Annotated in this window: 52 protein-coding genes (1 of these 52 running past the window's edge); 28 read left to right on the top strand and 24 right to left on the bottom strand. The window is 57.5% G+C overall.

The window, feature by feature from the left end; genetic code table 11:
* The first annotated feature begins 26 nt into the window (after nt 1-26).
* The 5 genes from Pan97_RS12520 to Pan97_RS12500 all read left to right on the top strand — a co-directional run bounded on the left by Pan97_RS12520 (nt 27) and on the right by Pan97_RS12500 (nt 5,271).
* The gene (locus Pan97_RS12520; protein ID WP_144973008.1) at nt 27-986 is read left to right on the top strand and encodes a bestrophin family protein; all 960 of its coding nucleotides are present in this window, start codon (nt 27-29) and stop codon (nt 984-986) included.
* A 23-nt stretch (nt 987-1,009) separates the two neighbouring features.
* Nucleotides 1,010-1,657: a DUF2625 domain-containing protein gene (locus Pan97_RS12515; protein ID WP_144973006.1), complete on the top strand. Its 648-nt coding sequence runs from the start codon at nt 1,010-1,012 to the stop codon at nt 1,655-1,657.
* Nucleotides 1,658-1,828: 171 nt separating this feature from the next.
* Nucleotides 1,829-2,026, top strand: a complete 198-nt coding sequence (locus Pan97_RS12510) for a cold-shock protein (protein WP_105352531.1) — start codon at nt 1,829-1,831, stop codon at nt 2,024-2,026.
* 673 nt (nt 2,027-2,699) lie between these two features.
* Nucleotides 2,700-3,755 (top strand): reverse transcriptase family protein, encoded by a 1,056-nt coding sequence (locus Pan97_RS12505; RefSeq protein ID WP_196782376.1) that lies wholly within the window; start codon nt 2,700-2,702, stop codon nt 3,753-3,755.
* A 223-nt stretch (nt 3,756-3,978) separates the two neighbouring features.
* Nucleotides 3,979-5,271, top strand: coding sequence for a right-handed parallel beta-helix repeat-containing protein (locus tag Pan97_RS12500; RefSeq protein WP_144973002.1), 1,293 nt, complete (start codon nt 3,979-3,981; stop codon nt 5,269-5,271).
* A 6-nt stretch (nt 5,272-5,277) separates the two neighbouring features.
* Here Pan97_RS12500 and Pan97_RS12495 read toward each other — a convergent pair whose 3' ends face one another.
* From Pan97_RS12495 to Pan97_RS12470, 6 genes are all read right to left on the bottom strand, one after another.
* Nucleotides 5,278-5,679 (bottom strand): HNH endonuclease, encoded by a 402-nt coding sequence (locus Pan97_RS12495; protein WP_144973000.1) that lies wholly within the window; start codon nt 5,677-5,679, stop codon nt 5,278-5,280.
* Nucleotides 5,679-5,963, bottom strand: coding sequence for a hypothetical protein (locus Pan97_RS12490; protein WP_144972998.1), 285 nt, complete (start codon nt 5,961-5,963; stop codon nt 5,679-5,681). Before Pan97_RS12490 ends, Pan97_RS12495 begins: the two co-directional genes overlap by 1 nt.
* Before the next feature lie 74 nt (nt 5,964-6,037).
* Nucleotides 6,038-7,015: a glycosyltransferase family 2 protein gene (locus Pan97_RS12485; protein ID WP_144972996.1), complete on the bottom strand. Its 978-nt coding sequence runs from the start codon at nt 7,013-7,015 to the stop codon at nt 6,038-6,040.
* A 199-nt stretch (nt 7,016-7,214) separates the two neighbouring features.
* Nucleotides 7,215-7,655 carry a DUF4198 domain-containing protein gene (locus Pan97_RS12480; protein ID WP_144972994.1) on the bottom strand — a complete coding sequence of 147 codons (441 nt, stop codon included), beginning with the start codon at nt 7,653-7,655 and terminating at the stop codon, nt 7,215-7,217.
* Nucleotides 7,656-7,710: 55 nt separating this feature from the next.
* Nucleotides 7,711-8,724: a DUF1559 domain-containing protein gene (locus tag Pan97_RS12475; protein ID WP_144972992.1), complete on the bottom strand. Its 1,014-nt coding sequence runs from the start codon at nt 8,722-8,724 to the stop codon at nt 7,711-7,713.
* Nucleotides 8,725-9,029: 305 nt separating this feature from the next.
* Nucleotides 9,030-9,437: a hypothetical protein gene (locus Pan97_RS12470; protein WP_144972990.1), complete on the bottom strand. Its 408-nt coding sequence runs from the start codon at nt 9,435-9,437 to the stop codon at nt 9,030-9,032.
* A gap of 132 nt (nt 9,438-9,569) precedes the next feature.
* Between Pan97_RS12470 and Pan97_RS12465 the strand changes: the two genes are divergently transcribed.
* From Pan97_RS12465 to Pan97_RS12455, 3 genes are all read left to right on the top strand, one after another.
* Nucleotides 9,570-10,235, top strand: coding sequence for a 3-keto-disaccharide hydrolase (locus Pan97_RS12465; RefSeq protein ID WP_165698726.1), 666 nt, complete (start codon nt 9,570-9,572; stop codon nt 10,233-10,235).
* A 58-nt stretch (nt 10,236-10,293) separates the two neighbouring features.
* Nucleotides 10,294-10,881 (top strand): DinB family protein, encoded by a 588-nt coding sequence (locus Pan97_RS12460; protein WP_144972986.1) that lies wholly within the window; start codon nt 10,294-10,296, stop codon nt 10,879-10,881.
* 207 nt (nt 10,882-11,088) lie between these two features.
* A complete protein-coding gene (locus Pan97_RS12455) occupies nt 11,089-12,042 on the top strand; it encodes a hypothetical protein (RefSeq protein ID WP_144972984.1) in 954 nt (317 codons plus the stop codon).
* Between the two features lie 53 nt (nt 12,043-12,095).
* On the opposite strand, the gene Pan97_RS12450 is transcribed toward Pan97_RS12455, so the two are convergent.
* The 5 genes from Pan97_RS12450 to Pan97_RS12430 form a co-directional block, all read right to left on the bottom strand.
* Nucleotides 12,096-13,025, bottom strand: a complete 930-nt coding sequence (locus Pan97_RS12450) for an IS110 family RNA-guided transposase (RefSeq protein WP_144971316.1) — start codon at nt 13,023-13,025, stop codon at nt 12,096-12,098.
* A 342-nt stretch (nt 13,026-13,367) separates the two neighbouring features.
* Nucleotides 13,368-14,342, bottom strand: a complete 975-nt coding sequence (locus tag Pan97_RS12445; protein WP_144972982.1) for a nitrilase family protein — start codon at nt 14,340-14,342, stop codon at nt 13,368-13,370.
* Nucleotides 14,339-15,166: a DUF1570 domain-containing protein gene (locus Pan97_RS12440; protein ID WP_144972980.1), complete on the bottom strand. Its 828-nt coding sequence runs from the start codon at nt 15,164-15,166 to the stop codon at nt 14,339-14,341. The genes Pan97_RS12445 and Pan97_RS12440 overlap by 4 nt, the downstream gene beginning before the upstream one ends.
* A 77-nt stretch (nt 15,167-15,243) precedes the next feature.
* Nucleotides 15,244-16,386 carry a (E)-4-hydroxy-3-methylbut-2-enyl-diphosphate synthase gene (gene ispG / locus Pan97_RS12435; protein ID WP_144972978.1) on the bottom strand — a complete coding sequence of 381 codons (1,143 nt, stop codon included), beginning with the start codon at nt 16,384-16,386 and terminating at the stop codon, nt 15,244-15,246.
* Nucleotides 16,387-16,623: 237 nt separating this feature from the next.
* A complete protein-coding gene (locus Pan97_RS12430; protein ID WP_144972976.1) occupies nt 16,624-17,769 on the bottom strand; it encodes a glycoside hydrolase family 88 protein in 1,146 nt (381 codons plus the stop codon).
* Nucleotides 17,770-17,913: 144 nt separating this feature from the next.
* Here Pan97_RS12430 and Pan97_RS12425 point away from each other — a divergent pair, with 144 nt between their 5' ends.
* Nucleotides 17,914-18,417 (top strand): tRNA (cytidine(34)-2'-O)-methyltransferase, encoded by a 504-nt coding sequence (locus Pan97_RS12425; RefSeq protein ID WP_144972974.1) that lies wholly within the window; start codon nt 17,914-17,916, stop codon nt 18,415-18,417.
* 289 nt (nt 18,418-18,706) lie between these two features.
* Here Pan97_RS12425 and Pan97_RS12420 read toward each other — a convergent pair whose 3' ends face one another.
* Nucleotides 18,707-19,747: an IS110 family RNA-guided transposase gene (locus Pan97_RS12420; protein WP_144972314.1), complete on the bottom strand. Its 1,041-nt coding sequence runs from the start codon at nt 19,745-19,747 to the stop codon at nt 18,707-18,709.
* A gap of 341 nt (nt 19,748-20,088) precedes the next feature.
* On the opposite strand from Pan97_RS12420, the gene Pan97_RS12415 reads away from it, so the two are divergent.
* From Pan97_RS12415 to Pan97_RS12405, 3 genes are all read left to right on the top strand, one after another.
* Nucleotides 20,089-21,042, top strand: a complete 954-nt coding sequence (locus Pan97_RS12415) for a lysophospholipid acyltransferase family protein (RefSeq protein WP_144972972.1) — start codon at nt 20,089-20,091, stop codon at nt 21,040-21,042.
* Nucleotides 21,043-21,715: 673 nt separating this feature from the next.
* Entirely contained in the window at nt 21,716-22,336 is a 621-nt protein-coding gene (locus tag Pan97_RS12410; RefSeq protein ID WP_165698725.1) for a PEGA domain-containing protein, read from the top strand.
* A 36-nt stretch (nt 22,337-22,372) separates the two neighbouring features.
* Nucleotides 22,373-23,005 (top strand): hypothetical protein, encoded by a 633-nt coding sequence (locus Pan97_RS12405; protein ID WP_144972968.1) that lies wholly within the window; start codon nt 22,373-22,375, stop codon nt 23,003-23,005.
* 484 nt (nt 23,006-23,489) lie between these two features.
* Here the strand turns inward: Pan97_RS12405 and Pan97_RS12400 are convergent, their stop codons facing one another.
* On the bottom strand, nt 23,490-24,053 hold the full coding sequence (locus Pan97_RS12400; RefSeq protein ID WP_144972966.1) for a type 1 glutamine amidotransferase domain-containing protein: 564 nt from the start codon (nt 24,051-24,053) through the stop codon (nt 23,490-23,492).
* A gap of 369 nt (nt 24,054-24,422) precedes the next feature.
* Between Pan97_RS12400 and Pan97_RS12395 the strand changes: the two genes are divergently transcribed.
* Nucleotides 24,423-24,755 (top strand): hypothetical protein, encoded by a 333-nt coding sequence (locus Pan97_RS12395; protein WP_144972964.1) that lies wholly within the window; start codon nt 24,423-24,425, stop codon nt 24,753-24,755.
* A gap of 19 nt (nt 24,756-24,774) precedes the next feature.
* Here the strand turns inward: Pan97_RS12395 and Pan97_RS12390 are convergent, their stop codons facing one another.
* The 3 genes from Pan97_RS12390 to Pan97_RS12380 all read right to left on the bottom strand — a co-directional run bounded on the left by Pan97_RS12390 (nt 24,775) and on the right by Pan97_RS12380 (nt 27,668).
* Nucleotides 24,775-25,788, bottom strand: coding sequence for a 6-bladed beta-propeller (locus Pan97_RS12390; RefSeq protein ID WP_144972962.1), 1,014 nt, complete (start codon nt 25,786-25,788; stop codon nt 24,775-24,777).
* Nucleotides 25,789-26,187: 399 nt separating this feature from the next.
* Nucleotides 26,188-26,796 (bottom strand): hypothetical protein, encoded by a 609-nt coding sequence (locus Pan97_RS12385; RefSeq protein ID WP_144972960.1) that lies wholly within the window; start codon nt 26,794-26,796, stop codon nt 26,188-26,190.
* 17 nt (nt 26,797-26,813) lie between these two features.
* A complete protein-coding gene (locus Pan97_RS12380) occupies nt 26,814-27,668 on the bottom strand; it encodes a hypothetical protein (protein ID WP_144972958.1) in 855 nt (284 codons plus the stop codon).
* Nucleotides 27,669-28,289: 621 nt separating this feature from the next.
* Here Pan97_RS12380 and Pan97_RS12375 point away from each other — a divergent pair.
* Nucleotides 28,290-29,174 (top strand): hypothetical protein, encoded by an 885-nt coding sequence (locus Pan97_RS12375; RefSeq protein ID WP_144972957.1) that lies wholly within the window; start codon nt 28,290-28,292, stop codon nt 29,172-29,174.
* A 185-nt stretch (nt 29,175-29,359) separates the two neighbouring features.
* Here Pan97_RS12375 and Pan97_RS12370 read toward each other — a convergent pair whose 3' ends face one another.
* Nucleotides 29,360-30,883 carry a Mur ligase family protein gene (locus Pan97_RS12370; RefSeq protein WP_165698724.1) on the bottom strand — a complete coding sequence of 508 codons (1,524 nt, stop codon included), beginning with the start codon at nt 30,881-30,883 and terminating at the stop codon, nt 29,360-29,362.
* Nucleotides 30,884-31,253: 370 nt separating this feature from the next.
* Between Pan97_RS12370 and Pan97_RS12365 the strand changes: the two genes are divergently transcribed.
* From Pan97_RS12365 to Pan97_RS12340, 6 genes are all read left to right on the top strand, one after another.
* Nucleotides 31,254-31,955: a PTS sugar transporter subunit IIA gene (locus Pan97_RS12365; RefSeq protein ID WP_144972953.1), complete on the top strand. Its 702-nt coding sequence runs from the start codon at nt 31,254-31,256 to the stop codon at nt 31,953-31,955.
* Nucleotides 31,956-32,753, top strand: coding sequence for a hypothetical protein (locus Pan97_RS12360; protein ID WP_144972951.1), 798 nt, complete (start codon nt 31,956-31,958; stop codon nt 32,751-32,753).
* An 83-nt stretch (nt 32,754-32,836) separates the two neighbouring features.
* Nucleotides 32,837-34,258 (top strand): 30S ribosomal protein S12 methylthiotransferase RimO, encoded by a 1,422-nt coding sequence (gene rimO, locus Pan97_RS12355; protein ID WP_144972949.1) that lies wholly within the window; start codon nt 32,837-32,839, stop codon nt 34,256-34,258.
* 48 nt (nt 34,259-34,306) lie between these two features.
* On the top strand, nt 34,307-34,933 hold the full coding sequence (gene pgsA, locus Pan97_RS12350; protein WP_144972947.1) for a CDP-diacylglycerol--glycerol-3-phosphate 3-phosphatidyltransferase: 627 nt from the start codon (nt 34,307-34,309) through the stop codon (nt 34,931-34,933).
* A gap of 12 nt (nt 34,934-34,945) precedes the next feature.
* Complete coding sequence (locus Pan97_RS12345) at nt 34,946-35,953, top strand: CPBP family intramembrane glutamic endopeptidase (protein WP_144972945.1); 1,008 nt, start codon at nt 34,946-34,948, stop codon at nt 35,951-35,953.
* Between the two features lie 131 nt (nt 35,954-36,084).
* Nucleotides 36,085-37,170 (top strand): Gfo/Idh/MocA family protein, encoded by a 1,086-nt coding sequence (locus Pan97_RS12340; RefSeq protein ID WP_144972943.1) that lies wholly within the window; start codon nt 36,085-36,087, stop codon nt 37,168-37,170.
* Nucleotides 37,171-37,221: 51 nt separating this feature from the next.
* Here Pan97_RS12340 and Pan97_RS12335 read toward each other — a convergent pair whose 3' ends face one another.
* A complete protein-coding gene (locus tag Pan97_RS12335; RefSeq protein WP_144972941.1) occupies nt 37,222-38,064 on the bottom strand; it encodes a sugar phosphate isomerase/epimerase family protein in 843 nt (280 codons plus the stop codon).
* A gap of 214 nt (nt 38,065-38,278) precedes the next feature.
* On the opposite strand from Pan97_RS12335, the gene Pan97_RS12330 reads away from it, so the two are divergent.
* Both Pan97_RS12330 and Pan97_RS12325 read left to right on the top strand, forming a co-directional pair.
* Nucleotides 38,279-42,328 (top strand): DUF1592 domain-containing protein, encoded by a 4,050-nt coding sequence (locus tag Pan97_RS12330; protein ID WP_165698723.1) that lies wholly within the window; start codon nt 38,279-38,281, stop codon nt 42,326-42,328.
* A 23-nt stretch (nt 42,329-42,351) separates the two neighbouring features.
* Nucleotides 42,352-43,647 (top strand): DUF1552 domain-containing protein, encoded by a 1,296-nt coding sequence (locus tag Pan97_RS12325; protein WP_196782374.1) that lies wholly within the window; start codon nt 42,352-42,354, stop codon nt 43,645-43,647.
* Here Pan97_RS12325 and Pan97_RS12320 read toward each other — a convergent pair.
* From Pan97_RS12320 to Pan97_RS12300, 5 genes are all read right to left on the bottom strand, one after another.
* Complete coding sequence (locus tag Pan97_RS12320; RefSeq protein ID WP_144972937.1) at nt 43,644-45,044, bottom strand: DUF1501 domain-containing protein; 1,401 nt, start codon at nt 45,042-45,044, stop codon at nt 43,644-43,646. The two genes, Pan97_RS12325 and Pan97_RS12320, sit on opposite strands and share 4 nt — an antisense overlap.
* Entirely contained in the window at nt 45,034-47,868 is a 2,835-nt protein-coding gene (locus Pan97_RS12315) for a PSD1 and planctomycete cytochrome C domain-containing protein (protein ID WP_144972935.1), read from the bottom strand. The genes Pan97_RS12320 and Pan97_RS12315 overlap by 11 nt, the downstream gene beginning before the upstream one ends.
* Nucleotides 47,869-47,975: 107 nt before the next feature.
* On the bottom strand, nt 47,976-48,818 hold the full coding sequence (locus Pan97_RS12310; protein WP_144972933.1) for a polyphosphate kinase 2 family protein: 843 nt from the start codon (nt 48,816-48,818) through the stop codon (nt 47,976-47,978).
* A gap of 82 nt (nt 48,819-48,900) precedes the next feature.
* Nucleotides 48,901-50,250: a DUF5690 family protein gene (locus tag Pan97_RS12305; RefSeq protein WP_144972931.1), complete on the bottom strand. Its 1,350-nt coding sequence runs from the start codon at nt 50,248-50,250 to the stop codon at nt 48,901-48,903.
* Nucleotides 50,247-51,398: an AraC family transcriptional regulator gene (locus tag Pan97_RS12300; RefSeq protein ID WP_144972929.1), complete on the bottom strand. Its 1,152-nt coding sequence runs from the start codon at nt 51,396-51,398 to the stop codon at nt 50,247-50,249. The genes Pan97_RS12305 and Pan97_RS12300 overlap by 4 nt, the downstream gene beginning before the upstream one ends.
* A 402-nt stretch (nt 51,399-51,800) precedes the next feature.
* Between Pan97_RS12300 and Pan97_RS12295 the strand changes: the two genes are divergently transcribed.
* Both Pan97_RS12295 and Pan97_RS12290 read left to right on the top strand, forming a co-directional pair.
* Nucleotides 51,801-52,646, top strand: a complete 846-nt coding sequence (locus Pan97_RS12295) for a DUF1559 family PulG-like putative transporter (RefSeq protein ID WP_144972927.1) — start codon at nt 51,801-51,803, stop codon at nt 52,644-52,646.
* The gene (locus Pan97_RS12290) at nt 52,639-53,067 is read left to right on the top strand and encodes a hypothetical protein (RefSeq protein WP_144972925.1); all 429 of its coding nucleotides are present in this window, start codon (nt 52,639-52,641) and stop codon (nt 53,065-53,067) included. Before Pan97_RS12295 ends, Pan97_RS12290 begins: the two co-directional genes overlap by 8 nt.
* Before the next feature lie 73 nt (nt 53,068-53,140).
* Here Pan97_RS12290 and Pan97_RS12285 read toward each other — a convergent pair whose 3' ends face one another.
* Nucleotides 53,141-53,584, bottom strand: coding sequence for a Fur family transcriptional regulator (locus Pan97_RS12285; RefSeq protein ID WP_144972923.1), 444 nt, complete (start codon nt 53,582-53,584; stop codon nt 53,141-53,143).
* 231 nt (nt 53,585-53,815) lie between these two features.
* On the opposite strand from Pan97_RS12285, the gene Pan97_RS12280 reads away from it, so the two are divergent.
* From Pan97_RS12280 to Pan97_RS12265, 4 genes are all read left to right on the top strand, one after another.
* The gene (locus Pan97_RS12280; RefSeq protein ID WP_144972921.1) at nt 53,816-55,156 is read left to right on the top strand and encodes a right-handed parallel beta-helix repeat-containing protein; all 1,341 of its coding nucleotides are present in this window, start codon (nt 53,816-53,818) and stop codon (nt 55,154-55,156) included.
* A 125-nt stretch (nt 55,157-55,281) separates the two neighbouring features.
* Entirely contained in the window at nt 55,282-56,217 is a 936-nt protein-coding gene (locus Pan97_RS12275; protein WP_144972919.1) for a malate dehydrogenase, read from the top strand.
* Nucleotides 56,218-56,422: 205 nt separating this feature from the next.
* The gene (locus Pan97_RS12270) at nt 56,423-56,719 is read left to right on the top strand and encodes a hypothetical protein (protein WP_144972918.1); all 297 of its coding nucleotides are present in this window, start codon (nt 56,423-56,425) and stop codon (nt 56,717-56,719) included.
* 185 nt (nt 56,720-56,904) lie between these two features.
* Nucleotides 56,905-57,671, top strand: the 5' portion of a protein-coding gene (locus Pan97_RS12265) for a Gfo/Idh/MocA family protein (RefSeq protein ID WP_144972916.1). It continues 577 nt past the right edge of the window; 767 of the gene's 1,344 nt are visible here — the first part of the coding sequence; its start codon is at nt 56,905-56,907; its stop codon lies beyond the right edge, outside the window.

Here is a 57,671-nt window from a genome sequence, read left to right as displayed (position 1 = left end):
TCCTTGCTATCAGGCACAAGTATTCCATGATCGTTACGGACAAAGAAAGCTGGCTGGGAATGATCTTCGCCGTTCATGGAACGACGATGGAATCGATCTGGCCGCGCGTCGCCGTTGTGTTTTTCTGGTCAATCCTGATCACGGTCATCGCTTACACCTTTCCCGAGCAAGCCTATACGCTGACCATGGCCCCGTTTACCGTGGTCGGCCTGGCCCTGGCCATCTTTCTCGGCTTTCGCAACAACGCGTCGTACGATCGCTATTGGGAAGGCCGCAAGCTGTGGGGACGCATGGTCAACGTCTGCCGAAGTTTCACCATGCAGATCAACACGCTCGTCGATGATGCCAACAGCGGGGATGGCACCCAGACTTCCGGCGAAGTCCAACAACAGCGCCTGCACATGGTGCGGCTGATCATTTGCCATATCCACGCCCTGCGGCATCGCCTGCGCGATACCGATGCGGCAACCGACCTGGAAGAACAGCTACCAGGCGACGCGCAGCTCAAGCATGACCTGGCCCAGGACAACGTTCCGGCGGCGATCGCCGATCGAATCTCGCGCCAGATCAATTCGGCTTGGCGCAAGGGGCGACTCGATACGTACCACGTCCCGCTGCTACACAACTGCTTGACGGAAATGATGGGCATCCAGGGAGGCTGCGAGCGGATCAAGAGTACGCCCATTCCGTACACCTACAGCGTGCTGACCCACCGCACCGTATTTATTTACTGCATGGCGCTTCCTTGCGGTCTGCACGACACGGTCGGACCACTGACGCCTCTGGTTGTCGCGCTGGTTGCTTACTTCTTCCTGGGTCTGGATGCCGTGGGGGATGAAATCGAACAACCCTTCATGACCGACGACAATGACTTGCCGCTGCTGCAGCTGACCACCATGATCGAGCGAAACGTCCTGCAGCTTTCCGGTTGCCCGGACGAGGATCTGCCGGAACCAATCAAACCGGTCGACCATTTATTGATCTAACCTCGTGCACCTCCCGCCAAGCCATGCGAACGTTGGAAGAACTTATCGACGAAAGTGATCCTGGGATGCAGCGCATTCAAGAATGGATCGCGGCGGCGACGGTTCACGTCGAGATCCTGCCTCCATCCGATCAGCGCGAACAGGTACTGCTGGATGTGCAGGTCACAACTCGCAGTACCATGGGTGCGATCGCCTACGAAACGGGCGGAATCGTCGTCGATGACGGCTGGCTACGTTTTCTCGGTTCCGGTCATCCAAGTTTCACGCGAACCTTACCGGCATGGAATCAAGGACGTAGCCACGGCTTCTACTTGATCGCGGACGACGCCATCGGCGGGTTCTTTTCCATCAACGGGGGCAAGCTGGGGGAAGACTTTGGCAACGTCTATTACCTGGCGCCGGACGATCTCGAATGGGAGCCTCTTGAGATCGGCTACACCGACCTGTTCCACATCGCAGTTACCGGCGGTCTGAGCGATTTTTATCGCGATCTGCGTTGGACATCTTGGCAGGCCGATGCCCGGCGACTTGCCCGGGATCGCTGTTTTTTCTTCTATCCTTTTCTCTGGACGGCCGAAGGTTCGATTGCCAAGAGTACCCGCAACGACGTCCCGGCATCCGAGGCTTTCGACCTGAAAAACGACCTTTTTCAGCAGTTTTCTGGGGATTGAGGGCAGGCCGAAAAGCCGTCCGCACATCCCTTTTTTAAGATGTCGGGGGAACTTTTTCAGCGTCCTATCCTTCGGGCGGTTTTCGTCGTAAAATGCTCTTTTATGCAATGACTACCGTTAAACAAAGTGTTTCCCGGCTGTCCTGCTAAATTTGCTCTCAAGGAATGGATCATGCCGGAAGGTATCATCAAACGTCTCACCGACAAAGGCTTCGGTTTCATCGACACGGGTCAGAACAAGGACCTGTTTTTCCACCTCTCGAATTTGGACGGCGTTCGCTTCGAGGAACTTCACGAAGGTCAGCGCGTCTCCTACACCGAAGGCCAAGGCCCTAAGGGTCCACGTGCCGAAAACGTGAAGCCTGTTTAGTCACAGATTTCACATCTAGGTTAAATGTCGGCAAAGAAGCGTCCCACCGGCGGGCGCTTCGACCGGCTTACCGATGTCTCAGTCTCTTGTTCGACTTTCTGTTCAAGTCCATGGCACGAGGCTGACGTTCGTCGTGCGCGGAACTAATTTTCTTTCGGCCCATCTGGCCAGGTCAAACGTCTTCGCATTCTTCAAAGCAACCCGCTAGAATTCATGCGGGGTGGCGAAATGCGTTAAGCTGATTTCCTCTTCATCTGTTTCAGTGAATGAAATCTCTCCGGGGATACCCCGGAGCACCCTGAATGGTAAGCAATTCCATCGCTTGAGCAACGATGCGCCTCGCGCATGATGGCTCAAGCCAGACTAGACGCGTTAGCCATTTCGCCACCCTGTTTTCATGCACACGATTCAGTTCTACGCCATTAACTTAGCGGGCGTCTTTGTCGACGGGCCATTTGACGTCGATGCATTGGTTGAGCGTGGCAGCCAGATCCTCTCCAAACGAGGCCGCTGGCTACGTCCCCTCGCTAAACGTCTCGCGAAAACTTTCGGCGATCGTATTCGACCCCGAAAATCGGATGTCGTCTCCTTCCTTCTCGCTGACCAGGGTTTTCGCAACGCTTATCAAAATGGGCGATTCAAGTTCTCGAGTTTGCTCAGGCCCGCCCCTGAAATGGTCGCCCCTGCGGTTACAACGACCTGGCAAGCTCCCCTCAACCTTCGAACGCCGCAAGACCTGTCGCATTGGCTCGACCTCAAGCCAGGCGAACTGGCTTGGTTCTCAGATCGACGCCAACTCGAAGCCAAACAGAATAAGCCGAAGCTGCAACACTACCGCTATCGCCTGCTTCCCAAGCGGCCCGGAGAGTTTCGTCTGATCGAAGCCCCCAAGCCTCGACTGAAGACTATCCAGCGTCGAATTCTGAAAGACATCTTAAACCATTTGCCGCCGCACGATGCCTCGCACGGCTTTCGATGCGGCCGTTCGATTTCTTCCTTTGCCCGTCCGCATATTGGCAGGGAAGTTGTCCTCAAGATGGATCTTCAGGACTTCTTCCCATCGATTCGCGCCGCTCAGGTTCAGGCGATCTTTCGTTCGCTCGGCTACCCTGACTGCGTCGCTGACCTACTCACGGGTCTCTGTACGAACTCCGCCCCAACCGAGATCTGGAATGCGTTGGATCACGCCCCACCGGCAAAGATTCAATACAAAATACGCCGTTATGCGCGTCCTCACCTGCCGCAAGGGGCTCCAACATCACCCGTCCTGGCAAACCTTTGTGCCTTTCGAATGGACAGTCGATTAGCCGGCTTAGCCCGCAAGATGAATGCCTCGTTTACTCGCTATGCGGATGACCTGGCATTCTCCGGCGACTGCGAGTTCGCTCGAATCTGCCGTCGCTTCTCCGTTCACGTAGCCGCTATCGCCATGGAAGAGGGCTATACGGTGCACTACCGCAAGACCAAGATCATGAGGAAAGGAGTGCGACAACGAATCGCGGGAATTGTCGTTAACAAACGACCCAATATCTTGCGGAAGGACTACGATCGCCTGAAAGCAATCTTGTCCAACTGTGTTCGAACGGGCCCCGCTTCTCAAAATCGAGAAGGGCATGATGACTTCCAAAGTCATTTGGCAGGCCGTGTTTCGTTTGTGGAAATGATCCATCCCGATCGAGGACGAAAGTTGCGAGCGATCCTCGAACAAATCGACTGGACCGTGTCGTGATAATAGTCACATGGCGTGTCCTCAAGAGGTAAGCTTTTTCCATATCTTGAAATTTAGCCGACGTCGGCCGGCACGGGCTGGCCATGTCGCTCAGGATTTATCGCTAAAACATCCGCTCGATCCGCCAAGAATGCCTTCCAAACGGATGCAATCGGTTCCCCTTTCGCGTTATAGTCAGTTGCATCTGCCAACGATCTGACGATTCCCCCTTGGGTTCCCATCAATGAAAATTCCCACGCTTGCCCTTTGTCTTGCCCTCAGCTTTTTCTCCCTATCGCGTGCTGCTGACCTATATGTCACGCCCACAGGTGCAGGACAGAAAGATGGAACCGCCTGGGATTCGGCATACGCTGGTGGATCGCTCTCCCAGGTTATTGGCAACTTGAAACCCGGCGATACGCTTCAGCTTGGTGGTGGAAACTACGCCGGCGTGCCGCTCACAATTGATTGTCGCGGAACGGCCGAAGCCCCGATTACGATCCGCGGAGTGGATCGCGGAGATGGCCTTCCCAGGTTCACGCATACCTGGACGATCGAAGCTCCTGGCAAAGGTGCCACGGCGATTCGCCTGGGCGACAAGGCATCGCACATCACGTTTCAAAACCTGCGCATTGATGGCTACCGCACTGGCATCTTTGCCGACAAAGCGGCCGGGACAGAGGGACGCTCGCATCTGGCGTTCGACGACGTCGACGTGCAGCATTGCAGGTATGGGTTCTACCTGAGCGATTGCGATGATCTGCGGCTCGAAGGCTGCGACCTGCTTCGCTACAGCAAACATGGTTTCCGGCTCGAGCAAGGGTGCGATCGTGTCGTTTTCCGCGGCTGCGTGGCTGATTGTTCTCAGGCGGACACCCAATGGGAAAAGCATACCGAGCTTCTGCCGTTCGGTTTCAACGTCAACAGTGGCGGTGCTCCAAACACGCACATCGCTTTCGAGGACTGTACCGCGGCGAACAACATGATGCCGCTGCAAAAGAACCGCTATAAAAACGGGGATGGGTTCGTTGTCGAAGGCAACACGGTCGGAACCACATTGACCCGCTGCCGTGCCATTCGCAATCAAGATGCCGGCTACGACTTAAAGGTCGAAGACGTGCAACTGAAGGATTGCATCGCCTTGGCCAACGGCCGCCAGGTGCGCATCTGGACGACGGCCACCTTAGAAAACTGCTACGTCGGCTACGGCGGCACCGGCATCTGGTGTAACGGAGGACCGATCACCGCGAAGCTGTGCACCTTCTACGACCTGGGCGTTGCCGCGATGACCGACGACCGCGCGAAACACAAGATCACGCTCACCGATTGCCTGATCGCTAACTGCCAATCCACCCAGCGCCAAACGGCCAGCGGCGGGGGAGTTACCTTGGAAGAGACGGAAGTGATCCAGCCGCAAGAGAAGGCAAAACCAGGCGATAAACCTGCCACGCGCCCGGTGCCCCCGTGGGATGGATTTGGCCAGCCACTGGTGCCTGAATCAATGGCCAGCAAAGGCTATCATGCCGTGTCCAACTAACAAGCGTTAACCAGGGAATCTCCCTTCGAGAATAATCGACTCACGCAAAGCAACATAGTCGGAATGGTTCATGTTCAAGACGACAACGGTTGTACGGCCAACCGCCGTCTGGCCGTGAATGTATGCCTGACGAACCTCGAAATGTTCTTCCCAAATGTCGGTTCGCGGATGAAACAACCGTGTCAACTCACCCGACTCAGGATCGAGTCCCGCGATGTTTGGCCCCTTAAAGCTATTGCAGCGAACGCTGGACAACGCCAGATTCTCCAAGTCCATCTCACCGCCATGTTGACGTGCAATCACATGATCGATGGGAAAAGTTAGCAGGTGCACTGCTTGTGGCATGCGGCAGTATTCGCAGACATCGTTGGCTCGCTGACGAACACGTTGGACCAGCCCTGCATCCATTATTTTGAACGGAGCGCACGCCGCGCTCGTGAATGCCATAGCGAGAGTAAATCGGCAACGTGGTTGAGGTTTTCTAGCTCCTCATGTTCAGCTTCGGTCAAGAGACCACCGGCGTTCTTTTCCAAGAGGACCTTTACGCGTCGTTGGTCATCCGCTGAGATCGCGAGCGACAGAATGTGTTCCGCTATCTCTACAGAAAGTTCGCCCGAACTTTCAACGACCCGGCCGAAGATAGCTGCCTCAGAAAATTGCATTGGACCAGCGGGCTGCGAAACGTCACTCAAGAATCTATCCCTTATGGTAAGACTTTCTCAAAGTATACCTTGAAGGACTCTGGAAAGTCCAGAAAACAGGCCCATTAAGCCGCTTTCTGATAGGCAACCGGCGACTGAACAACCTCTTCGGGCACCGCATGCTGCGTCTTCATCGAGGCCAGGTATCGTAGTCGGCCTTGGCGGATCGCTCCTTGCCAGTAGCGGCGGAAAACTCGAAACCGCCACTCCGCCGGCATGGGAAGATACGTGATGGCGAGCTTGCGAAGTCGTTGACGAAACGATTCTTTCGCCTGGCGAAACCGAAGCCATACTGTGTTTCCTTGCAGCCACTCGCGTTCTGCCCATTCCCGGGTGTTGGCAACGTGCATCTCCTTCGACATGAGGTGGCACGAGCGGCACTCGTCTTCGCCGTATTCGATAAGCTCGTCCGAAAGTAGTTTCAAACTCACCTGGTTGCAATGCGATACAAACGATTTCGCGGCAAGACCGAACTGTACGCCGGCCGCCTCCAGTTGGCGACCGATCAGCATTTCGGCAAAGTGACCGAACTCGTCCTGGAAGCCGCCGATCTGTTCCCACAACCTGCGTTCAATCAACGTACCACGGATCGCGATCTTGCACTTCTTGGCGTTCATCCAGTGATGAAAGTCTTCTTCAAAGATCCTCTGTTCAAACCGCGCCACGTAGTTCGCGTTGATGCCGTCACTCGCGCTACAGGCAGCCGGCAGACCTGACTCTTGGACGAAATCGTAGATCTGCTGCAGACAATCGGCGCGTGGAATACAGTGTGATTCCGAGATGTAGAGGTACGTGCCGCGTGCGACCGCCGCACCGAAGTTATACAGGGCATTCACATTCACCCCAGGCCGGTAAATCCAATGTACCTGGGGAAATAGATCGACCAGCCAGGCGATCTCGTCGCGTGACGCCGCGTCGGTCGGCACGATCACCTCGTGAGTAACATCAAGGGTCTGCTGGGTGAAGCCTTTTAAAGAGTCGTACGCGTGCCCACGGTCGTCCGGCAGTGGTATCACCACGGAAATCACTGGATCCTCGACCATTGCTAGCACTTCCCCCCAAATCTATTCGTCTCTGCCTGTCTCTTGCTAAGTAAGGTGGCGAGAGAATAGCGACTGCTTGCATGGGGGGCAATGCGGAAATGTCTGAATCACCTAGACTTCCAAACGACGGGAACAAAAAAAGCCACGCTCACCGAGGCGAGCATGGCTTTCTGTGGGATATCAGCGATTCAAACGAAAACTACTTCGATTGAAGGTCAAAATCGATCGTGTTATTACCGCTTTGAACGTCGGCCGTCAGGGTCGACTTCTCGTGGTACTTCGGGGGCAGCAGTTCGGGGCGGGCCTTGACGACGGGGCCGTCTCCTTCGCCGCCGCTGGAACCACGGGCCGAAAGAATCCGCACGGTATGCGTGCCGATCGTGGCTCCATCGCGCGAGCCGGTAAACTTCAACACATAGTGGCCATTCTCGTCGGTAAAAGCAACCGAGGGGCGTGCATTGGTTGGTTCAAACTGAACCTCGGCACCATCCAGTGGCTTGCCGTCCAACGTGACCGTTCCCTCGACATAACCCAGGTCTGGGCCGTCCGCCTTCGAGCAGCCAATCACCACGCACAAAGCAATCGCGGCCACGATGGCCAACGAGGCGTTCGGTTTTAGAAATGAAGCAACGAATTGCATGAATAGGTGTCTCCGATGGAGTTCTTCAAGATAACTATGGAGGAAGAAAGGAAGATTAATACTCGCCGATTACCTGGCCATCTTGCATGTTGCCCAGGTATTCCATGATGGTGTCGGTCGTACCGGTCGTGTTGCTCGGAATCGTTTCCGACAGAAAGCTGACCGATCCATCCGCGAAAACAGCCATCGCCCCCCCTGGATGCAGGCTGGAGATACCATGGTTCTTGGCTTGGTTCTTGGAAGTCGTCGTCCCGATCACGATGTTTGGCGAAAACAACGTCGTACATAGCGTGCGGTACAGGCCTTGGTCGAAGTTAGCCTTGTCGGGGTGTTGATAGTGATCCGGACCTTTCCCGTTCTTATCACGCGTGGCGAACAGTTCGCTCGATCCGAACCATTCGCGATTCAAGACGTACGCGCGCTCGGCAACCATCAGCGTGTTGCTCGTCCCGTCGGTAACGTCACGCATCCGCGTGTCGCTGTCCTTGAAGAACATCCCGGTCGCCCCGGTCGTTCCATCGCCGAAGTTAGTAGCCTGATTCGCACGCACGTAGGCCGAACTGTTGACCCCCACGTAGTTCGTCTTGGAAAGACCAAGATTCGTTCCGCCAGCGTTCTCGATCGCGCACCCGGCACATTCGCCTGGATCACTGACCGAGGGGCCCGCGTCGGAAGGACATAGAAACGGATCGTAGGTTCCCTGCATGACGGCCTGATTGTTCGTCAGTGCCTGGCTCGGATTCACGCGGCCGACTTGCAGAGCATCGGTAACGTTGCCCAGTTCCATGAAGGGAAGAATGAACGCCGACCAGGTCCAGTGTCCCTGGTTATCTGAGATGCTCAACTCAATGTAACCCGAGGGAAAAGACTGAAAGGTGTCGTGATAGTTGTGCATCGCCAGGCCGATCTGCTTCAAGTTGTTCGAGCACTGCATCCGGCGAGCCGCTTCACGGGCTTGCTGCACCGCAGGCAACAACAGGGCGATCAGTACGCCAATAATGGCGATCACAACCAGCAATTCCACGAGCGTGAAACCGCGACGGCAACTTCGAGAGGTTCGAGTAGTCATGGGGCATCTCATAAAATAAGAATGAAGAGGAAGGATGAAGGTGCGATGGCACCTGATTGGTGACTGGACAAGCAATAGCCACCCAGGGAGCTCGGCCCAACCGACAATTCGTCAGTCAGACAATGAATAAATGAGGAACGAAACGCGTAAGGGAACTTAAGTGTCCCTGTTTATGTTTCGTACGCCCAAATTTTCCCTTACTATCTGATTCTTAGATTTTTCCGGAATTTTACTTTTAGGACGCTTCACGCCACCCATAAGTATCATTTTAGGAAAATCGCTTCAACAAGTTGCTGAGAAAGCATTTACCAAGGACCGATCACCCAATCGAGCGTCGCCAACAGCAGCAATAGAGCGAACGATGCACCTACGGCAAGAATTCTGAGAATCCAACGCTGCCGGGCGGGTGTCGAACTGATTGCCCGCGCAATCCCTCCCGCAATCCCGCCAGCAGCCGCCAACGGAAGGAAGCCCCCCAAGAAGATGCCGTACATCAGCAGCGCGAACATCGCCAGCGGAATGAACGAAGGCCCCGAAACGATGCCCCTAAAGGGAATCGGAAACCGAAAGAAGGTCACCAGCAGGGCCGTGATCGGTAACGAAGCACCGACCGACCAAACTACACCACTGAAGATCGCCCAGCCCAAGGAAAGGGAATCGCTCCTCGCCGGCGACGAGCCTTGCTCCAGCGGAGATTCGTAAGGGTTATCCATTACCGGCCCTGCTTACTTCGATCGTTGGTGAATCGCGGCTTGAAAAAGTGACCTCGTTGCTTCCGCTCTTCCAATATCATAGTCTCCTGACATACCCACCTTATTTCTCCTTCGATCGATAGGGCATTCCCCGTGAACACCATCCCGTACGTTTCGCTGACGCTATTCATCGTGTCGTTCTGCTTTTTGCCCGGCAGTCTGGTGGCCGAGGACGCCTCGTCTTGGAAATCACTTTTCAATGGCAAAGACCTAACCGGCTGGCAGGCCAATGCCCATCCCGAGTCGTTCACCGTCACCGACGGCAAGTTGAAAGCCCATGGCAAGAACGGCATGGCGCACCTCTTTTACGTGGGGGACACCGACCAAGACGTCCAGTTCAAGGACTTTGAACTCGTCGCCGTGGCTCGCAGCGAGCCTGGCTCGAACTCTGGTTTCTTCTTTCACACCGATCGCGAGCTTCGCGGCGGCAAGTATCTGAACAAAGGGTACGAAGTACAGCTCAATAGTTCCGCGAAAGAAAAGAACAAAACGGGCAGTCTTTATGCCGTCGTCCAGGTCGACCAGTCCCCCGTCGACGAGACGGAGTGGTTCACGATCCGCATTCGAGTGCAAGGCAAACGAATCCAAGTTCACGTGAACGACCAGCAATTGGTCGATTACACCGAGCCTGACAACCCCGAGCGTCCCGCCAGCCGAGCCAAGCGACTGATCGATCCCAACGGCGGAGCCCTGGCCATTCAAGCCCACGACCCCGGAAGCGTGTTCTACTTCCAAGAGATCCGCCTGCGCGAACTTTGATCGCGGGGAACGGGTCCATCATGCGAAGAAGTTCCAGCGGAAACGAAAGGGACACGCCATGGAGACCCCCGACAGCCAGGCATGGATCGGCGCGATAGCCGCGACGGTGGCTTCGTATCGGCATATGATCGACGCCACCGTCGCGCAACTCTCCGATGCCGAACTGCATGCCCATCCCGCCCCAGGGATCAATTCGGTCGCGATTCTGCTGCGGCATCTGGGGGGTAACCTTCGCAGCCGTTGGACCGACTTTCTGACGACCGACGGCGAGAAGCCCGATCGTGATCGCGACGCCGAATTCCAAGAGTGGGAAGGGGACCGCGCGGCGCTGTTGGCTCATTTCGACGCCGGCTGGGATGCGTTGAGTTCCGCAATCAAGCAAATCAATCCGTCGAACATCGACCAGCGCATCTTCATCCGTGGAGAACGCCACACAATCCCCCAGGCCCTCACGCGTTCGATAACCCACATCACCTATCACGTCGGCCAGATCGCCATCGTAGCTCGGATGGTGCACGACGGCCCGTGGCATTGGCTAACGATCGCCCCCGGCCAAAGCCAGCAGCACAACCAGCGTACGTGGGGCACGGCATCCAGCCGCAGCATTTTTGAAGATCCGGACGCAAAGGGTGACGCTTCCTCCTAGGCGATTGGGCATAAAAACGTGCACCGATCAAAGCGCCGTATTCGGGCGAAAGTTCGTTCTGTTGCTGGGAATTACCGCGTCACTCGTCACTCCCTCAAACGGCCCCTCTCGCATCAATACCCGCCTACCTTTCCGCTCAGCGACATTTGGGATACGCTTAACAGATAGGAACTCTAACATCCCCACTTCGCCGAAATTGTTGTTCTCTTGATCGTCGTTCGACCCTTTTCCAACAGCGATCCTCCCAAACTGGTGGAACTCTGGAACCATCAGCCCATCAGTCGGGGACTTGCTCAGCCCATGGCGGTGACGCTGCTGGAAGCCCAGGTTTTTGCCAAGCCCTATTTCCAGCCGAAGAACCTGTTGATCGCGGAGATCGAAGGGAAGCTCGCAGGCATGGCCCACTTGGTGCCCAGCGGTCTCATGCTGCCGGATGACCTTCACGCGGAGGTCGCTAATTTGCCGATCGTCTTGGCGGCGAACATCCCCCAAGCGGCCGAGGTGGAAGACGCGCTCGTTCATGCGGCCGAAGCCATCGTTCGAGAAACCTCGGCAACCTCCATCCTGCTGGGTGGAACGACCGAGCCGGGGCCTTTCTACTTCGGGCTGGCAAAAGGAAGTTGCAACCGCGGTACTCTCGTGTCCGATACGCGGATGATTGAATTGGCCGCGCGGCATGGCTTTGGCCAAGCTCGAAGCTGGGGTGTTTACAGTCGAGCTTTGCGAGGCTTTCGTCCTCCGGTCGATCGCAACCAGATTACTGCCCGGCGGTCGCTGAACGTCATGCGGGAAGACGATCCTCCCTATACCAGCTACCGCGATGCGTGCATCTACATGCATCAACATCGCACCCGCTACGCGCTGGTCCAGAAGCAGGACAGCCGCGAACTCGCCCATCTGACGGTCGTTCAAATGGAAGCGTTCAGTCACCTCCGCGGCGTTCGCATGAGCGGCATTGTCGACCTGGAAACGTTGAGCGGCTGCACGCAAGTTCAGGCCCAGTTCTTCCTGGCCGAAACGCTTCGGCAAATGACCGAAGAAGGGACCGCCGTCGTCGAAACCCAAGTTGCCAGCGAGAACGCGATCCTGACCCAGGTCGTCGATACCCTAGGCTTCGAAGCCATCGACGAACTCCGCCTGATGAGTAAACCAATCGTATAAAGTTCCCTCTCCCCTCGCAGGGAGAGGGCTAGGGTGAGCGACTGTGTTTAATTTCAAGCCGTTTGGGGCGTGGTCTGCCATGTTTTTTGTTCTCGAAGCATGGCGTTGAGGATGCACAGTAGCTTTCTCATGCACGCCACGATGGCAACTTTCGCACGCTTTCCGGCGTCTCGCAGTCGACGGTAATACGGTTTAATCTTGGGATTGTGGCGGATCGCTGAGAGCGTCGCCATGTAGAGCGCGGAGCGAACGGTCGTACGCCCTCCCCACGTGGTGCGCACTCCGCGGAACTTGCCGCTGTCGCGATTGATCGGGGCCACGCCTGCCAACGCCGCGATTTGATGCCGCGAGCAGCTGCCAAGTTCGGGAAGTTCCGCCAAGAGAGACAGTGAAGTATGGGGACCGATGCCAGGAACACTTTTGAGCAGATCGTCTTTGGTTCGCCAAACAGGCGTCTGCTGAATGGTTTGCTGGAGGTCGCCATCTAGTTGATCGAGCTGACTTTGGAGCGTTCGAATCACGGCCTTAATGCTGCGCTGGACAAGCTTGTCATCCGACTGTTGGAGGCGGTTCTTCTCCGCCGTCAGCATGCCAATCAATTGTCGTCGACGAGCGATTTGCTGCTGCAAACGCAGCTGTTCTTTACTGGGAATCGGCCGAAACGTGAGGCGAACGGCTTGGCCAAACTCGGCCAGGATGCACGCGTCAATCTCGTCGGTCTTGGCCAACTTGCCGGTCGCGCGAGCGTAGTTTCGTACTTGCCGTGGATTGACGACTGCCACCGGAAGTAATGCGGCGCCCAGTTCACCAACGATGGCTTTCTCGTATCCACCAGTGCCTTCCAGAACGACTCCGTCAATCGAGAGCGACTTCAGCTCTTGAACAATTTGTTGATGGCCTTCCGGCGTGTTGGGCCATTGCCGTACGGCGTCACCGATCGCAACATCAAGTTTGTCTTTCGAGACATCAATTCCAATAAACATCAAATTCGAGCTTCTCCCTTCCTTGCTAATGCGGGCTTGCCAGGCAGCGGCCCCAGCGACTGTTCGGGCTAAATCTCAAAAAAGCGGACCGGTATCTAGCTCACCCACGGCCTCTGACGACCCGAGGGTTATCGATCTCGCGATCCGCAAAGCTATCCCACTCCGTTCGCTACGCTCACTACGTGGGATAGCTTGATTCCAATGTAAATCTAAACAGATTTCAACATACAAGGGTTTCCTGAACGACGCATGCCCAACATCGCCACCCGATGGTCCACGTCAATCTCCTAAGGCCTGAAAGGCCGGCCCTTCGGAAGAAGATGAACTATGTGTGCCCCAGCGCTAGGAACGTTCTTCCGTAGAAGCTTCCGAGAACCGGGCCTCGCGGGGCGAGAGTTCGCCGCCTTGTTTCTCGGTCAGAATGCCGTACAACTCCGGACGTCGGCCGCGGATCCACCGCCGGCCGGTGCACTTATCCAGCAAGCTCATGTCGAGGTCGGCAACGACGATCGAATCGTTCGGCTCAGTCGCTTCCGCCACGATCCGGCCGTAGCAGTCCAGGATCATCGCATTGCCTGTTCGCACTTCGTCGTCGTCCAGACCAATCCCATTGCTGAAAAGAAGAAACAAGCCGTTATCATGCGCGCGGGCCGGCAACCACCGCAGTAGCCACCCGCGTCCTTTCGGCCCGTTAACCTCAGCGGCCAAGCGCTGGGGATCTTCCGCACGTGCGTGCCAGACTTCCGGATCGATCCGTCCCATCGCATGCGGACTGCGCGAAGCGGTTCCGCCGGTTTGATGTGGGGCAAGCAGGATATCGGCCCCTAGCAGTGCCGTCGCTCGGGCATTCTCCACCAGGTTGTTATCCCAGCAGATCAATACACCAAGCTTACAGCCCAGGGGAGAGTCGAAGACCGTATAACGATCGCCGCTGCTCATGTGCTGGCTGATAAAACAGTGCAGCTTTCGGTGGGCATGCACGTTGCCGTCAGGCATCGCCACGACATATGTGTTGTAAAGCTGGCCGTCGCTTGCCCGCTCGATGAGCCCGGCCCCGACGATCATCTGATGCTTTTCGGCCAGCTGCACCAGCGCCACGGTCGAAGGTCCGCCGGGGACTTCTTCCGCCAAAGCATCAATCGCATCGCGGTCGAGATTCCGCACATGCCAGTAGCCGGTCAGGCACATCTCGGGAAAGGTAATCAAGCGCACTCCCTCGTCGGCGGCCGACTCGACGAACCTGGCCACGGTGGCCAGGTTGGCTGCTTTATCACCAGGGGCGTGCTGAAACTGAACGGTCGCGGCGCGGAGGATCATGGCAGGCGTGGTTTGTCGACAGGGTAGGTTGTGCTGATGTGACTGGCCAGTTTAAGTTCCGCTTGCGGAATCGTGTTGCGGATGGCGAGTGGAATCGGATCGACAATTTGCTTGTCGCGGCGGGCAACGAGGTAACTGCGAATGATATCGCTACGTTGGTTCTGCATCAGGTAATGGACCCACAGCCATGCTTCGGCGTAATCGTTCGCGGCCATCTGCTCTGGCTTGGCCAGCGTGGCCAACCGTTCCAGATCCGGCTGCCAGTTGCCCCTTCGCATGCCATCGGCCAGCCAGGGAAGATGCTCGCGATTGAGCCGTCCCGGCACGCCAGCCACTTCGTAGTATTCGGCCAGGCCTTCGTCGAGCCACAAGGGAAGGGTACCAACCGACGAATTGAGATACGCGTGCGTCAGTTCATGCCGCAGATCAGACAGGACACTCTCGGACCAGATCGCATAGACGTAGTACTCACCGCGTTCGACCACAAACAGGGCTCGGCGTCCGTTGAGCTGCGGGAAGTGCTGCTGAGTGAACTCGGCGAACGTCGTCCCATCGCGGAAGATACGGACGTGAATCTTGTCGTTCGAGAATGGAATGCCCAGGTCGTCCCGCAATTCCATCTTCAGATTGCGGACCTCTTGCAGCACCTGGCTATCGTCTTGCAGATCGAAGTCGGCTTCAATCTTCAGCGGAACATCATCGACGAACGTCGGCGGGGGATCATGGATCTGGTTGCTCCACATCGTACAACCAACCGCGAGCCAAGCGCAGCTACCGACCAGCAGTGCCAGGCGAAGTTCGACAAGTTGTTGGAAGCGACCCATCCGTGGTCCTTAGGTTTAGAGCTAGTTACCCAAACTCTTGTTCCCTCTCCCTCGAAGGGAGAGGGGACAGGAAAGAGTTAACCAACCGTTTGAGCATCGATCAGCTGATCCAGCTCTTCCTTCAGTTTCTCGAGCACTTCTTCGTAGCCAAACGCGCCAATCGCTTCGCCACCGCGTTTGAGGTTCACGAAGTTGGGCCCGCACCACAAACCGAGATCGGCATCATCGGTCTCGCCGGGGCCATTCACGCGGCAACCCATCACGGCGATGGTGATCTTATGATCCTTCGCATACTCGGTCAGCTCTTTCACCTTGGCCGCCAGATCGACGAACGCTTCGTTCTCGACCCGCGAACAACTCGGGCAGCTGATGATGTTGAGCGTTTGCAATCCGTAATCGACTACTGTACGAACGCGGCCGGCGGCGATGTCGTCCAGGATCTTGCGGCCTGCTTCGATCTCTTCCCCCTTGCGCGAGTTGGGGACCGTCAGCGAAACGCGGATCGTGTCGCCAATACCGGTGCCGATCAGCTGCTCGAAGGCGATGCGTGTTTTGATGATGCCATCGGGCGGCATGCCGGCCTCGGTGACACCCAGGTGCAGAGGCACGTCGGGGCGCTTTTTGGCGAAGCGGCGATTCACCTCAATCACCTTTTGCGGATCGCTATCCTTCAGCGAAACGCAGAAGCGGTGGAAACCCAGACTGTCGACCAGGTCGCAGTGCTCCCAGGCACTTTCCAGCATCGGCGTGATCGAGTCGTCTTTTTCGTAGAGGGCCAGCTTGGCAGGATCAACGCTGCCGCAGTTCACCCCAATGCGAACGGCACAGTCGTTATCCTTGGCGATGCCAATAAGGTACTCGACCTTCTCCTGCCACGGCTTCTCGCGCTCGTGGTGGTAAAGGTGCCCGGGGTTGTAGCGGATCTTGTCGACGTGGGGAGCGACCAATTCGGCCAGCCGGTAGTTCTCTTGCAGGTCAACCGAAAGGTTGCCGGTGGTTTGCTTGCGAATCTCGGCCAGCGCTTCGGCGTCCTTCTTATTGTCGACGGCAATCCGAATGACGTCGGCACCGGCCTTCTCCAGGTCGGTGACCTGGGCGACGGTGGCATCAATGTCCTGAGTCTTGGTCGCCGTCATACTTTGGACGGCGATCGGGTGGCCAGATCCGATGGTGATGCTGCCGATCGCGACACTGCGCGTCGGATTGCGAACGATTTCCAACGTTGTAAACTCCCACGGTTGAAAGACTTTTGCTGTATTGTCTACAACCGCAGTGGTTTTGGCAACATCACGATTGGTTAGAGCGGTTCTCCGATAGATGGTTTGGCATGAACACCAGCGAGGCAAGATGGGCAAGGCGACCGAAGCAGGCGAATCCTTAAGATTCGTCGATGCAGGTCAACGAAGACCATCGCCGCCGTAGCCCGTTCAGGACAATCCAGTTATCGGCGAGTCGCTCTAAGCTTTGGGCGCTTCGTAAGTGATCGGGTAGGCGTCCCGAACCACCTTGGTCAGGGCTTCGACGAAGAAGTATTCGCCGAACATTACCGACTCGTCTACGCCCAGATCTTTCTCGGTGTGGTACACCCCGTGCTTCAGAATGCCTTCCCAGCCTTCGTCGTTAATGGCCAGGTACTGGGGGGTTACCAACGCGTCGAGCATCGCCAAGGCAGTTTCCTTATACTGCGCCCCTTTCGCAGAATCCTTCACCTGCCGGCTCAGGTCCAATAGGCCCGACGCGGCGATTGCTCCGGCCGAGGTCTCTTTCTGCGCTCCCCACGGAGCTGGCTGGCTCAGGTCGGCATCGAAGTCCCAGAACGGCACCTTATCTTCCGGCAAATTGGCGATCCAGAAGTCGGCGTTTCGCATCGAAACTTCCAGATACTGCTCGTCTTTGGTCAGTTGATAGCACTTCGAGTACCCATACAGCGACCACGCCAAACCGCGGGCCCAGCTGCTGTCACCACGCAGACCTTGGTGGGTGGTTTGCTTCAGGAATTCGCCCGTTTCGAGGTTAAACATCCCTTCGTGCGCCGTCGAACCGTTCTCGCGAACAATCGTGTCGCGGGTAGTCTGGCAGTGATTCACGGCGCGGCGCATCAGTTCCTCGTCGCCGGTTTCGATCGCCGCGTAGAAGATGATCGGCACGTTCATCATGATGTCGATGAACAGCGAATCGTCCGAAACGAAGCTTCGCAGGTATTGACCCTTCTCCTTGAAACGCATGGCGAGCGTTCGCCCGGCCTGGATCAGCACATCGTGCAGGTGCTTATCACCGGTCAGCTGGTACCAGGGGAGGTAAGTGCTCAAGAAGATGAATCCCAGATCGTGCACGTCGCGGTCGTGCTGGCGGTGCTCCAATAACTTCGAGTAGTGCTCGGCCTTTTCGCGCCAGGCGGGGTCGCCGGTCCGCAGGTGAAACTGCCACATCATCCCCGCATAGAAGCCAGCACACCAGTCGGTCCATAACTCTTTGTCATGCCGCCACTTGCCACCTTCCGTATAAATCGGGAAGTAGTCGGGATGCTGCGTGCTGGTCGCGGCAACCTGCTTTTCGGCGAACTGCAGGGCCTGGGTGTACTGCTCGATGCGCTGGTCGGTCATGATCGTGCGAAACTCTTACAGGTTAACGGGATAGGGGCGTCAAGTCGCGTACCGTTATCGGCTATAATGCGATGGTGTGGCTCATACTAGCCCTAGTCCGGCTACCCGAAAAGCGAGTTGCTGAAGGAACGTAAGAAAATTTCGATGTACGACCCTGTCTTTCATATCGTGCTGTTCGCCCCCGAGATCCCCCCAAACACGGGCAATATCGGGCGAACGTGCGTCGCCACCGGCAGCAAACTGTGGCTGGTCGAACCACTGGGTTTTCAGGTCGACGACACGGCTCTCCGCCGCGCCGGCATGGACTACTGGCAGCATCTGAACTGGGAGGTCGTCCCCAATTGGGAGACCCTTCAACAGCGTCTTAAGTCCAATCGCAAGTGGTACTTAACCAAGACCGCCAAGCGTAGCTACGCGACCGTCAACTTTGAAAAGGGAGACGCGTTCGTCTTCGGCTGCGAGTCCAAAGGCCTGCCGCGGGAGCTGGTCGAAGCGAATGACCAGACCGCCATTTCGGTCCCGATGCGTACCGATGTCCGCAGCTTGAACCTGGCTTCAACGGCCGCGGTGATCGCCTACGAAGGAGTCCGACAACTGACCCTCGCCGGTGAATATTCTTTACCCATTGGCGAGTCTCCGATTGGGTAAAGCCCCCCTGAATTGCCAGTCGCAATCCCCGGGGGTGGCCCTCTATGAAGACAGACTCGTTGTCAAGTGTTTTCACCGGTGGTTCCCTTCCTCTATCCGAGCGTTTCCCGTGGTGGGATAGCCCCTGTGGGTGTTTTCGAAGTAAAGGGGAAGGCTGCCCTAACCAGAGACGAGCTTGAGCCCAGGGCCACCTCGAGCGTACCTTCCCGCCGGAACAGGTGAATGCTTGACCAGTCGCTTCTTTCGAAGGATCTCCCAGAGTTCTATCGAGTTGTGGGGATTCCTTAATTTAAACGGCTTGCTCTAAAACGCGATCCGCTTGGGGCGTTTCGCGGCGTAGTTCGTGGTGCAGCCAGCGAACCCAACGATTGGCGACCGCCGCGACCACCACGTTCTTCGGTTTGCCTCGACTCAGCATGCCGGTCGCTAGCTTGGTCCATGGGCCACTTGTTTGTCGAATCAGTCGATGCCCCAATTCGATCAACACAGTCCGCAGGTCGGGGTTGCCGGCCTTGATCAGTCCTGCATCTGCCTGACGTTGTCCACTGCTGGCATTGCGAGGCGTCACTCCGCAGAACCGAGCCAGTTGCTTGCCACGCGTGAAGCGATCGAAGCGACCGATCTCGGCGCGAAGCGTAACCGCCGTCACCAGCCCCACGCCGGGCATTGTCAGAAGCTTCGCAACGACCGGATCGTCTTCGACCGTGTGCCTGATCTTGGCTTCCACAGCACGGATGCGACGCCCCAGGGAAGTCAATTCCTCGAGGTGGTCTTCCACAAGCCACCGGTCGCTTGGTGCCAAGTCGTCTGTTTCCTGCAGCCATGTGAGCCACTTCTTCGTCCAAGGCGTGCCGCCCGGTGAAGGCACCCGGTTTTCTCGTAAAAGCCCACGAATCCGCAGTTTAACGTCCCGCCGCCGCCGCACCAATTGAGCCCGATGGCGGACCAGGCGTCGCAGTTGCCGCGTTGCTTCGGGGGCCAGCCACACGCTCGGCAGGTAATTGACGCGAGCCAGATCGGCCAGCAGTTGGGCATCGGCCAGGTCGGTTTTGTCAGGCGAACGCTTCATCCGTGCGACGTAGCCTGGATGAGCCAGCTGCACCGGCAAATTGCGATGGGTGACCAGTTCCTCGGCCAGATCGGCCGCCCCGCAACAGGCCTCGATCGCCACGCGTTGCGGCGTGCCATGCTGCAACGCAAAGCGGGCAATCAAATCAGCCTCATTCCGCACCGACCGATTCGCCAGCGTCCGCCCTTCCGAATCCAAAACACACACCTGAACCAAATCCTGATGGTAATCAAGCCCGACGAAAGTTGGTAAACTAGACATCGCTCGTTGCTCCTTTTGGGTTTATGGGTTACTAACACACTCGTAGTAAACCCTAGGAGCAACGGGTCTTCATCCCTATCCAGAGAGATTCCTCTCTGGGTGGCCGCAGGCCACAAGCGGCTCGTGAGTTGAGCGAAAGCACGAAGGAACGTTTCTATCATCAGTAAACCTGATGCATGAGCCGCTTGTCGGCGATGCCGACCCAGGCGGAAAGAAACCGGCTCCTCCCTTCGATTTACGTTCGCATCCTTCGCGGATTGATCTTCCCTGATAGCTGGCTTTTGCTGACAATAGCCCGCGACCCGAAATGATCCATCGGCCACGCATCGCAGGGAGGCGAAATGAGGCCCAAGCTTGTTGTTGATTACGTCGTTTATTTGATCGTTCGCCTGTTCATCTGCACGGTACAGGCAACGCCCCTTTCGGTCTGCGCCCAGGTTTCCAAATGCCTGGCCTGGCTGGCAAGCGACATTCTGAAGATCCGCGGTAACCTGGTTCATTCGAACCTGAAGAATGCCTTCCCAGAGATTACCGTTGAAGACCGGAAGAAGCTGGCCCGCCGCAGCTGGTACCACTTGTGCCTGATGGTCTGCGAGATCGCCCACGCGCCGCGCAAGCTGCACGATACCAACTGGCACAAGCACATCCAGATGAAGGACATCCACATCCAGATCGAGCAGGCCCTCGGCCGCCGCCCGGTGGTGGTGCTGCTGGGACACTTCGGCAACTTCGAGGTGATGGGCTACTGCACCGGCATGCTCGGCTTCCCCACCTACACCGTGGCCCGGCCGCTGGACAATCCGTTTCTGCACAAGTACCTGGAAGAGTTCCGAAGCAGCACCGGCCAGATCATCCTGCCCAAGCAAGGGAGCGCCCCGTACATCGAAGAGGTACTCAACCAAAACGGAACGCTGGCCCTGTTGTGCGATCAAAACGCCGGCGCGAAAGGATGCTGGGTCGAATTCCTGAACCGCCCGGCCTCGTACCACAAAGCCATCAGCGTCTTCTCGATGACCAGCGGCGCCCCGCTGGTGTTCCTCTACATGCGCCGCACCGGCGGCCCCATGCAATTCGAATTCGGCGTCGAAGGCATCTACGACCCCGCCGAGTGCGACGAACCTAAAGGGGTCAAAGAAGTCACCCAGTGGTACAACGAAATGCTAGAGCGCGTGGTACGCCGCGACCCAGACCAGTACTGGTGGGTGCATAATCGCTGGAAAGACGACCGACCGGCGAAGAAGCGGGAGAAGGAGAAGAAGCGGTTGGAAGCGGCGCGGGTGGCTGCGGCTGCTTAGTGGAACTGAAAAACAATTCACCCATCAGAATTGTTCTTGCTTATTTGCTGAAAACATCGTATCACCAAGAAACATCCCCACTAGCAAATCGTCAAATTCATATCGTTTCTCGTCGATTGCTCAGATGCGTTTAAAGCAGATCATGCACCCGTGACGAAAACAGGGTAAACGGAGTTTCGCATGACGCTCATATATCTACTATTTGGAATGCTTCCACTTGCGATGGGATTTGCAATGTTCGCAGTGTTTTCTGCGTACTTTCCTAAATCCTAAAGCTTTCGCTTCCTTGTGTTAATCGTCTTCTTTCGGACGACTCTGCCAACCACAAGGGATTTCCCTTCTTAACAAATTTGAAGGTTCAGTGGCAGTCGTTTGTATTCCTACGTGTTCACTGGCATGATATGCTATCTTGCTATCTTGGCGGAGCTTGTGCAGTGCAATCGGTACTGGACGGTAAGTTCTTACGGGCTGAATTATGTATTAGGAAAACGAATAGATGAGATTATCGCACCTGAAAGCGGTAGTATTTGGGGCACTCGTGTTTCTTATGGCCTGTGAGTGCTATGCTCAATCGCCGATAGGAAATGAATCGAGCATCTTTCACGCCGACTTCCGCAGGCGATCACTCGAGTCGCGTTATTGGAAGGTAGCGTACCATCCTCCGTTGGTCGACATGACTGATAAAGAGTTTGAGCAACTGCTACGAACGGGTGCGGAAAATGAAGTCGAAAAGCTTATCAGTCTTTTTGCAAAGCCCTTTGCAGACATCCCGATCCCTGAGGATGATTTTAAAGCCTTACTGCGCCAGGCAATCACGAACGCAAAGGGATACTCCGAGTCCGAACTAATCGAAGTAAATTTCGGCATTTTGGAAACCAGTCATTGGGCCGATGGTTTCGGATATTCCGCTTCAGTAGGGAACGGGGTTTGGGAGCAGATTACATTTAATGATTCGAATGAGATTGCCGTCGTAACACGAAGTGTCGATCTTGGTGGCGGGGAAACGCATAATGAGCCCAAGTTGACTTACGTCCCCTACGTCGCTTTGGGTCTTAATCGTTCGTGGGCGTATCTCGATTTGCAATCGACTCCATCTGAAGCGGACATTGATCTCAACGTTACAAAAGGAAAGACTCGAGTTAAAAAGTTTTTGCGACCCGGCGCATATGAAATCGAGGCAGCAAAAGAAGGCTTTGTAACGCAGCAGAAGAAGATCGACGTTCACGGCGGTAATGCGTATGAGATTAAATTTGAGCTGGATAAAGTCAAAGTTGACGAAACGGAAATGAAATAGAGCACTTGTCAAACATGCTTTGGGTAGGTTGGCAGTATGGTTCAACTTAGGGTTTGTCTTTGTATCTTCAGTGGCTTGGTTTTCCTCTCTGCATTGGTTGTTTCTCTCGGCATTTTTGCGGGAATGTTTTCGTCGGGAGTCGCGGACGCACTCACGTTTGACGACCATGTCGAAAAGGCGATAGAAATGCGGATGAGTCTCTCTTCGTCACTCTATCAGACAACTATTGTCGTAGTCGCCTCGATCTGGGGTATCGCGATCCTCAAGAAGAAAGAGACCGTGGGACTATTGGAATCCCCCATTGAAATGCTCATGTTTTGGTTTGCGAACGTTACTTTGCTTGTAGGCATTATTTCTCATTTCGTATTCTCGTTTGAAATGTCGCAAATAATTCTCTACTCGGGTAAGTGGCAGAACTCGGTACCAGATATTGCTCAGTGGGACGTGATGAACGCTTTCATCGCGCAGGTTGTCGGTGTCTTTGGTGGACTCGTGTTAGTAGGGCTTACTTTTACAAGCGGTAGATGGCTTAGGGCACCTAGCGCGACACCGGATGATCATTCCACTGACGAAAATGGTCCTGACGAAACACCTCAAGAGCCAATGACCGAAGTATCAGCGGAAGAACCGGCGGACGCTGAAGTTTCAGACGACGAAGTTCATCAGTAACGATTCTTCGAGATTGAACGGCAACCCAACTGACGAAAAACTGGCCGCAGTGCAATGCGGCCTCCATCACGAACCACTTGTCTCTTGAACACCCGAAACATGAAACCAGTCCGGATCAGGCTGGGTTAATCGTGGAAGCCACGGGACCTGAACTCCTTCCACATAATAGTGTACTCGACCAGTTCTAATCCACTGCCCGACGGCATAGGTCACGCTTGACAGGGTTCCTACGGATGTAGCCCCGTAAGCTGGGTCTAGACCCAGCGATTACACACCGGCAGCAAGCATGTGATCCGAACCCCAAGTCGAATCACACCGCCGTTGGCGCGCCTTGATACGGGCGGCAAATGCTGGGTCTCGACCCACCTTGGGATGCGTGTATCTGATTCGCACTGGCCGAAGGCCAGTGGCACACGGGGCCAGGTCTTTGCCCGCCAGTGCCACTCGCCGCGAACCTGAGATGGTTCGATTCTCGGCATTACGCTTACGCAGTCTGCTCGGCATGTTTTCCTTCGGCGAATTCTTCGATCGCCTTTTCGCAGAATGCCGGCAGGTCGTCGGGATTCCGGCTGGTAACCAGACCTTCGTCGCACACGCATTCCTGGTCGACCCAGTTGGCACCAGCATTCGTCAAATCGGTTTTGAGGCTCGGCCATGACGTGACCTGACGGCCTTCAACGACGCCTGCTTCGATCAGCGTCCAGGGACCGTGGCAAATGGCCGCGACCGGCTTATGCTGTTTGAAGAAGTCGCGGATGAAGCTCACGGATGTTTCGCACATGCGTAGCGAGTCCGGGTTGGCGACGCCGCCTGGCAGGACGAGTCCGTCGAAGTTTTCGGCCGAGGCTTTTTCGACGTTCAGATCGACCTCGAACTGGTCCGCCTTCTCGTCGTGGTTCATCCCTTGAATTTTTCCATTCTTGGGTGAAACCAGCACGACTTCAGCTCCCGCCTCTTGGATGGCGTCCCATGGTTTGGTCAGTTCGACTTGCTCAAAGCCATCGGTGGCGAGAAATGCAATTCGTTTACCCTGTAGTTTCTTAGACATGTTCTTCCCTTTTTTTTCATGAATGTTTGATTGTGCCTGTCGCGGTCGTCGTACGAAACGCAATGGCGTGCCTCGCTCAGCATGGTCGTTGAACAACCAAGCCTGTTCGCCGCGTTAGACAGAACGGCTGAAAGTGGCTTTCCAGCCGAGAGGGACAATATTCGTTACTATTGATGCAGATTGCGCGCCAATCATTTGAGACGACAGGCGAACCATTGAGCCAAAAAGATGGAGACCGGCATCTTATCTGCCTTCAGCGACCGATGAGCTTTCACACGAGGATGCGTAGAAACGAATGGGACAGAGGCCAGTGGCAAATGGTAGGATGAATTCATCCATCGATACGATCCCCAGGCCCGCACAAACACCATGCAACGTCTCGCACGACTTCTGGTTCGGATTATCGTTATCCTGGTCGGGGGCATGTCCGCCGCGGTCTTCGGCGCATGTCTCGGCGGGCTGGTGGCCTCATGGTTTGGGGGTGGGCTGTTGGTGTGCCAGTTGTCGGCGATCTACACCGGCGTGGCCGCAGGGTGCCTGGGCATGGGTGGGGGGACCCTCTTTATGGACGAGTGGGAGAAGCGGTCCCCGGTGGTGACTCTCGATCAAGTCGTCGATTGGTGGCACTGGTGGAAGAACCTTCTGCGTGACCCCCTGCGGGGCGATCGCTTTCTCGGCAAAACGGCCCAGCCCCACGACTAGGCTCTTCCGTGGGCAAGTGTTACTTCAAAGCATCGACGCGCACCAGTTTCATGATCCGCCCTGCCACGTTCCAGTCCTGCACGTACAGGTTCCCTTCGGCATCCCAGAACGAACCGTGCGTTCCGCTGAACACGCCTTCTACCCATTGATCCTGCGGGATGTTGTAGTTGCGTCCCTTGGCTGGGTCGGGGTTGTTGCCGAGCACCGCGATGATGGTGTTCGTTTTGTCGAGCACTACCAACCGGCCGTGCAGGTCAGGCACCGAAACGAAGTCTCCTTGGATCGCCACGGCAGTCGGCATGCCCAGGCCGGTGATCACTTCTTCGATGAACTCACCGTCGAGCGTGTAATGCAGCAAGCGGCCTTTCGGCTGGTGGTTGCGATCGCAGATCAACAGTCGGTTCGGCTCGTAGCGCGTGTCGAGCGTCATGCCGTGAGCCGTATTGAACTGCTTCAGGCCATTCCCTTTTTCACCGAAGTGCATCACGTACTTGCCATCTTTATCGAACTTGAAGATGTGATTGCTGGCGTAACCGTTGGACAGGTAGATATCGCCGTTGGCAGCCACGGTGATCGCGGTCGGGTTGAACTTGATCTTGCCCAGGCCGGCTTCTTCCGGCAGCGGCAAACGCAAGACGACCTCGCCGGTGTGGGCGTTGAACTTGATCCCTTCGGCGTCGTTGTTGCGGGCACCGTAAATGAACTCGGCGTCTCCTTCGGTGCGAATCTCCATGTCGTGGATGTTCGAGTAGTCCTTGCCCAGGTAGCTTTGAATGACGTTGCCATCGGGCGAAAAGACGAAGACGCCTGCCTTGGCGCTGGTGTAGATGTTGCCTTCTTTGTCGATCACCACCGACCCATGGCACGGGCCGATCGCCGATTGGCCATCGGGTCGCAGACCCCAACCAGGAACCGTGTCGAACGTCATCAGCCCGCAACCCATCCGAACCGGCGGCTGCTTCTCCTGGGCGACAAGCGACAAAGCCATGACGCAGGTAAGGACAAGGGCGACTGGCATCGAAAGCAAACGCATGATGGGAACTCCGAGATGACCTGTTCGGTGGTGATTGGGGGGAAGCGTGCCGCAGCAGCACCAAGGAAAGATGGCTGACCGCGGCAAACAGAAAAGGGCAAGGCAAGGTTGTGAGACCCAACGGCCACGATGCGGCCACCCTCCTAAAAGCGAATGGCAAATCGGGCATCGCTGCGTCTGGTACCAGCATAACACGCCAAATTGCGTGTTGTATCACCTGTCTAGAAAAATTTTTGATGCGGGCGTTGAAAGAGGTACGCCCATGCTCCGTGGAACGACTGCACGGTGCCGGCGCAGCCGCAGGAAGGGATTGAGTACTTCAACGAAGCGACGCAGCGGCGGTTCCAAAATCCATTGGCAATCGTCGTGATGCCCGGCCAAGCACCCGCCTAACGACTATCACTCGCCCTTGGATTGAAGCAGCACAAACGCCGTGATAAATCCAATGACACTTCCAAACACACCAATCCACGCGAGAACGGATAAACATCGCGTCAAGTAAATCGACCAAGGCTGCCAGACTTTAAATTCCTCGTACCCGACAAGTGGAAGAATTTCTTCCACCGAGTTTGCCGTGATCGCCCCATGTTCCGTGGCGTTATCGCTATCTGGCTCAGGAATGACGACGCCTTCCTGATTCTCGCCGCTCAAAATCTTCGCGATGCTAGGCTGAAGAACGAGTCCTTTCGCTTTTCTACCCTGGACCGGGTCGGGGTAGGTAAGAAAGGCAAGGAAGAGAAGGTATATCACGCCAAATACAATAAAGCTCGCGGCGAAAAACTTCATTCGACTCTTTTTACGAGCCTTCGAGATATCCTTCCAAAATTGAAATCCCCAAATCAGGATGATGGCCTGAACGACGGACGTAATGACCCCTACAGCCACCCTGGATGGCCATAGCGGTCCGACTGCCACGATGATGTCAGCCCACGGAGACAAGATTGCCAGCTTCGCGATCCACGAAGTAACACTCTTAAAGTTGGTAATAAATTTCCAAAAGTCATCCACAAGCTATAGACCTAACATCATTGCAGGACAATAGACACGCTTGATCTGTCGACCTTTATCAGATGCGGACCAGAAGATTTTTTCGTCCCAGATGGTTCCTCTGACCATCTCATAAAGTACCAATACTTGCCAAACAACGGCACATCGTCCCGTTGAACTACCATCTCCCAAATTGGTTTTCGTCCTTCGAGTTTGGCTAGTGTCGGTTCCAGCGCATGCATCATCCACAGTTTGGAGCCCGTGGGAATCGTCGTAATTTTGACGGTAAAGGTCCCGGCAGAGACGGCTGGCCGCGCTGACAACCCGCGCCAACTGGCCATTTCTTTGGAAGCCATCGTGAACGTGGCGTTTAGCTGCTGGTCGACTTTGAATAAATCTTTTTGCGTCAGTTTGCCGTCTTTCAGTTTGTCAAAGGCTTTCTCGATTTCCGCATCCGCCGTCGGAAGAACCTTATTCCAAATTAGACGATCCTCTCCCTCAAAGGGATATTGACGGAGTACCTCGACTCGCATTTGGCTATCGAGCAGTTCGGCCGCGAGGCCCATGTTCTCGGCGGGAGGTGGAGGTGGAGGATAGATCTGCGCATTCCCGAAGATCGCGGTGAGTTCTCCACCTTCTTCTCGGAAAACCGGCTCGGCGACTAGGACGTCTCTTGCCTTAACGCTCTTTTCCGCCACTTCCTTGAACTGAGCGTAGGACTCTTGGCTCGATGCGAAAGAGGCACACCAAAGACACACCACCAGGGACATCAGCATGGTGACAGGGCGTGGGACGAGCATGACAGACCTCAACGAGAGCGGAAACGTGCAATCACACAATGCGAAGATGTCTTGTTCTACAGACAATAACGCAGTGTAAATTAGCAGGTTCATCGCCAGAGTCAATCAAAACCACTCTACCAACGCCATGACAATGATACTTGTATATTGCTCTATTGCGTTGTTAACTCTCCATCTAGATAGGTAACGATTTATTGACGTCTGCGCATCCAATCCGATAGGGGCGACCAAAGGAAGTCCCGGAATTCGTGGCAAAATGGCTGGCAGAGGCATTCGATTTAGGGCGCAGACATCAATAACACTCTCTTCCTAGTACATGTACAATTCCGCGTTGCTTTCCGTTACGCTGCAACCGACGGTAACCACCACCAGTGGATGCCTTCACGACACTCGCCAGGCACAACATCAATGGCACCCGTTCTCAATTTTGAAGAGAAGACCAACCACGGATGACACGGATGAACACGGATAGAAGAGAAATGGTATGTGGGTGCCACTGCCGCCCCCGGCAGTGCGAAGTTGGTACACGTTCTCGATTCATTCCCTTCCGTGATATCCGCGTCATCCGTGGCCAAAAATTTTTTCCGCGCGCACTATCTCACTGAAGCGCTAGTCCTCTAAATTGCACGTACACCCGACGAAGCAACCGCGCTTCCCGGGTGCCGTGCCCGCGTTCGCGTGGGCCTGCAAACCTTCAACACACACGAAAAAATCATGTCCCATCAACACGCCTCACAACCTGAAACGCACGGAGTGAACGCATCAGCGCACGCTCCGCAGGTTGCCGTGCGCGAGGGGAATCGGCTTCTCTGCCCCTGCTGCGGAGAAGTGTTGATGGTCTTGCAGGAAGAGCCGGCCAACGAGTCGCAGCCCAAAAAATTCTGGCCGCCGAAGATGGCCCCTCCGAAACGAACGCCTCGCCCACAATCGGCCACGCTCAACGAAATCATTCGTCGGCAGGAGGCCCAGGAAGAAGCCGCGTTTCAGGCTGCGATGGCAAAGGACGTTTCCCACGACGAGCCGCCTGTTGAAGCGTTCGACCCCGATCGACCGCACTACCGGGCCGACAGCATCGTGGTCGAAATCGATCCGGAAATCAACGCGTACGAGTTCCCCGAAATCGATCCTCCCCTGGTGCCCAATGGCTTAACGCCCAAACGTTCGCGAAGTGACTCAGGCGAATACCGCGAGCCCCGCGAACGCGACGCCGTGACGCGTTACGAGGAACGAAAACGGTACCGACTGCGGCAACCGCTGCGCGAACCCCTCACGTACGAAGCCGCCCGATTGTACGCGTGGATGTTCTACCGCATGAAGAAGCTTAACCTGCAGTTGATCGAGGAGATCACCGCGAAACAGGCCGAGATCGACGCGTTAGAAGAAGAACTCAACGCACCCGTCGAACAGGCATCGAGCGAAGAACAATCCGAAAGCGAAACGCAGCCCCAAGTAATCTCCCGAGCCGAAACCAAGCAGATCATCACACCCACACGACGCGAACGCGTGCTTCGTGCGATTGAAAAGCGTGTCCACGCGGACATGGCGTCCGCGATGGAAACACAACGAGTCGAAACGGCTAACGAGCGTGGGCCGCCGTGATTGTGTCAGCCCCTAGGGGGCGGCGTAAGAAACTGCGTAAGATTCGTTCCGAGACTATCGCGAACGTCGGCCGCGCATGCGCTTCTATCAAGCGAGAAAAACCCCTCACCCTGGCCCTGTCCCCTCAGGGGCGAGGGGACAGGAATGTGCGCGCTCATATTGTTGAGCCGTCGCAGGAAAAACGCTTACCGAGGAAACGCGATGACCTTGGCTTCGGTCGTGGGGGTCGTTCCCTCTTCCTGAACCATTTCATACAGAAGTTCGCGCGTGACGTCGCAGTCGCGGGGTTCGCTTTGTTCGACGCGATCGCTGACCAAGCGTTCGGTCGTCTGGCCGGTGATCAACACCGTGTCGCCGATTTCGGCCTGGCTCAATGCGTAGCGAATCGCTTCTTTGCGGTTGGGAATCACGTGTGCTTTGGCCGGTCGGGCAAAGCCGTCGATGATGTCGTGCACCACTTCGTTTTGCGAGGTGCCACCGGTTCCGCTCATGGTGATCAGCGAGACGTCGCTCCCGCGTTCGGCAACTCTTCCCAGTAAAGGGCGATTCACCCGGTCGCTCGATTCGTGAGCACCCAGCACGCAGATCAGCCGGCCGTGGGTTACTCGGCGAAGCGTTTTCAAAGCGACGGCCAGTCCGTCGTGGGTATGGGCCTGGTCGATGAAGACGCCGTACGACTGGCCGCATTCGATTCGCTGCATCCGGCCCGGCAAGGTCTCGACCGACTCAAGCCCGCGAACGACCGTTTTCAGATCCACTCCATAAACCAGGCACACCGCCGCGGCAATCAGGCAGTTGTAAACGTGATGGTCACCAATCATCCGCGTACAGACGGGCACGCTTTGGCTACCGGCTGTCAGCATGAACGTTTGTTCGCTCTTGTGGCGTTCGACCACCGAAGCGGTGATTTCGCCGACCCCATGCACGGCAATCGACAGTGAAGGGACTTCCGCCTGGTTCAAGAGCCGCACGCAGTTCGAGTCATCCCCGTTGAAGATCGCGACGCCTGTGCTGCGGAGGTATTTCAGCAGCTTCTTCTTGGCTCGGTAGTAATTGCGGGCCGAGCCGTGCAGTTCGATGTGATTCTGGCGAATGTTGGTGAACGCGGCGACGTCCAGCTGAACGCCAGCCAGATGCTGCTTGACCAGACCTTCGCTGGAAGCTTCGATCACCGCGTGAGTGCAGCCGTTGTACTGCATGCGGGAAAGCATATCGGCCATGATGGCCGGGTTGGGCGTGGGGTGGCCCCACGATTGTTCGTCGTAGCCGTTGTCGAAGCCCAGGCTGGTCAGACTGCCGACCTTGGCGCCCGCCTTTTGCAAAATGGCTTTGATCAGCAGGCAGGTGGTCGTCTTGCCGTTGGTGCCGGTGACGCCGATCACCTTGATGCGGTCGGTTGGCTGATCGGCCAGGGCATGGCAAAGCTGTCCGTATGCCTCGCGGCTGTCTCCGACCACACACACCGGCACGCTAACAGGGAGTGGTTTTTCGGAAACAACCGCAGAGGCACCGCGCTCGATGGCTTCATCGACTCGATCGTGACCGTCTTCTTGGTCTTCGCAGATGGCAATGAAGACCTCACCAGGCAAAACGTGTTCAGGCCGGGCACAACAGGCTTTGGCGAAGATGTCGCTTCCGCCGAAGAATTTCGCTTCCGGTAGCAAACTACGAAGCGATACTCCAACGCGAGAAGTGATTGTCTGCGACATCGTTGGCCTCCTTGCCAATTTTGGGCGCGAACCGTATGAGAAAAACCTCGAATCCATCCGAAGTTGATACGCAAACGACCTGTCCTGGTTCTTCCTGACCGGGGACATGCCTAAAATAGGCTTGTCGCTTGACGTTGCCGCTAATGTTTTCCATTTCCGCTCAAGAGTCAACCCGACTTTGCCGACATCGCCCGCAGGCGATGTCGAGTTTTCAGTGTGAAGTGTTCAGTTTTCAGTAAGAAAGACCCCAGTCGGATTCCTTTTCTTAATGAAAACGGAACACTGAAAACTTCCAACTAAGTCAAAACCAGCGCTTCCCACCCCATGGAAGCCCATCCACCAACCTGCTCTGCTAGCAAGCCTGATTACCATGCCTTCCCAAGATTTTGATTTGGATGAACTGGCCGCTTATCTTCACCTGACACCCCCTCAGGTCGAAAAGCTCGCCAGCCGCGACGATATTCCCGGCCGCAAGGTCGCTGGAAAGTGGAAGTTTTCCAAAGCGGACATCCATCATTGGCTGGAGCATCGGATCGGCGTGTTCGACGATACCGAGCTGGAGCGCGTCGAGGGGGTGCTCGATCGGCACGGCAAGCACGAAGAGCCGGTCCGAATCTCGGACATGCTGCACGAAAGCACCATCAAGATTCCAATCACCAGCCGCTCGCCGCGCAAGGTGATCACCGAGATCTGCGACGTCGCGATGCAGGCCGGTTACCTGTGGGACGAACCGAAGATGATCGACGCGGTGCTGCAGCGTGAAAGCATGCATTCGACGGCGCTTGACAACGGCGTGGCGCTGCTTCACCCGCGGCGGCCGCTGCCGGCGATCATTTCCGAAGGCTTTCTGGCGATGGGACGCACCTACCAGGGAATCCCGTTTGGTGGCAGCCGGGGGATTTTGACCGACGTTTTCTTTTTGATTGGCTCGATCGACGATCCCTCGCACCTGCGAACGCTGGCCCGGCTCAGCCGGATCATTAACGACAGCACGGTCCTCGAAGGGATTCGCAAGGCTGATCACGCCGACGAGGTACTCGACCTGATTTGCGAACGCGAGGACGCCATTTAGGTGGAAGCTGCGAAGCGACAGATATTGATATCCGGCGACCTCGATTCCCAGGAATTCGACGGGCTCGCTGCCTGGCTGAGCACCTGGCCCAGCATCGAGCTGCACGCCGAAGAAGCCGCCCCATGGGTAGCCAACTTCGACCTGATCCTGCTGTGTGCGGCCCGGCCTGGCCGCTTTTCGGCAGCCGACGTCGAGATGCTTCGCCAGCGAAACCCGTTGGCCCAGTTGATTCAGATTTTCGGTCCCTGGTGCATCGGCGAGGCCCGCACCGGTCCCGTACCCGATGGCATCCAGCGGATGGCCTGGTTCGAGTGGTCGTACCGCTTGCCAGAAGCGATCGAAGGCCTTTCGCCCGTCCCGGCGACGTCTTCGCCGCAAGAACAGGCATTGGCCTCGCTTGCGGAGGTATCCATCGACGGCCCTTCCGCGGCGGTCGGAATCTTGGCAACCACAGCGGCCGACTATGATTACCTGCGATCGGCCTGTAGCGCCCTGGGGTATTCTGCCAGGTGGCTTTCGACCGAAGAGCCGACCAAGGCGAACGACCTGGACGCCCTGGTAGGGATCGTCCCCGGCACCGATGGGGCGGAATTCGCCGAGCTATGCCGTTGGTTCTTGGCGATTCCGGCGGCCGCCAAGATCTTGTGTCTGGGAGCTCCCTCGTGGGAAGACTGGCAGAAAGCTCAATCTTGCGGCGTTACGGCAATATTAGGGCAACCTTTCCGCCTGGCCGATCTGGCGACGCTGCTCAAACCGCAGGCAGATTGCGGCATTTTGCCCCTCGTCAATCGGCCGTAAAGCCGATAGGATGAGGAGTTCGACCAGCGGTATGAGTCCTGACTATAGGACTCCGCGTTCCTTAAACCCCTGATCCAAGCTTCATGACCAGTTTGCCAATCATCGATCTGAATGCACCCAGCCCCTCCAAGGCCGCCGACTCGTGCGGTTCTGACGGTGCCAAGGGAAAGTATTCCTTTATCAGCCTGGGTTGCCCCAAGAACCTGGTCGATAGCGAACGCATGTTGGGCCTCTTGGATCAGGACGGCTACCAGCTAACGCAAGAGACCGAAGGCTCCGACTTCGTCGTGATCAACACGTGCGGCTTCATCGAACGGGCCCGCGACGAATCGTTCGCCGCGATCGAAGAGATGCTTGAACTGAAGCGCCAAGGGAAGATCAAAGGGGTGATCGTCTCCGGCTGCCTGGCCGAAAGGCAAAAAGACACGCTGCTGGAAACGTGCCCCGAGATCGACCAGATCGTCGGCGTGTTCGGCCGCGAAGAAATCACCCGCGTGGCCGATCGCCTGGTGGGCAAGCTGGAAGAACAACGTACCGTCTTCAAACCGGCCCCGGTGCGAGCCCTGAACGATCGTAACCGTTTGCGAATCACGCCTCGGCATTTTTCGTACCTGAAGATTTCCGAAGGGTGCGACCGGCTGTGCACGTTCTGCGCGATCCCAAAGATGCGCGGCAAGCACGCGACCAAGCCAATGGAAGAAGTGGTCGCCGAAGCGGAAGAACTGGCCGCCGATGGCGTGCGCGAGCTGATCGTCGTCGCCCAGGACACCACCTACTATGGCATGGACCTGTACGGCGAGTCGCGACTGGCTGAACTGCTTTCCAAGCTGAACGAAGTCCAGGGAATCGACTGGATTCGGCTAATGTACTTCTACCCGATGTACGTCACTCGGCCGCTGCTGGAAACGATTGCCGCGTGCGACAAAATCGTCCCGTACGTCGATATTCCGCTGCAGCACATCAACGACACGATGCTCCGCCGGATGGCCCGCCGCGTGACGCGCAGCCAGACCGAAGAACTGGTCGGACAGATGCGTGAGATCATCGCCGACTTGAACATCCGCACGACGTTCATCACCGGCTTCCCTGGCGAAACGGACGAGCAGTTCCTGGAACTGGCCGACTTCATCGAAGCCCAGCGTTTTGAACGCGTGGGCGTGTTCACCTACTCGAAGGAAGAAGGGACCCCGGCGGTTCGCCTGGACGATCACTTGCCGGAAGAACTGATGGAGCAGCGCCGCGAGCACTTGATGGCGATCCAGCAGGAAGTCGTTTTCGATCACAACGAAGCGAAGGTCGGCCAGACGATCGACGTGTTGATCGATCAGCCGGTGCCCGGCGAGAAGACGGCATTCATCGGCCGAACCGTCGCCGATGCCCCGGACGTCGACTGCGTCACCTACGTCACCGGCAAAGGACTCAAGCCAGGGGATATCGTACCGACCGAGATTGTCATGTACAAAGACTATGACCTGGTCGGCGTGGCGAGTGGCCCTGCCAGATAGCGCAATACCATTACCGCCGCTCAGCAGGGGCGGCTCGGCGGATACTTCATGTCAGATAAGCCCATTCCATCGGACGTCATCTTCAATGTCCCCAATACATTGACGGCCATCCGCTTCGTTCTTTCGATTGTGGCCTTCGTCCTGTTGCCGCTGCACTTGATCTGGGCGGCCCTGGTCATCTTCATCGTGGCCGTCTCAACCGACTGGATCGACGGGTACTGGGCTCGAAAATACAACCAGGTCACCAAGTTCGGCCGGATCTTCGATCCTTTCGTCGACAAGATCATCATCTGCGGAACGTTCGTCTTCCTGGTGGCGATCCCCGGAAGCGGCGTCGCGGCATGGGTGGCCGTGGTGGTGATGGGACGCGAGATGCTGGTGACCGTGATACGCAGTTTCGTCGAACAGCACGGCGGCGACTTTTCCGCCAACTGGCCAGGCAAGTGGAAGATGGCCTTCCAGTGTGCGCTAGCCATCTTGTCGATGATCGTTCTGGGGTTGGATGATGGAACGGCCCAAACCACATGGTACGGCATCAGCAATGTGGCAGTGTGGCTCGTCTACTTGTTCAATTTGATCGTCTGGGGCACCGTTGGTCTGACATTGGCATCGGGTTGGATTTATATTGTGGATGCCGTTCGCATGATTCGCTCCGGAACCCTCTCAACAGACTGAGCCATATTTGTCGTGATTCCATTGATCCTTGGCTTCGGTCTGATCGGATATGCGTCGCTGGTTTTAATGATCAGCGTTAGCGTTTGGGTGGGTGTCGTTCGCTGCCTGGCGACCAATCAGCCGATCCTCGAAACGCAGCCTGCCCCGGTTGCTCGCTGGGGCCTATTGGACATTATCGGCGGAACGCTCGGGTTCATCGTCTTGGCGAACTTGTTCGTCTCTCCCTATGTGGGCGGCGGAGCATCAAGCATAGCCGATCTGACGGTCGAGCAGCGGATCGGTGCGATGTGGGGGCAGATCTCAGCACAGTCACTGGTGTGCCTGGGGATCTTCATCCTGATCATCGCTCGCGGCGGGCTGACGCTGGTGATCGGCGACAATTGGGCCGCATTCCGCAAAGACGTGCTGATCGGCATTGCCACGTTTTGTGCGCTATGCGTGCCGGTGATCCTCCTGCAGGTCGTGATCGCGCAGTTCGTCGAATACAAGCACGAACTGATCACCATGATCATGGAGTCCCCCACGCCGGCGATCATCATCCCGGTGCTGGTCTCGGCCGTGTTGGTCGCGCCGCTGACCGAAGAGTTCGCCTTTCGCCTGCTACTGCAGGGATGGCTGGAAGAGGTCATGGCGGGCCGGTACCTTTCCGCCGGACAGATCCTGATGGGCCGTCATGGAACGCCCCAGAAAGATCTAAGCGACGGCTTGCCTGAAGAGCGCTTCAGCGCCGAAACCGAAACGGAAGAGATTCCCCCGGCCGAGCCAGCTTACCCCGAGCGTCCTTCGCTGATGGTCTTCCCGATATTTGCCAGCTCGATCATTTTCGCCCTGCTGCATTTTGGCCAGGGAGCGGCCCCGATTCCGCTCTTTTTCCTGGCCCTCGGTCTCGGATACGTCTACCAGAAGAGGCGCACTATCGTTCCGAGTCTGGTCGTGCATATGATGCTCAATGGGCAATCGATGCTGCTTTTGATCTTTCAGATCTTCTTCGGCGAGTCGCTCGAAGCACCGCCGGTTTAACTGGCCCACGGCTCCCTTTATAATGCGGCTCTGGCAAAGGGAATCAGCGATACTGTCATTGTTTGCCGGCATTCGCTTGGCTTCCCACCTTTCATGACCCCATTAGCAGCATTACAGCGGAGCTTTGTCGCATGGCGTTCGGATTTGGCATTATTGGTACCGGGATGATCGCGGAATTTCACGCCAAGGCAATCGCCGACATTCCCGACGCCAAGCTGATCGGCTGCTACAACCGCACCGCCGAAAAGGCGAAGAAGTTCGCCGAAGCGCAGGGCATTACCGCCTACGAAACGCTCGAAGAGATGCTGGCCAACCCCGAGATTCATGTCGTCACCATCTGCACGGCCAGTGGGGCCCACATGGAACCAGGCGTCGCTGCCGCCAAAGCCGGCAAGCATGTCATCATCGAGAAACCACTCGACGTGACCCTCGCCCGCTGCGATGCGATCATCGACGCTTGCCGCGAGAACAACGTCAAGCTGGCAACCATCTTCCCCAGCCGTTTCCATGGTCCTTCGACCGAAATGAAAAAGGCCGTCAACGAAGGCCGCTTCGGGAAGCTTTCGCTGGGGGATGCCTACGTGAAGTGGTTCCGCACGCAGGAGTACTACGACAGCGGTGCCTGGCGCGGCACATGGCAGTTGGATGGCGGCGGAGCCCTGATGAATCAGGCGATCCACAGCGTCGACCTGCTGTGCTGGTTAATGGGGGACGTCGAGTCGATCACCGCCAACTGTAGCCTGATCGGGCACGAGCGGATCGAGGTCGAAGACGTCGCCGTCGCTTCGCTGAAATTCAAAAGCGGCGCGCTCGGCACGATCGAAGCCAGCACGGCCGTGTACCCTGGCTACCTCAAGCGAATCGAGATCCACGGCACGAAGGGTTCGGCCGTGATGGAAGAAGAAGACATCAAAAGCTGGGACTTCGCCGAACCGACCGAAGAAGACGAAGCCATCAAAAAACGTCTGGCCGGCAAGACCGAAACCGGAGGAGGTGCCGCCGACCCGAAAGCGATCGGCCATCATGGACACCGGGCCCAGTTCGAAGATCTGCTGGCCGCCGTCCAAGAAGACCGCGAACCAGCCATCAACGGCCCTGAAGGCCGCCGCTCGGTCGAGGTGATCCTGGCAATCTACCAGGCCGCCGCCACTGGCCAGCGCGTTGATTTCCCACTCAAGAAAGACCCCGACCTCAGCGGCTGGTCGCCAGGGAAGTAGAAGTTTCCTGTCCCCTCTCCACCGTCTGCGGGGGTGAGGGGACCAGAACGCTTACTTTGCAGCACCAGACAGCTCCTTGCGAAGCGCCGCCAGCCCGGTCAGGTTTTCCTGCAGCGACTCCTTCGCGTCGAGTTCATTCCGGTGATCCAGAATCCCGATCGGCCCGTCGTAATCGCTGGCGACAATCGCTTCGATCATGGCCCGTTCGTACTTCCCCTTACCGGTGCCCAGGATCTTCGGCTGAGCCTTATCGTTCATGCCGTTCAGGTTCAAGCAAATCAAGTACGGCTTCATTAGCGCGAACACCTCCGCCCAGTCGGCGATGTGCTCGTGACCGTGATGAAAGTTGTAGACGATGCCCACCTGGTCGTAGCCCATCTCACGTAGCTTCTGGCAAACGGCCACCATGTTCCGCGGCTCGCCGCCCCAGCCGCCGTGGTTGTAGAGTCCCAGTGGAAGGCCGGCCTGTTTGGTTCGCTCGGCCACTCCTTTCAAACGGTTGGCGGCCTGCTCGACTTTGGCTTCCTGAGACTCCGCATTGGGCTGCGGAATCATGTCCCAGATCTGCGGATGCAGGTCGTACTTTTTGAACAGCTCCAGCGCCTGGTCGTGCGTGCGCCAGAACGCGAAGAACTCGATCCCTTCCTTTTGGTACGCCTGAATCTCGGCCTCGAAGGTTGGTACGTGCTCGGCCCGCCAGTCGTAGGCACACTTTTGAATGCCGAGCTGCTTGAGCATCGCGGCGCGCTGCTCGGGCGTTCGCTTCGACGCATCGAACGGCACGATGCACCACGCAACGAGGTTGTCTTGCCGCAGCACCTCAGGCTCGTCCGCGTGAACCCATGGCAAGCATAGTGAGAACGAGAGGATGATCAGCAGAGGATGAGATTTCATCGGAGGTTCCCGAGTTATTTGGAAAGGTAATCAATGGGGCAGGGACCCCTTATGATGAAACGTCCTGCGACGACTTGCAATCCATGCCTGGCGCATCGCCTCAAATACTTTCGAAGAGAAATTGTGACAAATGGTGTGGCACACACTAGAATCACGAGAGCGGGGCCGATTCGGCCGCGCGTCCTCCCTTCGCCTTGTCCCGCCAAGTGATCGCATGCCTTCCCCTTTTCCTATTCATGGTGTCGTCCGTGTCATCGCGGTCTTGCTTGCATTGGTAAGCCTTCGCGATGCGTATGGACAATCACCCCAGACGTTTTCACTTCTGGCCGATGAGTATCAGCAGCAGATTCACCCACTGCTAAAGACGTACTGCATCGATTGTCATTCGACCGCCGAGAAGCAGGGAGAACTCGATCTTGAGCGGTTCGCCAGCCTGGCTGATATCCGACGCGATCCGGCCAAATGGCAAAGCGTGCGGCAAATGCTAACGACCGGCGAGATGCCGCCTGAAGATAGCGACCAACCAAGTAAGCCGCAGCACGAACTACTCGCCAGGTGGATCGACCGCTATCTCAACGCGGAGGCCCAAGCCCACGCTGGCGATCCCGGACCGGTGGTGCTGCGTCGGCTGAATAACGCGGAATATACGTACACCGTTCAAGACCTCACCGGCGTGCCGCTGGAGCCTGCCCAGGAGTTTCCCGTCGATGGTGCCGCTGGCGAAGGCTTCACCAACACCGGCAACGCGCTGGTAATGTCACCTTCGCTGGTTCAGAAATACCTGGACGCCGGCAAAGAGATCGCCCGGCACGCGGTGCTGCTCCCTGATGGCTTCCGCTTTTCGCCTGGCACCACGCGGCGCGACTGGACCGATGAGATCCTGGCCGACATTCGCGGCATCTACTTCAAGCACATTCGAGACGTCGGCAACGCCCACGCGCTCAATCGCTGGAACGTGAGCGACCCCAAGCGGATCATGGCCCAGGAGGGACGCGTCGACCTGGCTCCTTACTTCGCCGCCCTGATCGAGCACCGCGACCAGCTGCAAAGCGATCTGTCCCAAGCCGAGCGGATCGCCGAGCAGAGCCATCTCAACGCCAAGTACTTCGCGCTATTGGCCGAAATGCTTTGCCGTGATAAACCAGCGTCGCCGCTGCTGGAAGATCTGAAGCAGCGCTGGCGAACGGCCGATGCCTCGCAGGCCGAGTCCCTTGCTGCCAGCGTACGGGCGTGGCAAGACGTGCTGTGGAAGTTCAACGCGGTCGGTCACTTCGGCAGCATCCGACCTTCGCAGGAAGCCGTCACGCCCCTTTCCCCGCAGAAGACCTTTCGCATCCCGATTGAAGGCGGCGCGCCGTTTCGACGACACCTTCACGCGGTCCCCTTGACCGGCGACGAGAGCCCAGGCGTACGCTGGGAACGCGCTCGGATCGAGCGCAAGGGCCAGCCGCCGATTCTGCTTCGCGACCTGGCATCCACGGTCGAAGCGATGCGTGCCGTGCGAAAGGAAGTCGTGGAGAACTCGCCTCGCTATCTGGCAGCGGCCTGGCAGATAAAACAGTCAAAAAAGGAAGTTGACTTAGATACGCTAGCCGCCGATCTTGGTGTTCATGCTGGCGTGCTGAAGCAGTGGCTCCTCCTGCTGGGCATCCCGTGGAAGGAAACGCTTCCCAGCATCGAACTGCTTCCCCAGGCCATGCACAACATCGGCGGCAACGCGAAAATCAGCGGCTGGGGTAGTCCCGGTCTCGACGCGCTGTCGGTGGTGGGCAACGCAACCGACGAGATGGCCCTGATTCCCGGTCAGCTCAAACCGCACGGCATCGCGGCTCATCCGCGGCCCGAGCGGTGGATCGCCGCCGCGTGGCAAGCCCCGGTGGATGGTACCTTCACGATCGATGCCGTCGTCCGCGACGCGCACAATGCGTGCGGCAATGGGGCTTCGTGGTGGCTGGAACATCACCGGCCTGGCACCACCACCGTATTGCAAGCAGGCGACTTCGACTCGGGCGGCGAGGCGAAGATTCAGCCGATTGCCGAGTACGCGGTTTCGCGTGGCGATCGCATCGCCCTGAAGATTGGCCCGCGCGACGCGAACCACTACTGCGACTTGACCGAGATCAACCTGACGCTGCGCGAGCGCGGCGGCGATTCCCGCACGTGGGACCTGGCGGCCGACTGCTCCGCCGATCTGGCAACCGCCAATCCTCATCCCGATCGCTATGGCAACGCGGCGTGGGTCTTTTACAGCGGCACGCTCGACGGGCAGCCCCCGGCCAGTCCGATTCCGACTGGATCGCTTTTGGCCCAGTGGCAATCGGCCAAAAGCGAAGCGGCCGCAAAAGAGCTTGCTCAGCAGATCGACGCGAAGATCAAGAAGGCGGCCGGCACCGAGCCGCTGGAAGAAGCCGACTATCTGTACGTCGACCTGGTTGCCTGGAATGGGCCACTGGTCGCCGATGCGGTCGAGGCGACAACTTCGGCGGAAGACGCCTCGGCGCTGGATGCCAGCGAGATCGAAATCCCCGGCGAGTTGTTCGAAGGAGCGGAACTGGTCGTCACGGCGAAGCCCAGTACGGCGCAAGGGGTTTTCCAGGTGGCCGTCACTTCAAACGCTTCAAGCGGACTTCTGCCTGATGGTGCGCTGATTGGCGACGCGCGGAACCTCGATCGCTTGAAGAGCATCTGCGACGACTTTCGGCACTACTTCCCGGCGATCGTATGCTACCCGCAGATTGTCCCGGTGGACGAAGTAGTGACGCTGGTCCTTTTCCATCGCGAAGATCAAGAGCTGGCTCGGTTAATGCTCGATAGCCAGGAGCAGGCCCGGCTCGATCAGCTGTGGCGAGAGCTGCGATACGTCAGCCGCGATGCCCTCGACATCACGGTGTCGCTGGAACAGTTATTGGAGTTCGCCACGCAGGATGGCGATCCGACGATCTTCAATCCGCTGCTCGATCCGATCAAAAGCCGAGCCGAAGCGTTTCGCCAGCAGCTGATCGATACCGAGCCGGTTCATGTCGACGCGCTGGTTCGCTTCGCCGCCAAAGCGTATCGGCGTCCGCTGAGCAACCACGACGAACAGGCGATCCGCGATCTCTACCACGAGCTTCGCGGCCAGCAGCTTTCGCATGACGAGGCATTTCGCTTGTCGCTAGCCAGAATTCTGGCATCGCCAGCGTTTCTTTATCGCATCGAAACGCCTGGCCCGGGGAAAGTGGCGGCGCCGATCTCGGACTTCCAGCTTGCCACGCGGCTAAGCTACTTCCTGTGGTCTTCGACGCCGGGTGAGTCATTGCGTACGGCCGTCGCAGCAGGCACATTGCAAGCGCCCGATGAACTTTTGGCCCAGACGCGGAGGATGCTGAAGGACCAGCGCACGCGGCGAATGTCGATTCAGTTCGCTTGCCAGTGGCTGCACATTCGCGACTTCGACACGTTCGACGAAAAGAGCGAGCAGCACTACCCGCAGTTCGCCGAGCTGCGCGGCGACATGTACGAAGAGTCGGTTCGGTTCATGCAGGATCTGCTGCAGAACGATCGCTCGATCCTCGACGTCCTGCAGGCGGATCACACCTTTTTGAATGAATCGCTCGCCGAGCATTACGGCATTCCTAATGTGACCGGCGATCACTGGCGCAAGGTCGACGGTATTCGGCAGCATGGCCGCGGCGGGATTCTCGGTCAGGCAACCGTGCTGGCGAAGAACTCCGGGGCATCGCGCACCAGCCCGATCCTGCGTGGCAATTGGATTTCCGAAACGCTGCTGGGCGAGCGGCTGCCGCGGCCGCCGCTCAATGTGCCGGTGCTGCCAGAGGTCGCCCCCGCAGGGCTGACCGAACGGCAGCTGATCGAGATGCACAGCAGCGTCAGCGAGTGTGCGAAGTGCCACAAGCGAATCGATCCGTACGGGTTTGCCCTGGAACAGTTCGATACGATCGGCACGCTCCGTAGTAAAGACGCCCATGGCCTGCCGATCGACGTGAAGTCGACCTTGATGGATGGGACCGACGTCGAGGGCCTCGACGGCATTCGCGACTACCTGGCAGGCGTGCGGCGCGAGACGTTCGTGCGCCAGTTCTGCCGCAAGCTGCTGGGCTATGCCCTCGGTCGTTCGGTCCAACTTTCAGACCAGCCGCTATTGGATGACATTTACGTGACACTCACGGAACACGACTTTCACGTTCACGTGGCGATTGAGAAAATTATATTGAGCCCTCAGTTCCGTCAGATTCGCGGCCGCGAGTTCGTCGGCATCGAGTAGAAACGGCTTTTAGGAGATCAAGCATGAGACGACGCTTCACACGACGTACGCTGCTTCGCGGGCTGGGCGTAAGCATGGCCTTGCCGTGGATGGAATCGATTCCTGTCTGGGCCGATGCCGCAAATGCCAAGGCCAGCGAAGCGCCGCTGCGGTTTGGCGTGATGTTCTCTGGCAATGGGTTCCATAAAGATCACTTCTGGGCCAAGGGCAATGGCGCCGAGATGGAGACCGGCCAGGTGCTGGCTCCACTGGCCGAGCACCGCGAGAAGATGGTATTCATTCGCGGACTGTACAACGCCGAGGCCTTGAAAGGAAACATCCATAGCTCGCAGACCGGCAACCTGCTTTCCGGCGCAGCCCTTTCGTCCGGGGGCGAAATCCGCTCCGGCACCAGCATCGATCAGATCATCGCCCAGCATAACAGCCACGCCACGAAGGTCCCGAGCCTGGTGCTGGGGTGCGAGAAGTCGAACCCGTCGGTGCACAAGAATTACTCGATGCTGTACAGCTCGCACATTTCATGGAGTTCGCCGACGACGCCGACCCCGCTCGAGCTTTACCCGGCGCTCGCGTTCGACCGGCTCTTTCAGGAAGGAGCCAGACGCGAAGACAAGAGCGTGCTCGATGCGATTTTGGAAGACGCGAAAGACCTGCGCCGCAGCATCAGCGATTCCGATCGGCGAAAGCTCGACGAGTACCTGGACTCGGTCCGCGACGTCGAGCAGCGGATCGAAAGGGCTGGCAAGCGGGGCGAAATGCAAGGGTGGAAGCCGTCGCTGGATAAGCCCAACATGGCCCGCCCGGCCGATGGCATCCCGCAGGATATCGCCGAACACATGCGGCTGATGTGCGACGTCATGGTGCTCGCTTTTCAAACCGATGCGACCCGCGTTTGCACCTTGAAGCTGAACAACGATCACTCGTCGCTGCGGTTCTCGAACCTGGGGATCGACTACATGATCCATCACCTGCTGTCGCACCAGGAATCGGACGACTGGCTGAAGGTCAACCAGTTCTTCCTCAAGCAGGTCGCCTATGTGGCCAAGAAACTCGATGCCAGCCAGGAAGGGGAGCGAACGACACTCGACAACTCGCTGATCCTGTTCTGCTCAAGCATGCTCACCGGCAGCCACGATGCGACCAAGCTGCCGGTCGTGCTGCTGGGCAAAGCAGGCGGCAAACTCGAAACCGGGCGAACACTCGACTACCTCGACCAGCCGAACCGCAAGATGTGCAGCTTGTACTTGTCGCTGCTGGACAAGTTCGGCGTGCAGCTGGACGCGTTTGGGGATTCGGCTGAACGGTTGGTGGAGGTTTAAGCAATCAGCTCTGGAATCACCTTCCCACCGAATTGGCTCAGCTGCTTGAACCGCCCGGCGTGGTAATAGGTCAGCTTGTTGTCGTCGAGGCCTAGCAAACGCAAAAGGGTCACGTGGAAGTCGCGGATATGGGCGACGTTCTCGACGGCCTGCATGCCGGTTTCGTCGGTCGCGCCGATCGTGTGTCCGGCGTTCACGCCGCCGCCGGCCAGCCAGTAGGTCATTGCGTGCGGGTTGTGATCGCGGCCGTAGGCGGTGCCGCCGCGGACGCCATTGTCAGGCGTGCGGCCGAATTCGCCGCACCAGACGATCAGGGTCTCATCCAGTAGCCCGGTGCGTTTCAAATCGGCGATCAGCGCGGCGATGGGCTGATCGACGGCGTGCACCAGGTTACCGTGGGCCCGCTCGATGTAGTCGTGACTGTCCCACGAGCCGTGATACAGCTGCACGAATCGCACGCCTTGCTGGACGAGCTTTCTAGCCAACAGGCACTTGCGGCCGAACGAATCGGTGGGCTCCTTGCCGACGCCGTACAGGTCGAGCGTTTCCTGGGGTTCCTGCTTCAGGTCCAGCACGCCGGGTACCTGCATCTGCATGCGGAAGGCCAGCTCGTAGCTTTCCATCCGGGCACCCAGCTCGTCGTGGTAGGAATGCCGCTTCTGATGCTGCTGGTTGAGCTGAGCGATCAGGTCGAGGTTCTTTCGCTGATGCTCGGCCGTGATCCCCTCGGGCGGGAAGAGATCGAGAATCGGCGATCCCTTCGGACGCAGCGGCGTTCCCTGGAACTGGGCCGGAAGGTACCCGTTGCTCCAGTTCGCCGCGCCTCCTTGCGGATAACTGACTTCCGGCAGCACGATGAAGCCTGGGAGGTTTTGGTTCTCGGAACCGAGTCCGTAGTTGACCCACGCTCCGACGCCAGGGTCGCCACCGAAGCGGTTGCCACAGTTGAGTTGGTACATGGCGGTCGGATGATTGACGCTGTCGACCTGGCAGCCGCGGAAGAAGCAGATCTCGTCGGCCACGCCTGCCAGATGCCGCCAGTTTTCGGCCATGTCGGCGCCGGACTGGCCCACCTTCTTAAACTGGAAGGGGCTTTGCACGTAGTAGCGTTTGCCACTTTCCATCGCCGACTTCTGCTCGCCGCTGCGGGTGAACTCCTGCAGGTGCAGCTGCGCAAGCTTCGGCTTCGGATCGAACGTATCGATGTGGGACGGACCGCCTTCCATGGTCAGGAAGATGCAGTTCTTGGCCTTGGCCGGCAGGTGACCTTGGCGCGGCTCGGTCCCTACGGCCTTGTTTTCTTCGGCCGCTAGTAGCGAGCTGAACGCAACGCTCCCCAGGCTGGCACCCAGGCCATACAGGAATTCACGTCGCTTGGGCAGTGGGTTAGTAGACATAGACAAACTCGTTGGAATTCAAGATCGCCAGACAAACGTCGGCCAGGGCTCGGGTCTTCGCGTCGACCTCATGCGGCTGAAGGTCAGGCACGAAGTCTTGGTAGGCGTGCAAGGTTTCGTCAAACGAGAACTTCTCGCCGGTGTTCTCTTCGACCGCATCGCGGCGGACGACCAGGGGTACTTCGGCCTCGGTCAGTTCGCGACCGCTTTGAATCGCCTCCATCGCTTGCCAGTGCTTCTGGCAAGCGATGCGTTCACTTTCCGTTGGCAAACGCCCGAAGGTCAGCTGGAACACGCGGTCGATCGCGTCCTTACCCGTGTGGCCTTCTGTGGTCACGCGATTGGCCAATGCCAGGGCGCGGTCGTAGGTGGCTTTGCCGTTGAACAGGGCAAACACCTGCGGCGTGACGGTCGACTCGCTGCGCATCTCGCACGAGAAGTCTGGGCCTGGGGCGTTGAAGACTTCGCGGAACGGATCGGGCAGGCCGCGAATCTTCAAGCTGTAAAGCGATCGCCGTTGACGCTGCTCGGGCAGGGGATTGGGGGTCCAGGCCGATGCGAACGTTCCCATCACTTGCCGCGGCTGCATGGCGGCTTCCATGTTGATCTCGGGTCGGTTCGGTATGCCCCCCAGCTTCGGGTTCAGTTCGCCGGTCGCAAACAGCATTGCGTCGCGCAGCTCGGAAGCGGTCAGTCGCCGTGGGGTGAACGCGGCGTACGAGGTGCCGAGGGGATCTTTCTCGTCGAGCGAATCGAAGCTGGGATGTTCGCACGACCGGCGATATGCCTCGCTAAGCATGATCTGGCGATGCATCGCTTTGAACGACCAGCCTGACTCGACGAACGTGGCGGCCAGCCAATCGAGCAACTGCGGATGGGTCGGCCGCTTGCCGGTGGAACCAAAGTTGTTCGGATTACCGGCGATCGGCTGACCCATGTGCCACAGCCAGATGCGATTGACGACCGTGCGCGTGGTGAGTGGGTTTTCGGCGCTGGCCACCCACTGGGCAAACGCCGCGCGGCGTCCTTCGATGTGCGTGGGAATGGCCGGGTGCTCGACTTCATCCAGCACACTGAGTATGCCAGGCTCGACCGGCGCGGATGGGCTGAAGGGATCGCCGCCGGTCAGGATGCAGGTCTGTTCGAGTTCGCCGGACTGCATCGGGTTGGCTGGCACACGTAGCGGAGCATATACCGACTTAAGCGTCGGCGTCTTGCCGCTGTAAACCGCCAGGGCGTACGGCTGGTAACGTTCCTCTTCCCACTTCAGTCGCTGCAGGCCTTTACGGGCCACGCGTTCGTTGCCGTAGTCTTCCGGCGCGAAGCCAACGTGCTTGGGAGGAATTTCACTTTCGGGAACCTTCTGACGCATCAACGTCTGGCGCGCGGCTCCGAAGTCCTGCTTGCCCTTTTGCTTGTCGAGCGTCTCGTTCCACCTGGCGGGATCGATCTTGTTTTCGGCATACCAGGCCTGGGCGGCTTCCAATTGCTTTTCGTCGAGTTGCTTCAGGGTCTGAGAGTATTCCGTCCGCCGCGATTGGAGGTACTTCTTTTCGTCGAAGCCATCGGTGTTTTCGATCTCGAGGAAAGGTGCTTTTCGCTCGGCCAATTGCGTGGTGGCGAAGACCGCTTGAATCGCGTAATAGTCATGCGTCGGCACCGGATCGAACTTATGGTCGTGGCAACGCGCACATTGCAGCGAATGGGCCAGGAACGTTTCGCCAACGCTATTAGTCACGTCGTCGAGGAAACGCTGCCGGGCGACCTTTTCGACTTCCATGCCGGTCAATTCCCACGGTCCCATTCTCAGAAAACCGGTCGCGACGATCGCTTCGGAGTTGTCCGGGTTCAGTTCGTCTCCGGCAATCTGCTCGCGGATGAACTGGTCGTACGGCTTGTCTTCGTTGAAGCTGCGGACGACGTAATCGCGATAGCGCCACGCGTTGCCCCGTTCGTAGTCGTTGGCAAAGCCAGAGCTGTCGGCGTAGCGGGCCACGTCCAGCCAGTGCTGTGCCATCCGCTCGCCATAGTGGGGTGAGGCCAACAGGCGGTCGATCACCTTGGTAAACGCGACTTCGTCGGACGAAGGATCGCTGACGAACGCTTCGATCTCCTGCGGGCTGGGGGGCAGACCGATCAGGTCGAACGTGGCCCGGCGGATGAGCGTCCGCCGATCGACCGGAGGCGCACCTTTCAGGCCCTCGGGCATCTTCGCCAACAGGAACGCATCGATCGGATGAGCGGCCCCGACGTCCGGCACGTTCGGCTTGCGGACCGGCTGGTAGGCCCACAGGGCTTCCGGTTTGTATTTGCGGTTAGCCCATTCCTGGGAAAGGGCTCCGACCGTTTCGACCGTGATGCCGTCTTCGGCCGACCACTTGTCGGCATACTGGGCGTTGATTTCTGCTGCCCTGGCTTCGTCGGGCCAAGGGGCTCCCAGGGCGATCCAGCGTCGGAACCAGCCGATCTGCTCGGCCGTCAATTTTTCGGCTTCCTTCGGCGGCATGGCCGACCAGCTGAAGTCATCGCGGCCAATGGCAAGCATCAGCGGGCTTTCTTCCGGCTTGCCGGCGACGATACTCGCCTCGCCGCTATCGCCTCCCGCATGTAGCGCGGCCAGCGACCGCATATCGAGCCCCCCTTCGATCTCGTCTTCGTTTTGCCCGTGACATGCCAGGCACTTCTCGGCCATCAGGGGCGCAATGCGGCGCACGAACAGCGATTCCCCTTCCTGATCACCAGCCAACAACGGCGGTGCCAGCAGAAGCAAAAGGAACCAGGGACTGATCGAGCGGATAAGGTTAGGGTAGGGGACCGCGCACATGAGACCTGCCAGGGGGTGGTAGGTAGGAGTAGGGGAGATGCCTTCAGTATAGAAAACGTCCCGGAAAAAGTCACGAAAAGCTTGGAAAGCGTGTTCCCGCCGCCCCACTACGAGCCGTTCTCCTTTTTCTTTTCCTGGTGATAAAGCCGGCGGATCTCGTCCAGATCGACGCTGGTTTCAGGGAAGCTCATGTTGAACGACTCGAACGCCGCGATCAGGATTTTTAGGACGACGTAACTACGAAACCACTTACGATTCGAGGGGATCGCAAACCAAGGAGCATAGTCGGTGCTGCATTTGGACAAGGCATCTTCGTAGGCATCGGTGTAGTCGTCCCAGAAGGGGCGTTCCGCGTAATCGGCGTCGCTGATCTTCCAATGCTTGTGGGGCGAATCGAGGCGCTTCTTGAAACGCTCGAGTTGTTCTTCCGGGTCGATGTGCAGATAGAACTTCAAGATGTGGGTGCCATTGTTGGCGAGCATTCGCTCGAAGTTGTTGATTTCGTCGTAGCGCCGTTTCCAGACTTCTTTGGGCACCATGTTATGCACGCGCTGGACGAGGACTTCCTCGTAGTGCGAACGATTGAAGACGGCGATGTGTCCGAGCTGTGGCGTGACCAGGTGATGCCGCCAGAGAAAGTCGTGCTCCGCTTCGACCTTGCTGGGCACTTTGAAACTGAACACGCGGCACCCTTGCGGATTCATCGCGCGAAAGACGTGCCGAATCGTGCCGTCCTTACCGGCTGCGTCACGTCCTTGCAGGCAGATCAGTACCGATCGCTTCCGTTCGGCATACAGCGAATATTGCAGCTGGCGAAGTCGGTCGCGCAGCCGTAGCATTTCGGTTTCCGCCAGGTCGCGATCGTCGTGGAGGTCTTTGCAGACAGGATCAAACTTATCGAGGTCGAGCTTACTGCCCGGCGCAATGCGGAAGTGTTCGTAGTAGTCCATAGCACACCTGGCCAGAGTTCAGAGAAGCGTTTCCTGTCATCAGTCTAGCGGTTGGCAGCGAGATTCCCTACTACGATTTTCCTCAAGAAGGATCGGTTTCCGGGAAGGGTTCCTGCGAAGCTGGCTCGTGCGTCAGTCGCTCTCGCGCCAAGCGTTCTTCGCGAATGAAATACCATCCGCCAATCAGTAGCGAACCAAATCCGATCACCGACATGGCCAATGAGAAGTTCAAAAAGAAGGTCAGCCGCGACTGCTCCGCTTCCCAAAGGTCCTTGTAAAGCTGAATGACGGCCGAACCGGTGTACCCCAGCGAGTCGATCAGGTAGATCGCGAAGACGGAAGTTCCGGTTGCCCTGGTCGCGGCGAAGATTCGATCGAACACGACCGTGTAAGGGACGTACGCCAGATAGGCCCCCAGACCGACCAGGATCATCCACGTCAGTCCGTTTATCCACTTGGCTTGCAGACAAAGCGTGCTGATTCCCAGTAGTGCCGAGCCGACCAGCATGATCGAGAAGGTCGCCAGCAGCGCGTGGCGATTGTGCCGAAACAGGCTCAACGCCCCGAGCGTCACCGTGATAACGATCGCGCTGACGAACTCGATCTGCGTGAAGATGCCAGGGATCTGCGCGAGATCCAGCTCTTTGAGGATCTCAATCGCGTAGTTATCTCGAAAGTCGCGAAACGCGGTCAGCAGCACGTACACAAAGCTCAACAGGACCAGCCCGATTGAGAAATGTGCGAGAAACACCCACTGATCGCGGGACGACATCGCGCTGCGTTCGCTCCGTTCGGCCAGGTCTTGGGCCGTCGGTCTCGGCAAGGCATCCAACAGCCAGGCCGAAAGGAGCAGCGGAGGCAGAAACAAAAGCCCCACACAAAAGGGCATCCAGAACGGGTCGACCGCCACGTAGTCCATCATCCAGCGGCCGGCATCTTTGACGAAGCCGGTGGCGACGATGTACGAGCAGCTTAGCGTGGCGACCAGAAGTTCGGTTGCCCGGCGCCCTTCCAGATAGCGCATGGCCAGCCCCCAGACCATGCCCAGCGGAAGCCCATTGCAGAAGATCGCCAGCACTTTCCAGTTTTGCGGCAGAATCGCGAAGCCCAGCAGCGCCAGTTCCGCGAACACAATCAGGCTGATCGTCGCGACAAACAGGTGCTCGCGCTTCAGCTGCGAACAAAACTTCACGCCGATGTACTTTGAAACGACGTAACCAAACAGTTGGCTGAGCACCAGCGCCGTCTTCAGTTGAATCTCGGTGTCGCCAAACTCGTATCCCTGGTAAGTGGCGACGGCCAGCGGCTTGCGAAACGCGTACATGCAGAAGTAGACGGCAAACGACGTAACCGAGGCAAACGCGATCGCCACCCAGGGGCTCGATCGCTGCAGCCAGTCGTGAATCGATTGATTGCCGCGGCCTGGGCTCATGACGATCGCCTGCTGCGACGATAATCGCTGGGAGACATGTTGAGTTCGCGGCGAAATGCCCGGCTCATCACTTCGGGCGAATCAAAACCGCAGCGCGAAGCGATTTCCGCGATCGGCAGCACTGAACGATCCAGCAGTTGCTTCGCCATGTCCAGCCGTACGATCGTGATCTGCTTGCTGGGTGAGACGTCGAGGTAGCGATCGAACAGTTGTTCCAATAGCCGCCGCGAAGTGCCGGCCTGTTCGGCCAGGTCGGCCACTTGAATCGGTCGATGAAAGTTGTCGCGGACGAAGCGGAGCGCCGCCACCAGGCGATCATCCGGCAGCACCGTCCAGTCGGTGGACTGCTCGGAAATGACGTTCGTGGGAGAGATCGTCACCAGTTCACTTCCGTCGGCCTGGCCATGCATGATGCGGTCTAAGAGGGCCGCGGCCTGATAGCCGACGCTCTGCGCCGCGTTGTCCAGCATCGAAAGCTTGGGGCGCGTGATGCCGCTGGCCAGTTCATCGTATTCGCCTGCCAACACGGCGATGGCATCCGGGACGCCGAGTCCGACGTACTTCGCCGCTTCAATCAGCTGACGTGAAGTCTGGGTATCGATCGCGAGAATCGCACATGGCGTCGGCAAAGTCTTGAGCCAACCAGCCAGCGTGCGGATCTGATCGATCCACGGCTCGTTACGATCGATGCCGGTCGACAAATAGGTATGACACTCGTACCCGGCCGACTTCAGATACTGGGCGTAGGCCTGGCCGAAGAGGTCGTCGTAGTTGGTCCGCCAATGCGACCCGCAGTACGCAAAGTGCGAGTACTTTCGATGCAGATAATACTTGGCGGCAAGCCGCCCGCTTTCTTCCTCATCGAGCGTGCAGCGGGCAATGACCCCTTTGCCGTACTCGTACCACGAGACATTCACGCACGGGAGTCCAGCCGCCAGGATTTCCTCGGCTAATTCGGCATTATTGACCCGGGCTATGACTCCGTCGCCATCCCATCCCTTGGGAAGCCGTAGGGGCTCAAACTTGCCACGCGGCTCGAGAAAAACGTTCCAAGGTTCGCCGCATTCGTCGAGATAGGTCCCCACGCCGCGGACCATGCCCGATCCCCAGCCGGTGGAAGTTTCGATCAAGACAATCACGTTCTTCATGCGAACTCAGTCGGTTTAGCGTGGCTTTTCAGGCGAAACGTGGCATGCGCATTTCGTCAAATCAATTGTCATGCGGGGTGGGCGAAGATCTGGCAATATCGTCCATACGCTGCAAAGTAGCTACGGCTTTCATGTCAAAATCGTCGTGACTTAACGATACGTTAACAGTATCAAGCGCGATTCCGTGAAAAGTTTTGGATTTGCGCGAATCGTCTCTGACATTGCGCAAATGGCCGTGGTGCTGGCAGGCCGCCCCTCGCAAAATGGCAATCGTTGCAGGGGAAAAGACGACTGGGCCGGAACAGAGACACCCAGGCGAAGTTGCCCTGCAAGGCATCACTACTGGGATTCGTGGGGGACGAATTCAGCCGATTCTTTCTTCAACTTCATGGGGAACTCTTTATGTCTCGTTATCGAATGCCTAAAGCATTCACACTGGTCGAACTGCTGGTCGTGATCGCGATCATTGGCGTGCTCATTGCATTGCTTCTGCCGGCAGTCCAACAAGCACGTGCCGCCGCACGTCGCATGGAAACGATGAACAAGTTCAAGCAGATCGGCTTGGCGACCCACAACTTCCACGACACCTTTGGCGACCTGCCGCCTTCGGTCGTGACGGACACCGGCCTGAAATACAATCGCGGATCGGCATTGCTGTTGATCATGCCGTACGTCGAACAGAATGCTCTCGGCAGAAAGGCGTTTGATACCGGTGACTTCTATGCCGCGTATCGCGAGCCGGTTCCGCTATACACCAACCCGACCGACTGGACCAACGGGGGCAACCCAACGCTTGTCGATGGCGGCTGGGGAACCTACGGTGTAACGGGCTTCGCGGCGAACTATACCGCGATGGGTTACATGGACAACATGGAAGACAAGTCAAAAGACTTTGCCAGCATCACCGATGGCACGTCGAACACGATCTTCTATGCCGAGAAGTTTACCAAGTGCCAGACATCGACGTTGTACTACAACATCTGGGCCTACGGCGACGCCAGCTGGTATGAATGGAACCCGGTGTTTGCCGCCTACATCACCGGGCCGGCATCGAAGTTCCAGGTCAATCCATCCTCGGGTGATGCCAGCGCGACTTGCAATCCCCAGTTGGCGCAAAGCCCTCGCTCGAGCGGAATCCTGATTTCCCTGGGTGACGGCAGCACGCGTCACTTGAACGCCACCATCGATGAAGACGTGTGGTGGGCTCTGTGCACACCAGATCAAGGGGAGGTCAGTAGCTTTGAATAATCCCACATTCGATATCCAGGGACGATGGAGCTTTGCCTTGCTGCTGATGCTGACGGCCGTTTCCCTCGGCTGCGGAGGCATGACCCAGGCACCGGTAGACGTTTCCGGAAACATCTCGATCGAAGGAAAGCCGCTCAACCAAGGCTCCGTGATCTTCACCGATAAGAAGGGGGAACGGGCCTACGGCGAGATTCAACCGGACGGATCGTTCCTCGTTCCGCAGATTGTGCCAGGCACGTTTCGCGTTTCGGTAAGCGTTCCTCAGCGGCGACGCGGCCGGGGAGAGAATGCCGACCCGGCTCGCGGAGCCCGGCCGATGCCGGTGCCGGTTCCCTCGCGATACGCAAGCGTCGATTCGTCGGGGCTCGAATTCGAGATCGACGCGAAGAAGCCTGACGTGACGATCCAATTAAAGCGTTAAATCCAACAAGCGATTGTGATGGCTGCTGGTGGTTGGCCGACAACCCAGGCAGCCATTTTTTATGCGCTGCCATCTAGCGGCACGCGTCGCAGTGCCCTTTGATCAGCACTTCTTCCATTTTGCCCGGCGGCTTCTGCTTGGGGTTATCGGGCACCAGTTCGATGTGAAACCCCGACAGGCACATCACCTTGCCGCAGTCGACGCACATGAAGTGGGGATGCTCGGAACGTCCCTCCGATCCCGACGGCAACAATTCGAACCGACGCACCGCGTCCCCTAAATCGAGCCGGGCCACAATGCCTGATTCGTCCAATTCGGTCAGCGATCGATAGATGGTCGACTTGTCGAAACCGAATTCCGAGAGCTCGTCGGCGACTTCATTGGGGCTCAGCGGAGTCTGATGGTCGGCGAGCGTCTGAACGACCGCTATGCGAGCCGCCGTGCAGCGGAGATTAGCTCCGCGAAGCAGGGTTTTGGCGGCTTCCATCGAGAATCCAGATTTACGCTTGCGTGCCATGGGTGGTTGGGACCTGTCTGCGGGGTGCTAGTTCACCCAATCTTATCGTACTTGCAATGCATTTGCAAACAGGGGCTCACCGAGACCAGTAATGGTTCTCTCTGCAATAAATCTAAGGCGATGAACAATATCTCGGAATGTTCAAACGATGGAGTCGACTATACTGCATGACTCCCGCCTGTTTTCCCCGCTATGAATACATTCCCACCTCCAACAGAAACAAGACGTCCCATGTCTTTCAAACCTCCCCTGATTCTCGCGCTGCTATGTCTCCTTTCGATAAGTCAACGTGGATTGGCTGAAGAAGTGCAAATTGACTCTCTCCAGCAATTGCACAAATACGCTAGCCGTAGCGGTAACCAGGTCATCTTGAAACCGGGCAAATACCACCTGACCGAGTTGATTCCGCTTGATTCCATTCAGCAACGTCGGCGCGATCATCAATACACGTACATCGATTTCTCAGGCAGCGACAATCATTTTCGGCTGGAAGGGGTCGAGATCATCGCCGACACGAAGATTCGTGAAGCCTTACGTCCCCCGGTGCATACCAACGAGTTCATCGTTAGTGGAAATCACAATCAAATTTATGGCCTGACCATTACGAACACCGGCAACGGGAAATCGCCAGGCGGGGCGTTGGTATCGATCACGGGCAACGACAATACGATCAGTCGGTGCAAGTTCACCGTACGAGGTTCCTCGCCGTATGGATATGGTGATCTCTTTGGAAAAGGGGGGCCTTCGGTCATTGGACACTGCAAACACAGTGGCGTTCAGATTCTCGGCAGTCGTACCAGAGTCCTGGATTGCCAGCTCTTCCTACGTTCCTTTGGCCATGGCTTCTTTGTTCAGGGTGGAGAAGGTCAGCACTTCGAGAACTGCTACGTCGAGGGAGAGATGCGTTCAACGGACGACATACTGGGTGAAACGGACGGCCCCGCCAATCGCGTTGATTTTCAGATGGTTCTTGAAACGAGAAACGGCGACCATACCGTTCTGCCAGGTTACACGAAATCGCTGTGCGAAGACGGCTTCCGCACCTACAACGAGGTGAAAGACGTTACGCTGATCAACTGCGTCGCCAAGCACATGCGCGGTGGTTTTGAACTACGCACCAAGGGTGGCGGCGTGCACATTAAAAACTGTGAAGCCATCGGCTGCGAGCGTGGCTATTGGGTTGGCAACGGAGCAATTATTGAAGATAGCCGTGGCGACAATCAATTTGGCCCGTTGCTATATGTCGAGGGAAGGGGGACTCAAATTGATCTGACGTGCAGCGATAAGCCTCCCCAGTCGATCGTCCATGCACTTGCGGCCATCTCGGGAAGCGGCCATGTCATTTCCCTCCGCGCCAAGTCGAACGAGTCGAACGCCTCTGCCTCTCCGATTCTGGTTGGCTATTCGGCCCCACCGGCTGGTGAAGGAATGTGCTTCCTATCGGTTCGCCCTGCGTCAAACATCTCGCTGGAAAACCGTACGCCTTCGCCAGTGATCGTCCATCGGAAGTCCGACTTGAATCAGATCGACAGCCTGGAGGCAGTCACTTACGACGATCGCCCGCGCCGCTAGCCAAGTTTTGGAAATTTTTCGATCCTTTCCTCTCTGCTGCGCTAATTTCGACATTCGACCTCTTGAGCAAATGAAACCAGTCCGCGAGATTGAAGGTTTGCCACCCACGGACGAAAGGATCGCGCATGAAGGTTTCCATTGTTGGGGTTGGGAAGGTTGGCGTCACGCTGGGGTACTCGATCGTGCTCAAGGGACTGGCAACCGAACTGGTTCTAGTGAGTCGCAATAGCGAGCGGATCCGCGGCGAAGCCCTCGACCTTCAGCATGCCGCCGCCCTGGGACCCAGTCGCGTCCGCGTTCGCGGCGGTGACCTGGAAGCGACGCAGAACTCGGACGTGGTTATCCTGGCCCTGGCACAACCGGCCGACCAGGGAGGCAACGCGATGGACCGGATCGCCTCGGCCAAACCCAACGCGCAGCTCTTTCAAGAGGTCGTACCGAAGATCGCCCCGTTGAGCCCCGATGCCATTTTGCTGGTCGTTACCAATCCGGTCGATGTGTTGACCTACGCGACGCTGAAGCTCTCTGGCTTCGATCGCCACCGTGTGCTGGGGACCGGCACGCTGATCGATAGTGCCCGCTTCCGCTCGCTTCTTTCAGCGCACTACGAGATCCACTCAGACGACATCCGTGCTTACGTATTGGGTGAGCATGGCCAGTCGCAGTTCCCGGTTCTTAGCGCCGTATACGCCGGAGGGTGGTACATGGGGAAAGACCCTGAAGTGAAGCGGGCATTCGAGAAGACGTTGAGCGTTGCCCCGGAAGTCTTTCTGGCCAAGGGTTACACCAACTTCGCGGTCGCCAGCGCGGCGGCCATGATCGTGCAGGCCATCAAAGACAACTCGCACCACACGATGCCCGTTTCGACACTGGTTGATGGGTACTACGGCATTGAAGACGTGTGCCTATCGCTGCCGGCGGTGATCGGCAGAGAAGGCATTGCCCAGGTGCTAAGCATCGCGCTGAACGAAGAAGAACAAGCCCAGTTGCGCTTTTCCGCTCAACATCTTCGTTCGGTCAGCCAGAGCCTGGCCGAGTACTGGTCGAGCGATACTTGCTAAATCGGCGCCTTCGTTGCTGCCCGCATAACCGGAACTCGCGGCGTGATCAATGCGCGCCGATCGAAGGCAGAGCAGACGACTTCTTACGCACCGATGCTTTTTTCGACATACGTTTTACGTTGAATCGAAGTCGCAGGCTTTCACGCGGCTTCTGGCCTGCCAGGCGGTAGAACATTCAGGCACTCGTCGCGACAGAGAACTCATCGTGTTTGCAAACAATGAAGAAGCGTTTCGCTATTTGTACGATCGTCAGGGCATCTTGTGCGTACAGGTCATGCTGAGCGCGGTACGTGCTTACGGAGCCGACACCGGCTGCGTCCAGGTATTGACGCTTTTGAATGGTGCCGACAATTCTTTCGACAAGAAGGACGAGAAAGCCCTCGTCGCGGCCATGCGATACGTCGAAGAAAATCTTTCCCAGTGGCAAGAATCCCGCGTCGTCAACTTGCCTGACGGCACGCAACTGACGATCGATCCGGCATTGGTTCCGGACGAGTACTAATCGACTCTGGCCGCATCTGCAACGTTCGCATCTCTGGTGCCTGGTAACTCTCAAGCGTTATCTTGGCCTGCGCTATCTCTGCGCGCGATTTCTTAACGAAAAAGATTGACGACGCCGCGCGGATTCGTAAGACTTGGGGCTCCCGCCTTCCACTTCCTTCCTTCTAGTCCTTCGCGAGGCCTTCTATGTCTGGGCATATCAGTCGTCGTCAAGTCATCAAGTCTCTAGCAGTTGCCGGTGCCGCGATCGCGTTGCCTGCGGCGAGTTACTCGCGTGTTCTCGGTGCCAATGATCGCCTGCGTGTGGGCAGCGTCGGTACCGGCGGCAAGGGATGGAGCGACCTGAACGGAGTCGCCGCGAGCCCCGCTGTCGAAGTCACCGCTTTGTGCGATATCGACAGCTCGGAGCCCCATCTGGGCCGCGCCGCCGAAAAGTACTCCAATGCCAAGACCTACACCGACTGGCGCAAGCTTCTGGATAACGCCAACGCGGTCGACGGCGTGATTGTTTCCACCCCTGACTTCATGCATGCCCCGGTGTCGCTCGCGGCGATGCAGTTGGGCAAGCATGTCTTCTGCCAGAAGCCGCTGACGCATACCGTTTTCGAATCGCGGCAGATGAAAGAGGCCGCGAAGCGGAACAAAGTCGTCACGCAGATGGGCAATCAAATCCAATCGCACACGGCCTATCGCACGGCGGTGGCCTTGGTACATGCCGACAAGATTGGCAAGGTGAAAGAAGTCCACTCGTGGCAGGCTGGCACCCCCAGTTGGCCCCGCAACATCGAACGACCGGCCGGTGAAGATCCTGTTCCGAAGACCGTGGCGTGGAATCTGTGGCAAGGGGTCGCTCCGCGTCGACCTTACAAGTCGGACATCTACCATCCCTTCAACTGGCGTGGCTGGCAGGACTACGGTACCGGTCAGCTGGGTGACTTTGGTTGCCACATCCT

It is taken from the genome of Bremerella volcania (assembly GCF_007748115.1).
Lineage (GTDB): Bacteria > Planctomycetota > Planctomycetia > Pirellulales > Pirellulaceae > Bremerella > Bremerella volcania.
Note: the sequence above shows the minus strand (reverse complement) of the source record. Positions and strands in the feature narration are given on the sequence as shown.

Excerpts from the sequence above, each read along its gene's own strand:
- Pan97_RS12445 (WP_144972982.1), bottom strand. The coding sequence starts at position 14,342 with ATGATCCTCCGCGCCGCGACCGTTCAGTTTCAGCACGCCCCTGGTGAT.
- Pan97_RS12480 (WP_144972994.1), bottom strand. The coding sequence starts at position 7,655 with ATGCAATTCGTTGCTTCATTTCTAAAACCGAACGCCTCGTTGGCCATC.
- Pan97_RS12325 (WP_196782374.1), top strand. The coding sequence starts at position 42,352 with ATGAGACGACGCTTCACACGACGTACGCTGCTTCGCGGGCTGGGCGTA.
- Pan97_RS12400 (WP_144972966.1), bottom strand. The coding sequence starts at position 24,053 with ATGTCTAAGAAACTACAGGGTAAACGAATTGCATTTCTCGCCACCGAT.
- Pan97_RS12285 (WP_144972923.1), bottom strand. The coding sequence starts at position 53,584 with ATGGCACGCAAGCGTAAATCTGGATTCTCGATGGAAGCCGCCAAAACC.
- Pan97_RS12375 (WP_144972957.1), top strand. The coding sequence starts at position 28,290 with ATGTCCCATCAACACGCCTCACAACCTGAAACGCACGGAGTGAACGCA.
- Pan97_RS12390 (WP_144972962.1), bottom strand. The coding sequence starts at position 25,788 with ATGCGTTTGCTTTCGATGCCAGTCGCCCTTGTCCTTACCTGCGTCATG.
- Pan97_RS12340 (WP_144972943.1), top strand. The coding sequence starts at position 36,085 with ATGGCGTTCGGATTTGGCATTATTGGTACCGGGATGATCGCGGAATTT.
- Pan97_RS12380 (WP_144972958.1), bottom strand. The coding sequence starts at position 27,668 with ATGAACCTGCTAATTTACACTGCGTTATTGTCTGTAGAACAAGACATC.
- Pan97_RS12395 (WP_144972964.1), top strand. The coding sequence starts at position 24,423 with ATGCAACGTCTCGCACGACTTCTGGTTCGGATTATCGTTATCCTGGTC.
- Pan97_RS12470 (WP_144972990.1), bottom strand. The coding sequence starts at position 9,437 with ATGGATAACCCTTACGAATCTCCGCTGGAGCAAGGCTCGTCGCCGGCG.
- Pan97_RS12415 (WP_144972972.1), top strand. The coding sequence starts at position 20,089 with ATGAGGCCCAAGCTTGTTGTTGATTACGTCGTTTATTTGATCGTTCGC.
- Pan97_RS12370 (WP_165698724.1), bottom strand. The coding sequence starts at position 30,883 with ATGTCGCAGACAATCACTTCTCGCGTTGGAGTATCGCTTCGTAGTTTG.
- rimO (WP_144972949.1), top strand. The coding sequence starts at position 32,837 with ATGACCAGTTTGCCAATCATCGATCTGAATGCACCCAGCCCCTCCAAG.
- Pan97_RS12315 (WP_144972935.1), bottom strand. The coding sequence starts at position 47,868 with ATGTGCGCGGTCCCCTACCCTAACCTTATCCGCTCGATCAGTCCCTGG.
- Pan97_RS12275 (WP_144972919.1), top strand. The coding sequence starts at position 55,282 with ATGAAGGTTTCCATTGTTGGGGTTGGGAAGGTTGGCGTCACGCTGGGG.
- Pan97_RS12450 (WP_144971316.1), bottom strand. The coding sequence starts at position 13,025 with ATGTTTATTGGAATTGATGTCTCGAAAGACAAACTTGATGTTGCGATC.
- Pan97_RS12335 (WP_144972941.1), bottom strand. The coding sequence starts at position 38,064 with ATGAAATCTCATCCTCTGCTGATCATCCTCTCGTTCTCACTATGCTTG.
- Pan97_RS12330 (WP_165698723.1), top strand. The coding sequence starts at position 38,279 with ATGCCTTCCCCTTTTCCTATTCATGGTGTCGTCCGTGTCATCGCGGTC.
- Pan97_RS12425 (WP_144972974.1), top strand. The coding sequence starts at position 17,914 with ATGTACGACCCTGTCTTTCATATCGTGCTGTTCGCCCCCGAGATCCCC.
- Pan97_RS12305 (WP_144972931.1), bottom strand. The coding sequence starts at position 50,250 with ATGAGCCCAGGCCGCGGCAATCAATCGATTCACGACTGGCTGCAGCGA.
- Pan97_RS12515 (WP_144973006.1), top strand. The coding sequence starts at position 1,010 with ATGCGAACGTTGGAAGAACTTATCGACGAAAGTGATCCTGGGATGCAG.
- Pan97_RS12310 (WP_144972933.1), bottom strand. The coding sequence starts at position 48,818 with ATGGACTACTACGAACACTTCCGCATTGCGCCGGGCAGTAAGCTCGAC.
- Pan97_RS12440 (WP_144972980.1), bottom strand. The coding sequence starts at position 15,166 with ATGGGTCGCTTCCAACAACTTGTCGAACTTCGCCTGGCACTGCTGGTC.
- Pan97_RS12500 (WP_144973002.1), top strand. The coding sequence starts at position 3,979 with ATGAAAATTCCCACGCTTGCCCTTTGTCTTGCCCTCAGCTTTTTCTCC.
- Pan97_RS12405 (WP_144972968.1), top strand. The coding sequence starts at position 22,373 with ATGGTTCAACTTAGGGTTTGTCTTTGTATCTTCAGTGGCTTGGTTTTC.
- Pan97_RS12485 (WP_144972996.1), bottom strand. The coding sequence starts at position 7,015 with ATGGTCGAGGATCCAGTGATTTCCGTGGTGATACCACTGCCGGACGAC.
- Pan97_RS12505 (WP_196782376.1), top strand. The coding sequence starts at position 2,700 with ATGGTCGCCCCTGCGGTTACAACGACCTGGCAAGCTCCCCTCAACCTT.
- Pan97_RS12295 (WP_144972927.1), top strand. The coding sequence starts at position 51,801 with ATGTCTCGTTATCGAATGCCTAAAGCATTCACACTGGTCGAACTGCTG.
- Pan97_RS12280 (WP_144972921.1), top strand. The coding sequence starts at position 53,816 with ATGTCTTTCAAACCTCCCCTGATTCTCGCGCTGCTATGTCTCCTTTCG.
- Pan97_RS12365 (WP_144972953.1), top strand. The coding sequence starts at position 31,254 with ATGCCTTCCCAAGATTTTGATTTGGATGAACTGGCCGCTTATCTTCAC.
- Pan97_RS12520 (WP_144973008.1), top strand. The coding sequence starts at position 27 with ATGATCGTTACGGACAAAGAAAGCTGGCTGGGAATGATCTTCGCCGTT.
- Pan97_RS12410 (WP_165698725.1), top strand. The coding sequence starts at position 21,716 with ATGACTGATAAAGAGTTTGAGCAACTGCTACGAACGGGTGCGGAAAAT.
- Pan97_RS12420 (WP_144972314.1), bottom strand. The coding sequence starts at position 19,747 with ATGTCTAGTTTACCAACTTTCGTCGGGCTTGATTACCATCAGGATTTG.
- Pan97_RS12460 (WP_144972986.1), top strand. The coding sequence starts at position 10,294 with ATGGAGACCCCCGACAGCCAGGCATGGATCGGCGCGATAGCCGCGACG.
- Pan97_RS12495 (WP_144973000.1), bottom strand. The coding sequence starts at position 5,679 with ATGGATGCAGGGCTGGTCCAACGTGTTCGTCAGCGAGCCAACGATGTC.
- Pan97_RS12475 (WP_144972992.1), bottom strand. The coding sequence starts at position 8,724 with ATGACTACTCGAACCTCTCGAAGTTGCCGTCGCGGTTTCACGCTCGTG.
- Pan97_RS12300 (WP_144972929.1), bottom strand. The coding sequence starts at position 51,398 with ATGAAGAACGTGATTGTCTTGATCGAAACTTCCACCGGCTGGGGATCG.
- Pan97_RS12430 (WP_144972976.1), bottom strand. The coding sequence starts at position 17,769 with ATGACCGACCAGCGCATCGAGCAGTACACCCAGGCCCTGCAGTTCGCC.
- Pan97_RS12320 (WP_144972937.1), bottom strand. The coding sequence starts at position 45,044 with ATGTCTACTAACCCACTGCCCAAGCGACGTGAATTCCTGTATGGCCTG.
- Pan97_RS12510 (WP_105352531.1), top strand. The coding sequence starts at position 1,829 with ATGCCGGAAGGTATCATCAAACGTCTCACCGACAAAGGCTTCGGTTTC.
- pgsA (WP_144972947.1), top strand. The coding sequence starts at position 34,307 with ATGTCAGATAAGCCCATTCCATCGGACGTCATCTTCAATGTCCCCAAT.